The sequence below is a fragment of the Maribacter sp. Asnod2-G09 genome (assembly GCF_045063795.1).
GTDB lineage: Bacteria > Bacteroidota > Bacteroidia > Flavobacteriales > Flavobacteriaceae > Maribacter.
In genome coordinates this window covers 115,343-173,013 of sequence record NZ_JBEFOA010000003.1, presented here as the reverse complement: position 1 = coordinate 173,013, position 57,671 = coordinate 115,343, and the positions used below count along the sequence as shown (strand labels likewise).

The following is a 57,671-nucleotide window of genomic DNA, read 5'->3' as shown; positions in this document are numbered from 1 at the left end:
TATAAACCTATTACAATCTATAGAATCTTTCTTTTCTGACCCAGATGTTATACAAACAATTATTGCTGTTGTTATAATTCTATTTGGGCTTGCACACTTGTTTAGATTAGATAAGTATAAAGGCTTAGGCTGGCTTGTTAGCCCTGCTAGTAGTAGGCAAAGAGCTTGGTTTAACACCATTGGCGAAAAATGGTACAGCAGATTAATGGGAAGTATTTTTACAATCTCCGGTTTTTTATTATTGTATTTAATGTGGGGATTTTAACATCTAATAGATTAACAAACAATACTTTATAATCAATAATTATTCAACCAAAACTAAAAATTAAACAAAATGGGATTAAAAGACATGTTCATCAATCTAATGAGAAAAGTTGACACCGGTTTCGATACGGAAGATTATACGTATGAACAATTAAAAGAAATGGAAGGGCAAGGCTTTGATGTAAAAGAATTGCTTGAAAAATTCGAAAAAGGAGAAAATAAAAATCAACTTTTAGACCGTATTAGGTTTGAAAACGTGGATATGGAAACAAGTAAAATTCCGAATCCTACCGACGTTAATTTACTGAAGCCATACATGTATTCAAAAATTGATATCAATTCAGAATTATTCAAGAAGAGCTTGTCTGCACCTTTAATGGGTAAAGACAAATGGTTAGAAAAAGTAAAACAGGGCGAAGTTATTTTGTCTACAGTAGTACAATGTGCACCCCAACTATGGGAGGTGAATGAAGATGTAGGCTATGGCATGCTGGTATGTGCTTTAGTTGAAGAAGGTGAATACAAGAACAACCCTTTGTTCTTAAAAGCAATTAGCGAGCTTCTAAATAATTTTAGAGACTTGGTAGAAGATGAATTACCAGAAGGTTTATCAGAACAAATGAATAAACTGTATTATGATTTAGATAATCCGGATTCTACTTTCGATATTAAAATAGACCAAAGTTTATTGGACGCATATGCGTTCGAATTCGATAATAAAAAGGTTAGTTCAAATGATATTAGAGTTGCAACTATTGGTTTTTCAGATATAGAAAATGATAAACTACCTAGAAAAGCTTTAGGCTCTGACGGACTACTACCATTCATTGCTTTTAATGATCGAAATGAATTTCATGTAAACAATTACAAAGTAGTACACGGATCGCTATACAGTATTTAAAACGATATAAATTATATTATCAATAGTCTCATAAAATCATTTGTGAGACTATTTTTTTAAATTACAACGAATGGATAAAGAAACTTATAAAAAGAATTTTACTGAAGAAGATGCTGTCGGTTGGTTGTCGATAGATAGTTCATTGGAAAAAATTTATGGAAAAACTGAGCCTAAGCATTATGGTCCGCTATGTGGTATGCATTATTCAATTGGCGGTACTGATCCTATAGATGGCGCCAGTATTTATGAGGCTACAAATCAAGAACCACATAAGCATATTGTAAGTTATGGTATGTCTGAGCTGTATTATAATGAAGATAAAACAGATGAAGAGTTTAGTAAATGGGGATTTGAATTTACCTTTAGAATAAAGCCTTTTAAAGAAGATAAAGACGAACCTATTTGGGCAATTCAAGTAATGAATAACCTAGCTCGTTATGTTTTTGAAAGCGGAAAATGGTTTGAAGAAAATCATTTCATACCTGCAAACGGACCTATTCGTTTAAATACCGACACAAAAATTGTAGGTTTTGTATTTGCCATAGACCCAGAACTAGGTACTATAGAAACACCACACGGCGAAGTTGCATTTTTGCAACTAGTAGGTATTACAGAAAAAGAAGTAGAACGGTTAAAAGCAAACCCTAAAACTACTGAAGTCGAAAAACTGATTAATGAGTTAAGGAAAGATAATCCGTTATTGATAACAGATTTAGGGAGGGAGTAACCAATGTGATAAGTGCTATAAACAATACAAATACGAAGCCTTTATATCCTTTTGTTTGCATAACTAAAAGAATACAGTTTTCTAGAAAATAAAAACTATAGACAATGATTTTTGATTTTAAAGGTTTCGCTAAATACAAGTATGATATTTTAAATAATAAACTTCCAGATAGTTCAGAATCAGGTATTTCATTTACGCCGACTAGAGTTATTAATTCAGAATTTCTAGCCGATAACTTGAGTTTTATAGAGTTCAACAATTACGATTTCAATGAATCTACAATTGATTTTTTGAAAACAAACAGTACCTATCTAAATCAAATAAGTCATTTAAGTTTTTGGAACTCAAAAATCATAGACCTTTCATTATTACATTACTTTAAGAAGGTTGAATTTCTAAGTGTTTCACATATCTCACACCCTAATTTTAGCTTCAACGGTCTAGAATTTTTAGAAAACTTGAAAACACTTTGTCTATTAAAAACAGGTAAAATCAAAGACTTTAAATCTATTGTTTCAAATAATACAATTGAGAATTTTTCAATCATTCAACCCACAAACATTAAACAAACTTCTGGATTAGGTAATTTAAAGGGACTAAAATATTTGAATATTGAAGGTTCAGCAGATAAGGTTTATAACCTAGAAACACTTAATGAAATTGAGACATTAGCTTCTTTAGAAAAAATAAAATTACGTAGGGTTAAAATTCCTTTTCAAGAATTAATGTCCTCACTTAAATTAACCAGAAATATAGAGTTTGAAATAGACACAAATATTTATGAAACAGAACAATACAAAGAGCTAAGTCAAGAACTTAAAAATGTGAAGTCATCAGTTTTTAATCCGTATATAGAAAGAAGAGACTTTTTTGAACCCATAGGAAAAGGCAAAAGAATCATTAAAAAAACGGACAAAAAGTTAGTTGAGAAATTAGAGATTTTACAGAAGGAATGGGGTCATTAATTATTTTAAATGCTTCTCTTTAATAGATTTGCTTTTAAAATCACAAGAAGTGTTTGACTATTAACTCTATAAAAAAATACCATGATCGAAAAAATAGCTGAATTTGAGACACTTACTGAATTAGAAGCTTATTTGTTTCAACAAACTGATATAGAAGGTTTAAGAAGTAAACTTTTAAGCGAATTCTCAAAATATGCAGATTATAAAAATGCTGAAGAGTGGAATAAGGCCGTACATATTTGTGAAAGCTTAGCAATTATTGGTTGGGGTGATAACGAACCAGTAGAAGCATTAAAAGGAATGTTCTTTAATGGCAACCCAATGACTTATTTTCTTAATAGGTTTGGAGAATTTCGGTTTGTTGATGCTATTTGGTCAAAAAGAAAAGATGGCTATACCATGGAGCAAGGTAGAACTAGTTTCCATGCAAGTGCCGACGATAGCCAGCAACGAGAAACTATTCTATCTGATTACATTACAAAAGAACATATTCAAGATATTAAACTATTAAGTCAGCGAAATTGGATACCTAAAAACCCAATAAGAATTAGAGCAGGACTTAGCAATTGTTATGAAAATTCTAAGCCGGTAATCGAGTCATTACAAAAAGACCTTCAAATAGCATTAAACAGAAAAATGCAGCCTGAAAAATATGGTAGAAGTGTTAATAGGATTATTATAACCTGTTCATTTAGTTTTTTTGACGACGACCATTGTAAGACTAACTATATCATAAAAGAAAGTGACAAAAAAATAAGTAGTAAAAATGCTTATGTAGAAATACAAAAAATGTTTTCAAAAAAAGAAATTGAAAAAAATGGATATTTTTTGAGAAATAGATTTGAGTATGGCCCTTTCAGAAAAGATACAGGAAGAACCAGAATTACAATACATTTTGAAAAAGGGTTTAGTGAATTAACGCATTCAGAACAAAGAGATAAATTAGGCGAATATTTTATAGTTGCCTTAAATAAGACTTCTGACAAATTGAAGAAGAAACTAGATTATGACTTTGAGCTATTGATGAATGATTTTACAGGAATCTTGAATGATTGGAAAGAACACGCCTAACTAAATAGGTTATTTAACAACATTGTGATAAATCAGGTAATACCAATAGCAGTTTCCTTTTTTTAATTTCACTTATTACCATTGCATTCAATTTTTGAAAGAACGAACTTCGCTGTTATCTATTAGGTAAATCAAAACGTCAATTAGTTTACCGTTGACATTAATTTGAAATAAATGAGAAGTACCCCTGTAAAAATCATTACCGGTCTTATCCTATTGGCGCTAAACCTTACAGCGTGTAATTCTCCTACAACTATATCGGGCACATTAAAAGGATTAGAAAAAGAAAACACTATAATCTACTTAATTCAACCCGAGGACTTACAACATGTGGCAGCATCTTATTTAGGGAAAGTTATAGACTCTGCCATTGTAAATGCTGATGGTCGTTTTGAGTTTCAAAACCCACCAACTACTAAAGACCCCGTTTTATTAGAATTAGCTGTGCAACCTACTGATAAAGCAGGTAATTATTTACTAACCAACAATCATAACAAGGCTAACTATATGCCTATTGTTTGGCAATTCGGAGAACAGCTTCAAATCGTAGCGCAGTTTGATGAATTTCAAAAAAGTTTTACGATAGATAATCCTTCAGATTTGAATAAGGCTTTGTTAGCGGTAAGAGATATCAAAACAAAAGCTTACCAAACCCACCTTGCCAATAAGCAATGGAATGTGGAAGAAGGTGATGAATTAATGGCGAAAGAACATGCCATATTTCAATACCAAACAGCTTTAATGGATTTTGCAAATAGCACTCCGCACCTACTACCAGCTATGATGGCCTTACGTTGGGTTAGTCCAGAAAATGATTATGAACGCATACCGGAATTTTTAGTAGACCAATGTATCAAATGGAAGAAAACACAACCCGATCACCCATGGGTCAAACAACTGTGTAAAAAAAGTGAGCCTACTAATTTACCTGTATTAATCGGAGATAAATTTCCAAATATTCAGTTTCCAATGATGGCAAAAGATACGATACATCTAAAAGATGTGTTGGGCAAACAACTTACTATAATTGACTTATGGGCGTCTTGGTGTGCACCTTGTAGATTAGAGAACCGTAAGGTTCTAGTACCGCTTTACGATGAGTATCATGACCAAGGCTTACAAATTGTTGCCTATGCCTTAGAAAGTGATGAAGCAGCCTGGAAAGCCGCTGCAGCGCGCGATGGTGCAGATCGTTGGTTGCAATCTTCAGATTTACAAGGTGATGATGCCCCTTTTTTAAAAAAAATACGTGTTCGTACCATTCCTGCAAACTTTATTTTGGATAGTAACGGAGTGGTTATTGCTAAAAATTTGCATGGCAAAGAATTGATGGATTTAGTGAAAGGTAGCTTCTAATAGTTTAAAGCCATTTTATTAACATTTTCGTTAATAAAATGATTACAACCCCTATTGTAAGTACTTGCTTTCAATATCTGAAAGAACGAACTTCGTTATCATCCGCTAAAAGGAATTGAAACTCCCTTTAGCTCCCCGTTAGCAAAAATTAGATGAATCACTTGAAAATAATTACTTTCTTAGAGATTTTAGTTAAAATTTCCATAGCTATTTCTTTATTATTTATAGTGACAGGTGTTGTTGTTCATATACTTGATATATATATAATATACTTAGAAATAGCTTTTTTATAGGAATACCTCTTTTCCTGATTAGTCTAATTTGCTACTTATCTTTAAGGATGTTTCGAAATTTAAAATTGAAAAAACCAATAATTAAGTTATTAATGAGCTTAATTATTCTATGTTTAATCACCACTGGTTTATATATACTATTTGGTAAAATAATGGAAGCTGTATCTCATTAAAAAACTATAACTTATAGTAAATATTAAAACAAAATGAATAAAATTATACTATCAATACTAGTTTCATTAATTTTTATTTCGTGTTATGCCCAAGAATTAAAAACATATAATTTAGATGAAGCTTTAGAACTAGTGGATAAAAGTGAAGTGTTAATTTTAGATTTACAAGATGAATATTTTGAAGAAATACCTAAATCAATTTTACAATTTAAAAATTTAGAACAATTATTTATTGGAGGTAACTCTTCACTTACTAAGTTTCCCGATTTTTTAGGGGAATTTAAGGAGTTATGGCATTTACATATTGGACCAAATGATTATACAGAATTACCTGAAAATTTTGGGGATTTAAAAAAATTATCTAGACTTAAAATATCAAATAATTCTATTCAGAAATTACCAAAAAGTTTCATTAATTTACCGTCTTTAAAAAAATTATATTTAATTAACAACAAGATATCAGAATTACCAGAAGACCTTGGGAAATTAATAAGTTTAGAGCAGATTATTATCCAAAAAAACAATGAATCTAAATTAAGCGGACTACCTAAATCTATAGGTAAATTATCAAACTTAAGATTGCTTGCCTTAAAAAGATGCTATCTTACCGAGGTTCCTAAAGAGATTGGTAATCTTGTTAATTTGGAAGTTTTAGAGCTAAAAAACAATAGATTAAATGAGTTACCCGACATTTCAAAGTTAAGTAAATTAACGCATTTAAGATTATTTGGAAACAAGCTAAAAGAATTGCCATTTTCAATTAGATATTGTAAAGAATTGATAGAGATAGACGCTTCTTGGAATGATTTATTGTCTATATCATCATCTTTATCTCAATTAGAAAAGTTAACTGTATTAAAGTTGAATAATAATGATATTAAGATTTTGCCAAATAATATTGGGCAACTATCTTCTCTTGAAATATTATACTTGGGTGCAAATTTTAATGCAACTATTGCAAATGAAAATATCGCAGATTTAATTAATCTTAAAGAACTCTATCTTAGTCAAAATCGGTTATCTAAACTACCTTCATCTTATACAAAATTGACAAATTTAAAAATACTTGATTTATCAGAAAACAATATTATAAAAAGTGATTTGGAAAAAATAAAAAAAAGTTTTCCTAATTGTGAAGTGTATGAATAACTTTTGCTAACAATGTATAAAAATAATAGTGAGTTTTGTGCCGAATTCAAAGTTTGTATCTTTGTATTAAGTTCAGTAATAAATTAAAAAGTAAGTGCTTTTTAATTCGCTACTATTCTTATACTAAACGATAACGAAACCCCAACTACACCCTATTCTTTTCTAAAATCTTTTTACCCATAAATTTTTGGTAGAAGTTAGGACTGTGGATTAAGGTTTAATCAAAAAAAAGCTAAGCTTCGTGAACAGACAAAAACTAAAAGTTTATTTGTCTGCACATAAAGCTTAGCTTTAATATTGCGTTCAAGATATTACACAATTAAAATATCAGTAAATCAATTATTTCTTCAACTTCACGAAATAATCGAAGATTTCAGGAACATTTGCACTTGCCATACCATCATCGAAAGCAGCCTGTAGGCTAGCAGATGTAGCAGAAGCAACCTTAGATTCTGTGCCAAGATCATCCATCATCTGTACAAAATAACCTAAATCTTTATTCGCATTGGCGATAGAAAAACCTAAATCACTTACATGATCTACGGCGTAGTTTTTACAAAACTTCATGAACGGTGAATTCGAAGGTCCAGAAGACATAATATCGAAAAGTTGTTGCCCATCTACACCAGCAAGTTTAGCCGCTGCAAAAGCTTGTGACATTGCTACAACAGTAGTCATACCCATAAAGTTATTAATCAACTTCGTAGTATGACCAGCACCTAGAGGTCCTAAATGAAATACATGTTCTCCTTGCACATCTAATATAGGTTTTACCTTCTCAAAGGTATCTTTATCGCCGGCAGCCATAATGTTTAGCAATCCGTCTTTTGCATGAGCCGGTGTACGACCAAGCGGAGCATCGATCATACCAGCGCCCTTTGCAGCGAGGTCTTTACCAATTTTCTGTGTAGATGCAGGAATTGATGTTCCGAAGTCGATCAAAACAGCACCTTCTTTAATACCTTCAAGAATACCATTTTCACCGTAAACGATTTTTTCTACAACAGCAGAAGTAGTTAAACAGAACATGATAATGTCACTATTTTCTGCTAATTCTTTTGGAGAGGCAGCTTCTTTAGCATCACCGCGAGCGATAACAGTTGCTACTGCATCTTTGTTAAGGTCCATTACATTTAGTTGGAAACCTCTTTTTTGTAGGTTCTCAACCATGTTGGCGCCCATTAGGCCGAGTCCTATAAATCCGATAGTAGGGTTTTTCATATTTGTTTCATTATTTAGTGCAAAGATATAAATCTGCTAGTTAACAAATTTTACTAGTTTTAAAAAGAAACTCATCAACTCACCCCCTATTCTTCACCTCAATCCATTTGCTCATGAATTTAGTAGCAGTCATGGTTTGATGCTGTAATAATGCTCCGGTGAAGTTTTTTGCTCTGTGAGATTTTAATCCCTTTTGAAGTTGGTCTATTTTTTCTAAAAGAATACTTTCTAAACTGGTTTTAGCATACAAAGTATTCACTAATGTTTTGCCTTTCTCTTGAGCGTTTTTCCATTCAGGTTCAGTTGCGTATAAACATACAGCGGCATTAGCAAACTCGTTAGTATCGTTTTCTATGTAACCATTCCAATCTAAAATTCCGTGCATACCTTCGGCACCAATAGTTGTGGTGACACTTGGTGTTCCGTTTTGCATGGCAGAAAGTAGTTTTCCTTTAATTCCCGCTCCAAAACGTAACGGAGCTAGACATACTTTTGCCGATTGCATGACTTCATTAACATCTTCTGCCCTACCATATACTAGAAATCCGCCAGCAGGATTATTCATTTCTACTATTTGCTGTGGTAAATAAGCTCCGTAAATATGTAATTTGGCTTCAGGTAATTGGGTATGAATTAGTGGCCAAATAGTAGTTTTCAAGTATTTAACCGCATCGATATTAGGAGCATGCTTTCCGCCACCAATGAAGATAAAATCTTTTCTATCCTCAAAAGTTTTCCAGGTAGTTTCGTTATTAATTTCATCGACCATAAAAGGAAGTAACAACAATAGACTTTTGTCTATTTTGATGGTATTGGTCAGCAATTTCAGCTCATAGCTAGAAATGATCAAAGAGAGATCGCACCGATAAATACTGGCAATTTCTCGTTTGGTTTTATCATCTGCTAACCAAGCATCTGTAGTAAATGGAATATCTTTTTTAAAGCATTGCTCACGCACATGACGTAGGGAATGTAAATCTTCAGTATCTAAAATACGAAGCGCATCAGGGCAGTTTTCCGTCACGCGCCACCCAAACTGCTCTTCGGTCAAAAAACGATCGAACAACACCACATCAGGATTCATATCTTTTACAAAAACATCAAAAGAACTATCGTTCATCTTAATATCCGCCGTTTGAAAACCAAGAGCTTCTATATCCACGGAATAATCCGATTTAGAAGCCGCCGAAGCAACGGTAATACCATATCCCTGCTTTTTAAACACCTCTATTAATTGCATCATACGAACCCCAGCAGCAGTAGATGCAGGCTCTGGCCATACGAGGGCGATTAGGAGGAGGGTTCTGGTGTTGTTCAAGTATTTTTGAATTAGGAGTTAGTGATGAGTTATGAGTTATGACTGTTGAGTACAAAGTTCGTGAAATGGTTGTTGGTTGGCAAATGTTTAGTTCTACAACGTCTTTGCGATGAGCATTTCGCGACGTGGCAATCTGTTCGTTGATTGCTAGAAGATAGTTTTCAGTGCTCAGTTTCAGTAGGCAGTCTTAGTTTTAAGTTAAACTATCAGTCTGAGCGCGGTCGAAGACCCTTGCTAGTACGTTATTATGACAACTGACGTGTTCCAAAAAATAGTATAGCCGAGCTTTGCTCGCAATTAGAGCAAAACAACCAACAACCAACAACCAACAACCAACAACCAACAACCAACAACAAACAACCATCAACTAATCCTCCCCAGAAACACCAATTTCATCAAGCACTACTACCCCATAATCTGTTTGGTCAAAAATAAACTTGATAGACCTTATGGCTTCCACATTAAATTCCGGATTTAAATTAGAGAGTGTTTTCATTGGAAAATGGTAGGTCTGTAACTGCACTTCCCAATCATTACCGATCATTTCTTTATCCAAGAACTTAAATTTGGTGAATCTTGTTTTTAAAGGTTTCGTTATGCCTTTAATTTCACTCACTTTTAAAACACTGGTTTGTCCCGAATCGTCAGTTAATTGCACCGTAAAATCTAGTTGGGGTACTTCCCGTTTATCATCATCATCACTTTTGGCTTCCTTTTGTGCATCCGTAACATTAACATCTAGCCATTCGTGGTTTCCTGCTCCCAGCGTGAATTGTAAACTAGAGTTTGTTGAAAACGGAATAGAATCATCCGCAGAAAGCGTTAGTTCATACATTCCTTTTTCCGAGGAATTCGTTGCGTTTTCATCATCCCATCCTAAGATAACCACGTTGTTTTCTTGACTACCATCATCGCGCGTAGGTAGGTTTTGTTCTTTCCATAAGGCAATGTTAGTCGCTTGTATTTTTGTGGAATCTATTGCCGTAGTAATATCCATATCTTCCTCAAAATCCGCTATAGTATGAAAATCAGACGACTCAAAAGAAGTCAAATAATGCTCAACGGGTAACCATTCTTTTGCCGTAGCTACGTTCTTGAATATAGAACGATATGCTTGATTTCCTTTTAAAGTAGCTTCGGCAAAAGCACTGATGAATACCTTGGCGGCTTCTTGCTGTTCGGCTTCTTTTAGCAATGGCTCTAGATTTAACAACCATTTTGAAGGTGCTCCAAAATCTGAATTGCCCCAAGTGGAATTAAACTGCCCGTGATTAGCATGATGAATATACACTCCCGATTTAAATCGAGAGATAGAATCCGTATACTGCAAACGTCGGTAAGGTCGCATTCCCCAGAAGCTCACTTCATCGGAATCATAAGAACCCTGTATACTCAAGAAATTTATATTGTTCAATACTATTTTACGGTCATATCTATAATCTGTAGGTGCCAATGCCACTACCCCTTTAATATTAAAATTAAAATCGAATTTCTCTTTAGCCTGATCAGGAAAATAGGGCAACGGATTATAAGCAGCAGCAATGGAAACCGCCTCACCACCACGAGAATGACCAACGAGCATAATATTATCCATATCTACTTTACTTGCAAGTTCATGTCCATCTTCAGCATTCCAGTTTCGCCACTGTTCTAAATGTTTTAGAAGCAGCCAAGCACGAGCTGGCATTTCTTTACCCATAAAATCGCCGGACCAATGCCCGTTTAAAAAATTCTCATCGACAGAAACAGTTATGATTCCCCTACTTGCCAAAAGCTCGCCCAGATAGCCATAACCATCATCTGAGTAATCGATCATACTATGGTTGCCATGAACAATAAGCGTTAAGGGAAATGGACCATCGCCCTCGGGCATATATACTCTACCGTTTAAAGGAAAGTTCTTGGCACCAAAACCCCAATAACGTTCACGCCATTTTTTCTTTTTGTCTTTCCAATCGGGAATTAGCCAGGTACCATCTACGGAATTGGTTGTATAGGTGACACCTGTAGAGAACTCCGCTCGTTGCTCATCGGTTCCACTACCATAAGTAAATGTTTTAACTGTATAAGTACCAACAGCAGCAGGGTTCTCTAATGGTAACGATGAAGGCAAAATGTTTTCATTTTCAGAGAAAGCCAAAGGCACTTCTTTATCATAGGGGTCAGCGCCGGTATCAGCCAAAATGAATAGGATATAACCGCTACCGATTAGCATGATAATTAAAAATACGTTTGATGAAAAAGTTCTTTTTAATTGAAATCTATAAATAGCAATACATAGTAATATACCAACTGCAGCAATACCGCTATAGAGTATTGTTGGCCAACCGAAACCAAAATATTTTAATATGATAAAAACTACGATACCGCTTAGAATAGCAGTAATAGATTTCAGTGGAATATTTCTGATTCCTTTCCCTAAAAAATTAAATACTATATAAACTACTAAGTTAATGACCGCCCCTATAAGAATAGCTATGAGCATCATTACAATGGGGTGCCAACCAGTTAAAAAGTGGTAACCGGCAATTGCATAAAAGACAAGGGTAAGAAGTAAAATGAGGGAGAATAAGCGGTTTTTCATTAAAAGAATAAATTCTGGTGGTTGTAGCACTTGAATTTAAACAACTTAAGTGGATATAAATAACGTACGAAGTCTTTTTGACTATCCGCTAATAATGACCAACCTAGAATATAGAATTGATAATGAGACCTGGTATAATTCTGAATATCTAACTCCCAAGGAATTTACATTTTCGCAGCGAACATTTTAGAGATTTTAGAACGCAATTTTCGTTCATAATCTTCTTCTAACCATTCTTTGTAATTCTTGGTATTGTTCATAATACAATATGAATATTGGCGTACGCGATATTTGATTTCCTCTTTTAATTTTTTGGCTAGAATACGAGCATCAAAAACATCTTCAGAATTTTCAACACATATTTTGGCATGCTGCTGAATACTTCTTTCAAGAACCAATTTAGATTTTTCGCCGTTGGCAAAACTCTTTTTGTATTCTGCTTTTATATCAAAATCTATGTCTGTAGATTTAGCAAATTCAGCACGTAGATCTGCGGGCATTTCGTAAACGAATTCTCTTTCGATCTCTTCGTCGTTTTTAATATTCTCTAAGTAGAAATCAGGAAAATGAAATATTTCTTGCCAATCGATACCTGCATTCCATAATCCAAAACGGGCAACATTGTTCCCCATATCAATAACGTTGAATTCTTCTTTATGAGGTAAGTATCGAGATCCACGACCAATCATTTGAAAATAGAGCGTCAAAGAACGTGTAGCACGGTTTAATATAATGGTCTCTACACTTGGTTCATCAAAACCGGTAGTCAAAATACTTACCGATGTCAAAATAGCATCAGGTGTTTCTTTAAACCATTTTAATATTTCTTTTCGCTCAGTAGCATTATTCTTATTATCAAGATGACGAATGTTGTAACCCGCCTTTTTAAAAGTTTCACAAACATACCTAGACGTGTTAATACCATTATTGAATATTAAGGTCTTTGTGCCTTTACCAATTTCATTATAGGCAGAAACAAGCTTGTTAAGCATGCTGTGGTTACCATACAATTCATCAGAAGATTTTACTGTATAATCACCGCTAATACCAAGTTTTAAAGTCTGTAGGCTAACATCATAATTATACATATTTGCCTTTGCCAAGAACTTTTTCTGAATCAACGATTCTATAGACTCGCCCACGATCAACTTTTTATAGTTGTCTTTCATGGGTAGTTTAATATTAGAACTTAACGGTGTTGCCGTAACCCCAAGAATAACGGAGTTTTCAAAGAATTTAAAAAGTTTACGGAACGAGTTATAATGCGCTTCATCAATAATAACGAGTCCGATATTACTAATTTCGATTTTCTCTTCTTGTAAACGATTATTCAGTGTTTCAACCATGGCCACAAAACACATGAACTCATCTTGGTCTTGCCATTCTTTTACTTCGCTATTTATAATCTTGTTCTTAACACCGAAGCCGTTCAACATTCTAGACGTCTGCTGACTTAATTCTATACGGTGGGTCAGTACAATTACCTTTTTATTGGTTCTTGCAATATAGCGTTTGGCAATTTCAGAGAATACCACCGTTTTACCACCACCGGTAGGCAATTGGTATAACAAATTAGAATTATCGCCATTCTCATCTAAATATTTAAAAATGGAATGTAGATCCTCCTCTTGATAATCGTACAGGGTCTTCTCAGTAGTATCGTTATGTAGCTTCAAAAGGTTTGTAGGCGTTTATTTATGTTAATAATGCAAAAACCTTATAAAATTATGAGATTTTTATGGGTCTAGGAAATAAAAAACTTGAAAAAAACAATATTAGTAGCCCTTGTCAGAATCTACTAGATTTTGCAGTTTCTCCCTAGAGTTTAACCTTTTGTAGTTTTCAACAATCTGCGGAATTACGGAGTTAGTATCGGAAACACTGGCGTAATGCGGAGTCATGTGTACTTTTTTATGATTCCAAAATGGATGTGTTTTCGGCAGTGGTTCTATATGATAAACATCTAAACAAGCCCCAGAAAGATGGTCTGTATCTAACAGCTCAATTAAATCATCATCCACCAAATGACCGCCACGTGCAACATTAATGACGTATGAATTTTTAGGAAGTTGAGACATCAGCGCATTGTTTAGAATACCTTCGGTTGCGGGAGTTAGGGGTAATAAACACACTAAAATATCGGTAGTTTTTAAAAACTCTTGTTGTTCATCGGCACCAGAAAAAATTGTAACGCCCTCAATATTCTTTTTACTCCTACTCCACCCTTGCACTTTGAATCCGAATTTGGTAAGATCAGCAGCGGTAAGTGCACCCAATTCTCCCAGACCTAGAATACCAACGGTTACATCTTTAATTCTTAAGTACTCTTTAGGTTCCCATATATGTGCAACCTGATCTAATTTATAAGTGTTTAAATTCTTTAGATGAGCAAGTATAACACTAAGTACATGTTCAGACATATCGCTGGCAAGGTACGGGTCTACAATACGTGTAATAGGAATGTTTTTGGGGCGTGTATCATCTTCAAAGATATAATCTACCCCTGCACCTGCTGATGCAATGCATTTAAGGTTAGGGTAATTAGCAAGTGTACCGGTAGGATGCTTCCATATCACCGCCATGGTAATATCCTCTTTAGGGTGGTCTTCGAGATAACTGTATACCTTTAAAGAGTTATCTGCCTTTTGTAAGGCATTCTTCCAAAGTTCAATTTTAGTATCTTGTCTAATAACTACTATTGCCATATGCTAATCTATAATATCTAATGCTTTTGAGAACTCGTCTTCAAATAGCCATTTTTGATTTTGTGTTTCGGTATATATTTTTAAGATACGCTCTCTAAATTCAGGAAATACACCCTGCACTGTTGTAAATTGAATAACCTCATTAAATGAATTTAGCATACTTCTATAAAAAGAGTCGGGTACATTCTTTTCCATTGAGAAGGTTTGTGCGATTTCTAGATTATAGCACATAACATCTGCAATTAAATGTGGGTCAACTCCTAATTTGATAAAATGCTTCAAGAATTTTTGAGCAACAGAACGTCTTGCTTTAGGTCTTCTTCGCTTGAGCGGAAAATATTCATTAGATATTTTAGCTTTTGCATCTTGTACCAATTTATCTTCTTTGGGGTTGAATGCAAAATCGTAATAGGTTTTTACGGCAGGAAATTTCTCGTACAACTCTATGATTTGCTCTTCAAGCGCCTTTTTTGGAAGCTTGGATATATAAGATTTTAATGCCCTTTTACTCATAAAAATACAGTGTCTATATTCAAAAATACGCTTTACAGAAACAACCTCCTAAAAGCATAATTCTTTGTTAAAGCTAATAAATGCTGTAGAAGTATAGTGAATTTGATTAGGAAATACGGATAAAAAGCGGTATGTTGTAAACTTGTACAACTTCTAAATTCCATACACACATATGAGGCAACTAAAGATTATCAAGCAGGTAACGAATCGTGAGTCGAAATCACTGGATAAATATTTGCAAGATATCAGTAAAATTGATTTGATTACAGCGAATGAAGAGGTAGAACTAGCGCAGAAGATTCGCGAAGGTAGTCAAGCAGCTTTGGAAAAATTAACCACTGCAAACTTAAGATTCGTAGTTTCCGTAGCAAAACAATATCAAAATCAAGGTCTTAAATTACCGGATTTAATTAATGAAGGAAATTTAGGCTTAGTTAAAGCAGCAAAAAGATTTGATGAAACAAGAGGATTTAAGTTTATATCCTATGCCGTTTGGTGGATCAGACAATCTATACTACAAGCTTTAGCTGAACAATCTAGAGTTGTTCGTTTACCATTGAACAAAATTGGTTCAATTAATAAAATCAAAAAGACATTTTCTTATTTAGAGCAGGCACACGAACGTCCGCCTTCTCCAGAAGAAATTGCAAAAGAATTAGAAATGACGGTTTCTGAAGTGAAGCAATCACTTAAGAATTCAGGTAGACACGTATCTATGGATGCACCTTTACGTGAAGGTGAAGATTCTAACCTATATGACGTTTTACGTTCAGGTGAGTCTCCAAGACCCGATAATATTTTATTACAGCAGTCATTAAATACTGAAATCAATAGAGCTTTAGATACATTATCGCCAAGAGAGGCAGATGTTGTTAAGCTTTATTATGGTATCGGTGATCAACAATCAATGACTTTGGCAGAAATTGGACAGACATTCGATCTAACAAGAGAACGTGTAAGACAAATTCGTGAAAAGGCAATTCGTAAATTACGTCATGCCTCTAGAAGTAAATTGTTAAAGACATATTTAGGTTAAACCTTATTATTGTTTTAAAAAAAGAAAGCGCCCGTTTATTCGGGCGCTTTCTTTTTTCATACTGTTTTGAAACACTATGAATAGGTTAATTTGTTGATATTAAAATTTACGAGGATGCTATTAAGATCCTGAATAAAGTTTTGATAAGATGAAAAATCTTGATTTTGGTGTGCCATGGGATTATTTTTTTTGGTTTTGGTTTATTTGACTTTTACATATAGTCCAACTCAGCCAGTTCGTTGATACTAAGAATCTCATTTAAATCTTGAAGAAAAATTAAATATTCTTCTCCGTAGGTGTCGTAAAGCATATTGTAGGTTTAAAAGTTAATCTTGATTTGGGTATTCATATCTTGAAGTAAATATATACCGATGATAAGGGTGTCACAACAAAATGTGGTGAACCAATTTAAATATGTTGTAAAACCCATGAAAAGGTGTTGTAAAGCATATTAAAGTGCTGAATCCCCTATTTTACTAGGCTTTACAAGGGTGTATTTCATCCTGTTTATTGGTATTTTAACGATATAAAGTTTAAAACCAACTTATTTACAGGCAGTTATCTATTTAAATTCCTTTAATAAAAAATGATATATTCTTTAAATTAAGGTTATAAAATTTTTATTTCTTCTTAAACATAAAGTTGTGCAACATTAATAAAGCATATTGAATAACCCTTTTACAATACCATATCTATATATTCGTTTTAAAGTGACCTTATTAATATTACATTACTAAAGTTGAAAATTAAAATCTAATGAAGAGATACTCCCCTATTCTTTTGAGATACAAATTAGTTTTACTAGTAACTATCCTTTTTATAACAATTCCGGTAAAAGCAGATGGTTTATATTTAGAACCTTCTCCTACCCAAAATTTAGAAGCTGCAGCATTAGTTTTAAATAGCCATAGTTTTAATACACATGAGCGAAGTACATTTACGTATGAATCACAAACCGAATCTATAGAACGCGGATTAACGATTGTGCATCTACAAGCAGACAACAAGTTTGAATTCAAGACTTTTGATACCTATGGCAGTAAAGAAGATGTAAAAGCATTATTAGAAGTAATTACTCAGATGAAAGCAGCTAATGCAATCTTTGCAATACTGGCACATGATTCTGCAGCAGCACAATTAACAGGATTCGAAAAGCAGTTGTCTGATTTAGGTTTTCTACAATTAAGTACCTTAAAAGGAAGGCAAGCATACATTATGCATAATATAAATGGTGTTATCACCGAACAGGTAAATGATAATTCCGTTTCAGAGACCTTAAGTATTACATCAAGCATTGGTAGTACAGCAATTTACTTTCCAAAAGAGGTGTATGAATTTGAATCTAGCATAGATAGATATATTGCACATGCCGGAGGAGAGATTAACGGAGTAAAATCTACCAATTCGAAACATGCTTTAGATGAAAACTATAAAAAGGGATTCCGCAATTTTGAATTGGACATCATAGAAACATCTGATGGGAAATTGGTAGCGGCACATGATTGGAATATGTGGGCACGTTTTACAGATTATTCAGGAAGCCTACCTCCTACGCATGAACAATTTATGAAACAGAAAATTTATGGTGATTATACAACCTTAGATATGGATGGAATAAATGCCTGGTTTAAGAGTCACCCTGATGCAACATTAATTACCGACAAAGTAAATGACCCAATTGCCTTCGCTGATGCATTTATTGATAAGGACCGTCTAATAATGGAACTATTTAGTGTAATGGCAGTAGAAAAGGCTTCTGAGCACGGTATACACACCATGATCTCTCAAGAACCATTAATGGCTATTAAAGGAGATAAAGTAAACTTTCTGAAAGTTAACAATGTAAAACATGTAGCGGTTTCAAGAAGAATAATTGCAAGCCAGAAAAAATTGATGCTGCAGTTAAGAGATGCGGGAATTAAAGTATATGTCTTCAATGTAAACTTCGATACTGGCAAAGATGAGCAATACGTGTACGATAATGAATTAGGATTGGTGTATGGTATGTATGCCGATAAATGGATAGCTGCCATGCAGTCTAAAAATTAAACTCATAAGTTAAACCTGCAGAGATAGAATAAAAATAGCTGCCAGGATCAAAAGATTGCTCTTGTCGCAATACCCCTACATTTGTTCTATACGCACTAAGATTGTTTTTACTTGTGAATTGATATTCAAAGCTTAATCGTTGCGATTCAATATAAAGTAGTGTTTCTGCCAACAATTGATCGCCCGAAGTAAACTGTCTCAACTCAGGTGAAAAACCATAACCTACATTTAACCCCATATAATTTTCGGCATCCTTTAAATATTTGCGCACTAACAGATTACCCGAAACCCTAGTAAGGTTATTAGACTCAGGCGTTATATAGGAACGTAGCGAGAAATAATAGTTGCCTTTATAATAGCCTAAAGAGTTGGTAATTGACTTGACATCTTTAGTAGCAAAATTTATGAATCTACCACCGGCAGAAAACTCAACACCGCTTTTATGATTATAATATATATCACTACCCATCTTGTGGTTTGGGTATAGGTCAGATTCGGAATAGCCATAATTTACATAAGCATAGAATCCCTTAGCTATTTTCGGATACAAATCGAGGTCTAACTGAATGCCGTTCTTACCTACTCTATTACTATTATTTATTCTTGGAATAATGGATCCAAAAGGAGTTTGTCTTTTATAAGCAATACTAGTCGTCGTAATAGGATCAAAACGTTGATCAAAGATTGTAACAGCACTATTCACCATAACAGATTTTTTTAGTTTCTCTTCTGTTACCGGTGTTTTTCTTAATAGTTCTTCGTTTTTACCATTGACTTCTTTCGTTACAGTTTTTTCAATTTTTTCGGCAGCTACAAATTTAGTTTTGACATCACTTTCTACATTATACCAACCTTTATCGGAATACGACAAACCATTTATGCCTTCAGTAGCTATTGCTTGAAGTCTCATTAGTTCTGCATCATTTTCTATATGCAACAATGCTTTATTTGACAGGCCCAATGCTGTAGCATAGTTTTTCGCATATAGTTCGTTTTTAACAGTAGAGATCCAAACTTCTCTATTGCTCTTAGTAGTTGATAATATAGCGTTGAATTCGGTACGTGCTAAATCATAATCGCCTCGCCAGCTCAACGTACTTGCCCATAATATCGAAGTATCTATATCGGTAGCAGGCTTATTAATCATTAAATACAGCATATTATGTGCTGTATTTGTTTTGCCCTCATATGCCAAAGCATAAGCAGTATCAAAATTACCCGCAGAATCCTGTCCTGTAACGCGAAAAATTCCGGCTATTAGAACCATAAGAATGATATGTAAATACTTTTTTCTCATTATTTGATAGATGCAATGGTATTAGCAGGTTCTTTTTGTTTATGAACTTCAATACCGGCATTTCTTGCAATTGTTCGTGCCCTTGAAATTTTGTCTGCAATCTCATTGGCACTAGAACTATTTGCTTCAACTTTTTCGATTAACGCTAAACCTTCTTTCAATTTATCTGACCAATAGTAAACATCAAAAAGTGCAGCATAAGAATCTATATAATTCGGATTAATAGAAATACATTCTTGCAATATTTCAGCTGCCTTTTCATGGTTACCTTTCCAAGAATTCACTCTTCCCATTAATATTTTGGTGTCGATATGACTAGGTGCACCAGAAAGGTTGTAACGACAAAGTAATAACGCTTTGTCCCACTTTTTATTCCATGCTAAATCCCTCGCCTTAAAATATCCCTTATCAGAATCTTTACCATCGTAAACACTGTTCAACCAAACGGTTTCACTATCGGTAAATAATTCTTTTTGAATCGTAAATATTGCCAAACTATCAGGAATTATCTTGTTCTCTGTAGTAACATAATGATTCACAGATTTAAATCGTTCTAAAATAGTTTCAATAGCACTACCGCCAAAAGCAGAGCTGATGTTCATGTCTTCGTCAAGCTCCATGATGTCACCATCGGTATACAATTTTTCTCCGCTGATGTACTCTTTCAATTCATTCTTATTACGCATCAACGGAATGTTTTTCGTTGACCTAAATGCAGTTTCCATATCAAGGGCACCACCCATCCACGCTACTTTTTTAGGCATTTTTAATTCGTATGAATTTGAGAGTAATGCCAATATAGACGGAGTAATATCGAAATGAGATGAAACAGAACTCATTTTACGGGTCGTTTTCAGCATAGGGCTGTACATAATCATCGGTACATGAAAACGGCTAATATTATTACGTTGTGGTATCGGTATTAGTCTATGGTCGCCAGTAATGATGAAAATGGTATTCTCATAATTTGGTTGCTTTTTGTAAGATTCCATAAACCATTTTATAGCATCATCTGTATACAAGAGTGTAGCAAAAACATTATCATTCTTCGCTATCACTTTCTCGACCCTAGAGTCAAAACTACCATTTGCGAGTATATTTTTTACTTTACCTTCAAACAGATCTTGATTGGGCGGAATAAAAGGTTCGTGCGTACTAATAGTCATATAAACCTCTAATCGTGGTTGATTTGCACTTCTTTCAAAACTTAAACTTTTCTTGAACAATTCCATATCAGGATATCCCCAAGAAGAACCAGCAGCATCTTCAGCTTGTTTTTGATATTTACTTCCGAATCCTGATTTATCTAACACAAAATCAACATTCTCACTAGTTAAAAATCGGTCTACCTTATCAAAAGAACTATTGGTACCTTGATAAAATGACGTGTGATACCCATTATTTTTAAGCACACTGAACATGGTCAGTTTGTTTGGATATTCCTCCAACTCCATGAATCCGCTTTTACCAAAAGGCAACGAGCCTAATAAAGATGGTAGCACTCCGAAAGTTCTACCCGTATTGCTCAAGAAATTTTCCCAATAAAGAGATTTTGTTGTCAAGGAATCTAGATACGGAGTGAAGCCGCCGTACTCGGCACCTTCACCAACAAAATCACGACCAAGACCTTCAACCATTATAAAAACGATATTGGGTTTCTCTTCTTTAAGATCAAAATACTCACCCAATACATTTTCTATATTGGCACTTTGCACCAATGGGTATTCTTCTGTTGACGTATACGAATTGTCTTCGGTACTTGTGTTGTAAACGTTAACAGCGAGGTACTGTACTTTATTCTGATTAATAGGTTTACCGTCTGTAAATAAAGACGCCATAAAAAGACTGAACAAGACAATCGTAAACGGGTACATTTTGCTAATTCGATGATAGACTTTAGAAGTGATTCTATAAAGTATCAAAAACAGACTTATTAATATAGCTATACCCATGAGCAGATAAACTGATATCATGAATCCGCCAGAATTAGCTATCGTTATTTTTATATCTTCATAGCTATATCCTAAAATATCTGAACCTAAAGGCACTAATGTTGTACAGTAATATGCAGTAAGTAGCGCTTCGAATATGAGTACAAAACTTAATAAAACGAAGACCAGGTTAAAGCCATATTTGGAGCGCAAGTTTTCCCAAAAGTTGAAGGGAAATACCATAACAATACCCATTAAAGCGGTAAAGCCTATTTGGTGAACAATAGCTTTTAAAAAGCTTACCGAAAAAATAGTATCGATAACCCCTTTGTAATACAGCATGCCGTATTGAAAAAGCGTTAACACGAACAAACATCCGAAAAAGGATATCATAAGCCGTGTGTACTGCTTTAGGGAATATCTATCTATTTGACTTGTGTTCATTGCTTTTTATGATGCTTTTGCAAAACCTTTTCTAACTTGGGATCCCCAACCAGATTTTATTTTGAATAATTTTTTATAGTTACCTCTAACTGCAGCATACACTACAATTGGGTGAAAAATGAAAGGTTCTAGAATTGCCAGACCCATTAATATTAGAATGTCTTTTGTTTTTCGGTATTGGTTGTACGAATACACATCCCAAAGAATGGCATAGAATGAAATCATGATAGAAAACAAGAATATCGCCAACGTAATCATGAAGAAGAATTCCCAATTTAAAATGCCTAAGTAGGCAAAAAGCAAAATGGTAAAAAAGCCAAAGAACTCTAATAATGGAGAAAGCCATTCATAGAAAAACCAATATGGATAACTTAATAACCCAAGTCTGCCGTATTTAGAATTGAACAACATGTCTTTATGCTTGAACAATGTTTCTAAATTACCACGAGCCCAGCGGTCTCTTTGGTTTACAAGAATATTAAGATCTTCAGGTACTTCGGTCCAACACAATGGATCAGGTATATATTCTATCGTATAGGGTTCTTTTCTATCATGCATATAACGACGCATTTTAAAAACGATCTCCATGTCTTCACCAACAGTATCGGTATCATACCCACCTACCGCTAGTGCAATTTCGCGTTCAAAAAAACCAAATGCACCAGAAATAATAAGAAGACTATCAATTCTACCCCAAGCCATTCTACCTAAAATGAAGGAACGGGTATACTCTAAAAGTTGAAATCTAGCCAGCCAATTTGTAGGCAATCTAATTTCTTCAAGCTGACCACCTTGTATAATACAAGAGTTTGCTACACGAATTACCCCGCCAACGGCAATCACTCTTTTTTTAGAACGTTGAAAAAATGATTTGACCACGTGCAATAAAGCATCTGGTTGTAATAAGCAATCGACATCGATACAACCTACATACTTACTGGTAGACAATGAAACACCGGCATTTAAGGCATCGGACTTACCACCATTCATTTTATCAACAACGGTAAGCTTTTCAAAAGCCCTATTTTTTGATTTATAGATACCACGAACAGGTTTAGATTTCCATTCGGGATCCATTTCTAAATCTATTTTCTCAAGGTCATAAGAATCTATCAGTTTCTGTAAAGTATCATCTTTACTTCCATCATTAACCACCATAACGTCATAATTGACATATTGTAGTGATAATAACGAACGAATATTTTCTACTATGGTTAAGCCCTCATTATAAGCGGGAGCAATTATAGTAATTGTTGGCGCCAAAGGTGAAGCCATTATTTTGGTGATATCTGTAAAACTGTTTTTATTTCTATAATGAAGAGAATTCTTTGTAGAGAAATACGCCATTAATGAAAACAGTACAAACAGAATTATGGTAAAAACAAAAAATACAAAATTGATGTATTCGAGTACCACACCAAATAGTTCACTATCCATCTTTCTTTTTGTATAAAGAGTTGGATATGGAACATAACTGATCGAATAAGGTAGAACCATTTTCGTTCGAAACAGTTCCTTTATATTTTATTGAATTATTTACGTCTAACTCAAAACCGACATTTAAAATGGAATCTTCGTCTGCTGTACTTTTAGGCTTATCATCAAGTTCTAATAACTGCGACTTTATATATTCTAAAGCCTCACTAGCCTTATTCACGAGTATTTTTGATTCAGATCGAATAACGCTTTCTAATAATTCAATTTCTTTCTGGTCACCTACCTTTTTTATTTCACCGATAAGCATAAGCTTTGTCTCATAATCAGCTAGATGATATATATCGGTAAAAACACTCTCGGCAAGGTCATTATCTTCTGAAAACAACTCATTAGGTCGTGGTGATTGGTAAGAAAATTTCTGTATTAATTCATTTGCTCTTTCGATAACTACTTCAGAACTATTTTCTTCAATAATTTGATATAAAAGTATTAGTTCACGACAATCGCCCAGCTCAGAAATATTTTCTAACATTACCATGGCATCAAGCTCATCTTGAGGCATAAAGTTCGCCGCAAACGAAACATTATCATTTTCAAAAGAAATAAGTTCCTCTGCCGAATCAGCTGCTTTAATAACCACTTGATTCTGCTCTTGTTCTTCTACATTTAGGGTAGACCAATCAATTTCATCTGCAATATTTGTTAAAATATTGTCTTGATGAATTATAGCAGTTTCCGCTTGTACTTCTTCTGTTGATTCATCGTCTAATTCAAATAACGGTTTAAAATCGTCATCTTCAAAAGCGATTGCAACTTCTTCAATAATATCTTCTTCTACCACAAATGGCAGAAAACTAAAAGTAAATTCTTCTTCTAATTCTTCATTTTGCTCCTTATCAACGACATTTACAGTTTCTTCTGTACTTTCTTCTACTACTTCTTCATCTTTAATATGTGGTAAAAAGCTTAAATCTATATCATCTATTGAGTTGATCTTCTTTAAATCATTGTGCTGCCATTCTGCATCATATTCTGTATCGGCATTATTAATAAACTCTTCGTTCATTACTTCTTCAGTTTCTTTATTTGTTGTGTCTTCTTCAAATGAATCAGATATTTCTATTTTTGTTTCAGTAGCTATAGGTTCATTTTCTATCTCAGTCGAAACAGCTGCGATGTCATCATCTAATATTATATCTTCATGATTGTCAGTTATTGAATGCTCCTCTTCTTGCATAGCATCATCAAATTCAACATCATAAAAATCTGGCGTAGAAATATTTTTGGTAGGCAAAACTCTTTCAGGATCAATTTTGTTGAGCATACCTATTACTTTGCTTTTTATATTAAAGTTACGTTCTGTCAATTGCAGATTTTCTAAGAAAGAAGCTTCTGCCTTTGTACCTAATTCACCAATGGCATCTAAAATTGCAATTTTAATATCATGGCTTGCCTTTGAATACACCAATTTTAGTGTCATTAAAGCATTCGAGAAATGAAAATCTTTAATACACTCAATAGCTTCGGCTTGAATATCGCGGTTCTTATGTTTTAAAAGCGTTATAATAGATTGCTCAGCTCCGTTCTGACTATAATATTTGATCAAACGTAAAGAGAACAATACTACATGGGTATTAGTAGACGTCAACCAGAGTGCGAATTGTGGCGGAGTGTAATTAGGTTTATGTCTAAGTACATCTAACAACTTCAATTGTTGCCATTCAGCAATCTTAAATTTGGTATTATCAAGAAAATATTTGATTCCCTCTTCCCTAAGGTTTACTACGGCAATTTCTGCCTGCTTACGTATGGTACTTTGCCTGTGGTTTATGAACTTTATAATAAGTCCGTACGAATCATCCACCTCCATAGTGGTCAATTCTAATATTCCACTAGAAACAATTTGCCATTTTCTGCTCCTTAATTTTTCGTACGCATCGTGATGCAGTCCTAAATCTTTATATAAATCAATCAATACTTTTTGAGATTGACCAGACAAATCTTTTCGTAGATCAAGTAAAACCTCTGTAAGTACATCTCTATCGAAATTATTTTTGATTAATTCTCTAATCTGTACTTTTAGATTTAAATAATTCATTTTTTCCTCCTTAGTATTAGAATCCTCATAGAATAGAAATTCATTGATCATGGGGGAAAACTCGACCTTTTTATCTTTGGTTCTGTTGTTGTTCGATGTTATTTTATTTCTGATAATGAATACACCAACAAAATAAGTTACCGACAATACAAAAAACAGTATTGTCAACCACCAGAGATATTCTAAATTGAATTCTGGTGCAGTTATTAGCGATATTTTGATTTGATTAGGGGGAATCAACAAATTTTATCTTATTTACTTATCTATTTCTCTTGCTATTCTAACTAATAATTCTGTTGGACTTACTGGTTTAGTAATAAAATCATTTGCACCTAATTCAAAAGCGGTTAGAACATTTTGTTCATTACCTGCCGATGATATTATAATTATAGGTGTATTTGATTTAAGTTCGTTTCGCACATAATCTATAAGCTCGATACCAGAAAAATAAGGCATCATAATATCACTCACGATTATGTCGGGCATCGTATTTTCTAAATACTCTTTAACTTCTTTTCCGTTAACGGAATGATGTACTGCATACCCGCCTTTTTTCAGCCTAAAGTTTAATAAAGAGGCTAAAAGTTGGTCGTCATCTGCTAATAGTACACTTTTTTCCATCTTACTTTTTATTCATTTTTTCTAGTTCATTACTCAAGTTCTCTTCTAATAATGGATAATCATTCAAGAAAGCTTTATACAACTCTTTTACTTTTTCTGGTTGATTAGTTTTACAACTATTTTCCACTTCAACAATTAACTTTCGCATACCGTCTGCTTTTATCATAGCAAAACCAGCTTTTAATTTATGGGCAGATAAAGAAATTTCCTTTAAATTCTCTGTCTGTAAATGAATTTTCACATTACCAATAAACTCAATTACGTTCAGCTTGAACAACTTTACCAGTTCATTTAGCATATCTATTTCTCCGAAACAATCTTTCAATAGATGATTAAGGTCTACAACTGTGGTTTCTTTTAATTCTATCATTGGCTTTTGAAGTATTGAAGTAAAATCTGTAGTATCTGTATTTAGTTTTTTATTCTTTATAATGGTTGACATCAAATCGTCTAAAGTGTATGGTTTCAATAGAAAATCATTAATTCCTATTTCTTTACAATCTTTACTATCCTGCTCTGTAAAATCTGCACTAAAGGCAATAATTGGAACTGAATTTACTTTTTTGTTTTTATGATCTCGTATGGCTTTAGACACCTCAAATCCGTTTTGACCAGGCATTTTTAAATCCATCAGAATAAGGTCAATTCTTCTAGAAGACAGTAAATACAAGCCTTTATCTAAGTCAACGTCCACATGAACTTGGCAACCCCATTTTGTTAATTGCTCCACAATTAGGTGTTGGTTCATTATATTATCTTCAAAGACCAAAATCTCGGTACCAGCTAATAAGCCGCTGTTATTCTTTTTGGTAACCTTTTTTAAAGATTTACGTGGAGATGTGGTAGCGTGACCAATAGCATATGGCATTCTAAATCGTACAGTTGTTCCGCTATCTATAGTGCTATCAATTTCAATTTCGCCATTAAGTTTATCTATAATTTCTTTTGTTATGGTCAACCCAAGTCCTGTACCACCATATTTTTTAGAAGTATCATGTTCTGCTTGTGTATAGCCTTTGAATATGGTCTTAATTTTTTCTTTAGAAATACCAATACCCGTATCGGCAACAGAAAACTCTATAAGACATTCATCATTAATTTGTTCTTTAGTATAAACCTCTAATTTTATAAATCCTTGATGAACGAATTTCACCGAATTACCTAAAAGGTTAAGAAGTATTTGAGATAGTTTAGATGGATCACCCTTTATAATTTTAGGTACGTTCTCATCGATATCGATCAACAGTTCTATTTTGCGATCTACAATTAATGTCTCACATAAGAACATAACATCTTTAAGTAAGCTATGCAGATTAAAATCTACCGTTTCAAAATTATTATTACCAGAAGATAATTTAGAATATTCTAAAACTTCGTTAATGAGTTTTAAAAGTGTATTTGATGCAAACTGTATGGCATCTACTTTTTTATGTTGCCCACGCGTTAACTTTTCTTCTTTTAAAAGATTTGCATACCCTATTATACTATTCAACGGAGTTCTAATTTCGTGACTAACATGAGTTATAAACTGCTTTTCTGAAATCTCTTGATTTTCTGTTGCAGCAACCTCTTTTTTCGTAGAAACTATTTGATCCGATTTAGGCGTATAAATATGTCTTTCCAAACTAGATCGAAAAATATTAAATGAGCTTTTTAACTCTTTAGCTTCAGCAGCATTTAATTCTTCAAAAGAGAATTCGCTAACTGTTCTTTCTAGTTGTGATAATTGACCAAGTAAATCCTTAGTTTTTGAAATTGACATAAATAGGTATTCTTTAGTTTACGGGGGTTGTTATTTATAATTACCTAAAAATGCATCAATACCACTGCGAGAACAATAAAATGTTCTCTAAGGGTGGTTATTTGTTGTGAATACACTTAAATTGTAGGTCTAAACTTACTCTATGAAGCAGCTTATCTATTTATTATGTATTACAACCGTAATCTCTTGCGGAGAAAAAAAAGCGAAAATTGAAGAAACTACCTTAGAAAAAGCACATCGAATTCATGATGATGTTATTACTATTGATACACATAATGACATCAATGTCAAAAACTTTGTAGACAGTGTAAATTACAGTCAGAGGTTAGATAACCAAGTTAATTTACCGAAGATGAAAGAGGGTGGTTTAGACGTCACTTGGCTTATCGTTTATACAGGTCAAGATACACTTACAGATGATGGCTATGCCAAGGCAAAAGAGAACGCAATGTCTAAATTTGAAGCTATTCATAAATTGTGCGAAGAAATTGCTCCTGAAGAGATAGAATTAGCGTTAACCTCTGCAGATGTAAAACGTATTGTTGGAGCTGGAAAAAAAGCTGCAATGATCGGTGTTGAAAACGCCTACCCTATTGGCACAGATTTATCGCAGTTTAAAACCTACCATGATTTAGGTGCCCGTTATATTTCTTTGGCGCATAACGGCCATAGTCAATTTTCAGATTCTAACACCGGTGAAGCCGATGACGTATGGTTGCATAACGGCTTAAGCGATTTGGGCAAGCAAGCTGTAGTAGAAATGAATAAGCTCGGTATAATGATAGACGTTTCGCACCCTTCAAAAGAAGCCATGAAACAAATGATAGCATTATCAAAAGCACCGATAATAGCATCTCATTCATCTGCAAGGGCATTATGTGATCATAGTCGAAACTTAGATGACGAACAATTAATGATGATGAAAGAAAATGGCGGCGTAGTACAAACCGTTGCGTTTAGCTCATACTTAAATACTGAAAAACATGATGCTAGAGCTGCCTACATGAAATCGATTTATGAAAAAGTAGCTGATTCTTTAGATATTGCTTGGTACGAGCGTTCTCAATTTTCAAGTCTATCTGATGCTGATAAAGAAGCCTTTATGGAAAACTACCCAATGGTTTTAAAAATAGGAAAGGAATTGGTTGTCAACAAGCCTGATGCTCCGGAAGCTGTAAATGTTTCAGATTTCGTAGACCATATAGATTATATGGTAAAATTAATCGGTATCGACTATGTTGGTATCAGCTCTGACTTTGATGGTGGCGGCGGAATTGAGGGGTGGAACGATGCTTCTGAAACCTTCAATGTTACCCTAGAGCTTGTAGAACGTGGTTATACAGAAGAAGATATTGCAAAATTATGGGGTGGTAACCTTATGCGGGTACTTGATCAAGTACAGGCGATTGCTAAAGAAATGGGTGAGAGCTAATGCTCCTCACCCATTGCCGCTAGGCGATCTTTTACAAATTCTATTTTAGTTTTACCGTGTGCAGCAGGTTTTCCGTTTTCACCAAGGTTTACCATAATAATGTTGTCTACGGTAACAATTGTCTCATGGTTCATTTTATTACGAACCTCACAATTTAGGGTTAATGATGTTTTGCCAAACTTAACCACTTCGATACCAATTTCAATAACATCGCCTTTAACGGCAGCGCTCATAAAATTAATTTCTGACATATATTTAGTAACTACTTTACCATTTTCTAATTGAATTATGGCATAAAGTGCAGCTTCTTCATCTATCCAAGCTAATAATCTACCTCCAAACAATGTTCCGTTAGAATTCAAATCACCAGGCTTTACTAATTTTCTAGTATGAAATCTCATAGTCTCTTTTTTTGAAAATTTACGTTGCAAAGTTATGTCTAAAAATTCTCAACAGCACAATTTTACCGTTGTAAGCAGTCCGATTTATCAATTGTAACAATTGCGTATTTAATACTTTACATATTAACAATTGTGTCTTGATAGAATTATCATAACCCTAATTTCTACAGCTGTTTTTTGACTTGAGCGACTTTGTTCATAACAGGTTAAAAACTTATTTAAAGGATTAAACACGCATTTTATCTAATACGTACCTTTAAGTAAAATCAAAATATAATGGACAGGACACAGAAATTGCAATCAATTCGACCAACAATTACCTCTGCCAAAATAATGCCCAACATGAGTGAAGACGAACGTTTTCAGAATGAAACGTTACGCCCAATTCTTAAACTTCAAAATGATTTACTTCTGGCTTCTTTTCAGAATTACATCAACAAAATGAAGAATACATTTTACGAGCTCAAGCTTGAAAAACGTATAGATTACATTACTAAAGCCATTCAAAAAGATATAAAATATAGAAATTCTTTAAAGGGAATGATTATAGGTCAATTTACAATTGAAGAATATGAAATTTATATTCAAAACTCATCAGCACTAAATAAACGTATGATGAATATGGTCGTAAAAAGAATTCAAGATCAAATTCAATATTTTGAAAAATATGATTTAGTCCAAAAGTGATTCGCCATTTAAGTTCGTGGTAAGAATATTACTCATTAGATCAAAATAAGGTCGTATTGCTACAAAACTCTCGTCTACCTTATTAGCAAAGTCATCTGATAAGACTTCTTTATCGGTAAAATGCTTAACGAAAATAAATTGCTTTTTGCGTATGTATTCAATGTTAGGGTCTTCCTTATCAAAACCTTTAGGGGCAGTTTTTAACTCATCACCAACTAATGGTCCCCAGATAGCCTTAAATTTTTTATCATCGATAATGTCTGTCAAATCTGTAGTGTCTATCTCCCACTCTTTTCTAATACGCAATAAGTCTTCCTTTTCAGGATTCCAGAATCCGACGGCAACAAAACTGTTACCTGGTGCTACTTGCAAGTAATAACCACCTCTACGATGTTTACCCGCTCTAGAGAAAGATGCTGATAAATTACTTTTATACGGAGTTTTATTTTTAGAAAAACGAACATCCCTATAAATTCTAAATACTTTTAATTTTTCAATTTCATCATGTGTCTTTAGCTTTTCAAGCACATGATTGAAAAAGCTCTTTACTTTAGTTTCCTCGGCTTTAAATTCCGCTTTATGTTCTGTAAACCACTCTCGATTATTGTTTTTCTTAAGCTTATTTAAAAATTGAAAAGTGCTTTTTGTAATCTTCGTTTCTAACATTCGACTTACCTGTTGTGATTTTAAGCTAAAGTTAACCATTAGATGAGAAGTACTTTTACTTATTTGGTTAATTTTGATGAACTAATGAAGACCCATGGACCATCGATCTATAATCGAAAAGATTAATACCCACAAAAAACAACCGAATTTAAGATTTCGTTTAAAAAAGAATACGGAGAAATTTACCGACCTTCTTTTTTATATGTTGTTTGATATTGAAACACCAGTAGCAGAAAGTTTAGATGAACTTGAAAAGCAATTTGATGAACTTGTAGATTTAGCTTGTTGGGAAAGCGATAAACCTTGTAAGAAGGTTTGGGAGAATTATGTAGAGAAACTTCCTTTAGTTCTTGAGAGCTTAAATCTTGATGCTGAAGCGACGGTAAATTGTGATCCTGCATCATTATCAATTGAAGAAGTTTATATGGCTTACCCAGGCTTTTATGCCATTTCAGTATATAGATTGGCTCACGAGTTATATAAAACAGGTTTTCCTTTAGTACCAAGATTAATGACAGAATATGCACATAGGCAAACTGGTGTCGATATTAACCCAGGTGCACAAATAGGAAAGTCTTTTCATATTGACCATGGTACCGGAGTTGTAATTGGTGAAACTGCCATTATAAAGAATGATGTCAAAATATACCAAGGCGTAACTTTGGGAGGACTTTTTGTTGCTAAAAAATTACAGCAAACCAAACGTCACCCAACCATAGATAATAATGTTACCATTTACGCAAATGCCACTATTTTAGGTGGTGATACCGTTATTGGTGCAAATAGTGTTATAGGAGGAAATGCTTGGATTACGGCATCTGTACCGCCACATTCCACAGTTTTTCACACACCAGAAATTAAAATTAAAACATTACCGCATGTCTAATACCTTATTATCTCTTATTGGCAATACTCCGCTAGTAAAGTCACGAGCTCTTAATACCAACCCTAATGTTTCTGTTTATTTTAAATTAGAAGGGCATAACCCAGGTGGTAGTGTAAAAGATCGCGCCGCTTACAATATGATTAAAACCGGATTTGAAAATGGCGATTTTACCGTTAACGATAAATTAATAGAAGCTACAAGTGGAAATACCGGTATTGCTTTAGCTATGATTGCAGGTGTTTACGGTCTTGACATTGAACTGGTAATGCCAGAGAATGCTACCAAAGAACGTGTACAGACCATGAGAGCGTATGGTGCCAAAGTAACTTTAACCTCTAAAGACGTAGGTATTGAAGGTGCACGAGATTACGCAGAAAGTAAGGTTGCCAACGAAGGTTATATAATGATGAACCAATTCGGAAATGAAAATAATTGGAAAGCACATTATAAAACTACAGGTCCGGAGATATGGAAAGATACCGATGGTAAAGTCACCCACTTCGTTTCTTCAATGGGCACAACCGGTACTATAATGGGAACTTCTACATATTTAAAAGAAAAAAATATCGACGTACAAATCGTTGGTGTACAGCCAAGCGACAATGCTAGTATACCAGGTATAAGAAAATGGCCTCAAGAATATTTACCAAAAATATTTAACCCAAAGAAAGTAGACCGCATTATGGAAGTCAATGAATTGGAAGCCAAAACTATGGCTAGAAGATTAGCAAAAGAAGAAGGAATATTCTCTGGTATGAGCAGTGGCGGTGCAGCAACAGTAGCTTTGCGTTTAGCTCAAGAATTAGATCACGGTGTTATCGTTTCTATAGTTTGTGATCGCGGAGATCGCTACTTATCATCAGATTTATTTGAACTATAATATTTTTCAAAATAGAATATAAAAAAAGAGCCGTCTACACGGCTCTTTTTTGTTTTAACAATAAAGCAATACTATTTATCTAGCATCGCAGTATCACCTGATTTACTGTACTCTTGTACTAGAAATTCTAAATTCTCACCATGCTCATTAGTAAAAATGTAGGTGGTCTTATTATCTAGAGCCGCTTTACTTTTTAAACTCAAATTTTCAACAATTTTTAAGTTTTCTCCTTCGTTCATGGCAACAACCAATTCGTCATTTTTAGAAACTAAAACAAAATCTTCTGGAGTTTTAGATTCATAGCTAAAGACAATTTTTTCATCGAAAGCATCGTCATCATCATTGTCTATTTCTACTATTTTGATAATGGTCGAAACACTATCCACTACTCTATCTTGGTTTACTTTCCCTTGGTCCTTTTCAGCATTTTCTACTGTATTTAATCTTTTCGTAGTAATTACTACCGTATTCTTTACCAATTTCTTTCCGTCGTTAATTGTGTATGATTTAGAAATTTTGGTATCTAATACTTCTTGATTTTGATTCTGTGCCAATAAAGTGCCGGTCATTAAGAACAGTCCCGCAATTGACATATAAATAGTTTTCATTTTCATATATATATTATTTTAGTTAATAATAGACTTAAACACAATACTATATACTGTACTTAAATCACTCATATCTAATATTTTAGATATCAGCAAGATATATGATAAGTAACAATAGCAATGACCCATTACAATTAATCTTTAATGGAAATGCTTTGTTATACTATCTGAAAATCGAAAGTTTGTGAATGAAGATTACAACCACTTTTTCTTTTTAAAATAAAACATCATTCCTATAAAAAGAACAATCATTACAGCCCAAACCACGTAGTATCCGTATTTATAATGAAGCTCGGGCATGTTTTCAAAATTCATACCGTAGACACCGGCAATAAACGTAAGCGGAATAAATATGGACGCCATTATGGTCAAAACCTTCATGACCTCGTTCATCTTATTACTCATGTTACTCATGTACATTTCCATTAAGCTCATAGACATCTCACGATAAATCTGTAAACTTTCATTTATTTCAATGGTATGATCTAATACATCGCGCAAGAATAGTTTAGTGTCTTTGGTAATAAGTTGATTTTCTGTATCAATTAACCTACTAATCAATTCTTTAACGGGAAATACCCAGCGCCTGATCTTTAATACCTCTTTTTTTAACTGCTGTATATTTTTAGCAACTATCGGCTCAGGATTTTGATACACCTCTTCTTCTAAATTCTCAATTCTATTATTAAGGTTTTCTATAGCTAAGAAGTAATTATCGACAATGGCATCGAGTAAGGCGAAAAATAAGTAATCAGCTCCCCTAGTTCGTATACGCCCAAGTTTACCGGTAATTCGATCTCGCAATCCGTCAAAAACATCAGCTTTAACTTCTTGAAAAACCAAAACAGTATTTTCATGAAGTACAATTGCTATGTGTTCACCAATAATTTCATCTTCCTCAGAAATGTATAGCATTCGAAAAATTCCGAAAATATAATCGTCGTATTCATCTATTTTAGGGCGCTGTTCGGTGTTAACGATATCTTCAAGCACCAAAGGATTCAAATTAAAGTGCTTACCTATTCTTTCAATAAATGGTTCATCTGTAATACCAACAACATTGATCCAAGATATTTTGTCGGCGCGCTCTTCTTTAAAAAACTGATCTAAGTTTGCAAATTCATTAGTTTCAAAACCATCAGCATTATAGGTGGTACTGAAGATTAAACTATCACTTCGCTCCTTATCACCCATGTAACTTATGGTTCCCGGTGCTTTACCAAGCTTATTATGCTGACGAGATTTTTTCTTTTTACGTTTAGGGAAGTTGAGCTTCTTATTTACAGCCATGAACAATTTTTTATAAATATATTAAAACTATAAACTACTTATTAAAGTCCAGTTTTTTTAAAATTAAACCCGAACCAGGTGCAATACTATTTAGTTTATGGGTAGAACCAGAAACTAAAGATGCCTTAATTTCTTCTAAGCTAAGCTCATGCTTACCAAGTTGCACTAATGCCCCCATTATCATGCGAATTTGATATCTCATAAATCCCTTTCCATTAATTTTTAAAATATAACTATGCTCTGGAAAAAAATTGGCTGTTAGAATATCATTAGCTACAATAGTGCATCCTTCAATTTCTCGAACTGCAATCGTAGTAGGTTTTAAAGATGCTGTATACACACTAAAATCATGCGTACCTACAAACAGAGATGCTCCCAGTTTCATTAATTCCAAATCTAGTTCTTCTATGTAATTGGTTATGAAAGGTGCGCTAAACGGGTGATTCTTGCATCCGAAGGAAAAAAAGTAATTATACTCCTTCGTTTTACTATCCTTGATAATATTAAAATCTTGACCAATAGGTTTAATAGATAGTAAACGAATATCTGAAGGTAGATTTTTATTGAAATCTTTTAAGAAAATTGCTAAGTCTAATAATGGTTCTTCAACAAAAAGTTCAAATGCACCATCTAATGAAGAAACCTTAGCGTCGGTTCTACCAGCACCCAATATTTTAAAAGGACTATCGGGGTATAAAAAGGTAAATGTTTTATTGAGCATACCTACAATAGTACGTAGCTTAGGTTGCACTTGCCAACCATTAAATCTAAAGCCCAAATACTGCAGACGTACCAAATAACAAAAACGCTGTTTCTTCATAATGTAAATGTAATTACATTATAATCATTACTAAACAACTCGCTTAAAATCTCTTAATAAACATCTACTTACATGCTATATTTTACGTGGTAATTACATTATAAATTCCTACACAATTATTATAAGTAAATTATTGTTAATGTTTAGAAAAAATAGTAATATTATGGTATGGTTATCTTAATATCAAGGACTTGAACAACGAAGTTAACCGTTCATCGAATTGTTTTAAGTAATACCACAGCTTCCCCGTAATTGCAACGAAACTAAGGTTCTCCCGAACCCATGAAAACTAAATTTTATGAATTCTATCAAAGGATTATTTACTTGGAAGCGAACATTAATTGTATCAATTGTTGTGCTTTTTTTACTGAACATCTTTAGTTTTTACGGGTTGTACACCAATAAATTTTACTTTTTCAAAATAGAAAACTACATCTTTCCTATTTTATCAGTTATTCACTTGGTATTTTTATATGTACTATGGTTTAAGATTAATGAGAACGAATTGAGTGATCCACCAATGCGAACCTTAGAATATGTACTTTACGCGATATCATTAGTATACATATATAAAATGGTAGAGACAATTATAGTATTGTCTAGCTATTCTGATTTTGAGAATCATCTTATACCAGGTACATTTTTACCTCTCGGATTTGTAATGATAGCCTTATACGCGGTGTTATTACTAGTAACATTTTTAGCCGTTGCATATAGAAAAGAAATGGTAGGCACTTACATATTTGACGATATGAACCAACATGTAGATCATTGGAATAACTAAAAATCAATAACATACACAGACTTCGATAAGAAATTATCGAGGTTTTTTTTTGCCCAATAGTTTTTGACAACCCTATGATTATATACTCATTAATGGGAATAATTATTTGATGTTCATGTAATTATCAAAATATTATGCGACCTATTATGAAGCAAAATCACCTTCTACAAACTGTTTTTCTTTAAATGTGATTTTTCTGTGATACTTTTTTTCTTTATTCGTAATTGATTATGAAACGTATACTTATTATTGAGGATGATCCTGAAATCATTAAGCTATTAGAACTACATCTATCTGATGTTAGTTATGAAACCACTATGGCGATGGACGGCAACGAAGGGCTAAAATTAGCCCTCGAAAACGATTATGAGCTAATTCTATTAGATCTTACCCTACCTGGCTTAGACGGAGTTGAGATTTGTAGAAAGCTTCGTGCCACCAAAAACACGCCTGTAATTATGTTAACCGCAAAATCTGAAGAGATAGATCGCGTGTTAGGTTTAGAGATAGGTGCAGATGATTATATGACGAAGCCTTTTAGTATTAGAGAGCTTTTAGCAAGAATTAAGGCAGTACTTCGCAGATCTAATAAAGTGGAACTGAAACAGCCAGATACTTCAATTATTTTGGCAGAAGGACTTTCAATTGATATTGATAAGCGAAAAGTGGTCTTAGGTGATTACAAAATAGAATTATCACCAAAAGAGTTTGAATTATTAGTGTTAATGGCATCGAACCCTGGTAGAAACTATACCAGAACCGAATTGTTAAATATTATATGGGGATATAATTTTGAAGGCTACGAACACACCGTGAATTCTCATATCAACAGGTTACGAGCCAAAATAGAATCTGATATGGCAAACCCAAATTACATTTTAACGACTTGGGGCGTTGGGTATAAATTTAATGAAGAGATAATGGCATGATAGATAATAATAAAACCCTTACTCCGAAATTAGTTAAGAAACTATGGGGCGCTTTCATATTTTTGATTGTGCTGATGGGAGCCTCGTATATTTTCATTACAGGCTACCTAACGTTGAATTACAACCAAGCTATTACACAGCGTATTAATGCGAATGTGGCAAACCATGTAATTCAAGAAAAGTTTCAAAATGCCGCTCCGTTTTTAGAAGATGGCACCGTTAACAAAGCACTTTTCGGAGATCTTATGCACGATATGATGGCTGTAAATCGTGGTATAGAGGTTTATCTTTTAGACAAATCTGGTGACATTCTATATTCTGTGGTGCTCGAACACAATGACAATGAGCCGATGAAGTCGGTATCTCTAGACCCTATCAATAAATTTATAGAAACCAAAGGTGAAGAATTTATTTTAGGTGACGACCCACTAAATCGTGAAGCGCAAAATATATTTTCTGCTGCACCATTCTCTGTTGACGGTCATGAAGGATATATTTATATTATAGTAGCAGGTAAAGAATTAGCATTGATAAGCGATAGTTTATTCGGAACCTATTTTACCAAGCTGAGCATCGGTGCTATAGTTCTGACCATGCTTTTTGCTGCACTGATCGGAATTTTAAGTATTTGGTTCTTGACTAAAAATCTTAGGTTAATTACCCAGACAGTACGTAAATTTCAAGAAGGTGATTTAGATATTAGAATCGAAAATCCTGAGCAATCAGATATTGAAGTGGTAGCCTTGTCTTTTAATGAAATGGCAGATACCATTGTAGATAACATGGATAAAATGAAATCTGTAGATAATCTACGAAGAGAATTAATTGCAAATGTCTCTCACGATTTACGTACACCGCTAGCTGTTTTAAAAGGGTATATTGAAACACTACAGATTAAGAAAGACTCGCTTACCGAACTTCAAAAAGAAGAATATTTACAGATTACACATAATAATATAGACAAGTTCTCAAGTCTAATTAATCAGTTATTTGAATACTCAAAATTAGAAGCTGAACAAGTAACCCCTATTAAAGAGCCATTTTCAATTACAGAACTATCGCATGATCTAATAGCTAAATTCAAGCTATTGGCTGAACAAAAACAAATACAGTTACAATTAGAGAACCCTGAAGAAAACTGTATGGTTTATGCAGATATAGGTTTGGTTGAAAGAGCGCTACAGAATTTAATTGAAAATGCCATCAAATACACTGAGCCTAATGGTAAGGTTACTTTAAGTCTGGTGAAAATGGGTAAACAGATTGAAATAAATATAACCGATACTGGTAACGGTATACCAGTAAATGATCAACCCTTTATTTTTGATCGCTACAAGCAAGTCGATGAACATACCAAGAAACAAGGACTCGGTTTAGGTTTAGCCATCGTCAAAAAAATTATGGATTTACATGATACAACCATAGTAGTTTTAAGCAAACCCTATGAAGGAAGTTCTTTCATATTTAAACTGCCTGCTTATCAATTACAATAATTTTAATATTGATATGAAAAAGAGAAAGCCCTATCCGATTTGGATAGGGCTTTTTTTTATAATGTAGATAGTCAAAATAAAACTATCTAAGCTACATTCTTAGTTAGAAGTGCTAGTTTGTGTAATAGTATACACACCATCTAAAACTTCTAATTCAAAAACTGGTATTCTATCATTTGCAGGTGCATTGTTTGCAACAAAAGTATATGGTCCATTATAAGTTCCACCATTTTCATCAAGGAACGTGAACGTTACTGTTTCAGAAACTGTACCATCAAAATCATAGGCAATCAATTCTATAGTATACGTACCATTTGCTAATGGAGAAAAATCTAATTTATTTATGAATAACTCTTCAGAACCATTAGTGCCAGTAAGCGTAGATTCTTCTACATCTCCTGCTGAATTATAAACCCTTAAATCAAATAAATCATCTTGAGTTGTCCAAGTACTTGTAATTTGTAATCCTTCGCTAATTTCAGTAGTTGAAATTGCAATAGACCCTACAGAACCAACAATAACATCATCATTTTCAACACTGTCAATAGAAACAGTAATTACATTTTCACCTTCAGATGTTAATTGGTTGTCATCTGCATCAATAGAAATAAACTTAGATGTTTCGCCTGCTTTTATAATAACTTCTCCGTTAGTATAAACGCTATATCTACCGTTATCACTTTCTCCACTAAAATAAACAACAATATCTTCATTTAACGCTTTACTTAAAACTATCTGTAATTGATAGAACGAGTTTTCTTCTATCGTTATAGTTGAAGAATTAAAGCCGATTATTGCTTCACCATCTGTAATATCTATTTGTAATATACTACTATCCGCACTAGGTGTAATAGTATTAGATAATTCTGCTAAACTGATTACAATGTTTTCTATACCGCTTTCAAACACACCATCAGATATAATAGTAAGTTCTGTTGTACCAGTAAGTTCACCAGCAGCAACAGTAATTGAACTTGAACTTACAGAATAATCAGATTCTAAAACTGCAGAGCCTGCAAAGTTTAATTGAATAACTGCATCTTCTTCTTGTGCCGTTTCAATTGCAGCAGAAATAATAATTACTTGCGCATCAGACTCTGTGGTCATCGAAGCACTTGACGCTAAAGAAACTTGAGATAAATCGATTGCCGTAGGCACTTCAACAATTTTCTCTACTTCTACTTCTGTTTCTACAATTCTTTCTACTTCTACTTCTTCCGTTTTGGTACACGAAAATAGCAAAGCAGCAACTGATAAATACATCAGGGGTTTTCTAATAATGTTCATAATAATTAATGATTTTATATAATGTTTGAGTTAAAGGTATGTTAATACATTTATAAGCGAAAACGATAATAAAAAGCTATTGAAGGTATTATCTTACAAAACGTGTTTAACTGGCTGTAAATCAAAATATAACAAATCGTTAAATATTTACATTTAGAGCAATAAAAAAAGCCCTCTCATTATTGAAAGGGCTTTTTTACTAAATATCTTTTAAGAAACTGCTGTAGAGGTCTTTAAACTCAAACCCGTCGGTGAAACGTTGTTTGTTCAGTTTTTTGTAAGAAACCAGTCCCCAAAGCAAAAGCTCTTTTAAGAAGTAAACATCTTTAGCATCATAATCTGGTTGATGGTCTTTTAACAATTGATTTAATGCAGGTATGCTATCTAAAGCACGTTTATATTCTTCATCTGTAAAGTCATCCATTAACTCAATTCCCTCACCTTGAAAGAACCAATGCAACAATTCGTCATAAACGGTTTCTTCATCTTTTCGCTCCAGTTTATTGATTTTTGGAAAATACTCAGGGAATAAAGATTTCACGGCATCATCGATTAATATCGCAGCAACTCCGTCTGCTCCCTCCTGCTCTCCTTCGTATACCAATTCTATCTTACCTGTAATTGCAGGAATGATTCCTAAGAAATCACTTAAACGAACCATCGTATGATCTCCACCATTTAACAATGACCTTAGCTCTGCTGTACTCAATAAGTTTTCAAAAGCAGTGATACTGGTACGGGCACTTACACCACTTTTAGCATCTACATATTCACTATCACGCGCTTCAAAAATAATTTGCTCTAACAAATCTTTTGCTAAATCTGGCACATATACAACATCCGTTTGGCGTGAATCTAGCTTCGCTTCTTGTTCTGTAATTTTTCTAGCTATTTCAATATCATCTGGGTAATGCGTTAATATCTGAGAGCCTATTCTATCTTTCAGCGGAGTAACAATACTACCTCTATTGGTGTAATCTTCTGGGTTAGCAGTGAATACGAACTGAATATCTAAAGGCAGTCTTAGTTTGAATCCGCGAATTTGAATATCTCCTTCTTCCAATATATTAAATAAGGATACCTGAATACGAGCCTGTAAATCTGGTAATTCGTTGATAACGAAAATACAACGGTTCGCACGAGGTATCATTCCGAAATGAATCACTCTATCATCTGCATAAGATAATTTCAGGTTTGCTGCCTTGATAGGATCTACATCTCCGATTAAATCTGCTACTGTTACATCTGGAGTAGCCAGTTTTTCGGCAAAGCGCTCGTCTTTATGCATCCAAATAACGGGAGTATCATCACCTTTTTCTTTGATGAGTTCCATCGCAAAACGAGACATGGGTTTCATAGGGTCGTCATTGATTTCTGAACCTTCTACAACCGGAATATATTCATCTAACAGATTCACCATTAAATGCGCCAATCGAGTTTTTGCCTGACCACGTAATCCTAATAAATTAATATTATGACGAGAAAGAATAGCGCGCTCCAATTCAGGAATAACGGTGTCTTCATAACCCCAAACTCCAGGAAAAGCATCTTCTCCTTTTTTAATTTTCTCAATAAGGTTATCTCGTAATTCGTCTTTTACACTCTTTGTTTTATATCCGGCAGCTTTTAACTCCCCTAGTGTATGTATTTTTTTATAATCTAATTTCATAAAATTTTCTTAGTCTTATTTCAATCTTTTTTTTCTATTAGCCTCGTAATCTTCAAATATCATTTCTCCCAATCCTTTTAATCCGGTAAAAAATGCCTTGCCTTTATTTGCCTCGGTAAAGTGGCGAATAAACTGCATTAAATAAGGATCCTGCGCAATCATAAATGTCGTGATAGGAATATGCAATTTACGTGCCTGTCGCGCCATGTTATAGCACTTCTCCACAATAAAATCATCTAGTCCTACACTATTCTTATAATAGGTACCATCGGGCATGCGAAGGCAACTTGGTTTACCGTCGGTGATCATAAAAATCTGTTTGTTGGTATTCCGTTTTCTACGAAGCATATCCATCGCCAATTGTAATCCGGCAACGGTATTGGTGTGATACGGACCTACTTTTAAATACGGCAAATCTTTAATTGGTATTGGCCAGGCATCATTACCGAAAACTAAAATATCAAGTGTATCCTTCGGATATCTCGTCGTAATCAATTCTGCCAAAGCCATTGCCACTTTTTTAGCAGGCGTAATACGATCCTCACCATACAAGATCATACTATGGCTAATATCTATCATTAGAATAGTACTCATTTGCGCTTTGTGCTGCGTATCTTCTACAACGAGGTCATCTTCACTCAGTTGAAAACTACCCATACCATGATTGATCTGAGCGTTTTTAATACTCTCGGTCATAGATATGTTTTCTAGACCATCGCCATAACGGTACTCTCGCAAGTCACCCGTATGCTCATCTCCTTGTCCTGATTTGCCAGTTTTATGATTACCAGCACCACTCCTTTTAAGTTTACCGAAAATTTGATCTAAAGCACGTTGACGAATAATGCGTTCCATTTTTGCGGTAATAGAAATATCTCCACCACTAGAACCTTCTTCCCCGTCCTGTGCGTCGCCTCCGCCATCTTTAAACTCTTCGTGTATGTAACCCTTTGCCTTTAATTCTTCAATAAAGTCTTCAATGGTATAGTCTTCAGTAGTAAGTTCATACTCCTTGTCTAATTCTCGTAACCAATCAATAGCCTCGTCAAAATCTCCAGATGTATGTGTAATAAGCTCTTGAAAAATATCAAATAGCCTATCAAAAATTGATTGTTCGGGTGCTTCGTAAGTTTCAAAGCGGAACCCTTTTCTTTCATTCATAGCCATAGTATAAAATTAACACTTTTACGGTGGATGCCGGTCGTATTTAAGAAATGTTAACGTTGTTGTTTAATCTTTTGGTTGTTGGTTGTTCGTTTTGTGCTGAGCGCAAGATGCATTTTCTTATATGCTTAGCGCATGGCTTGCAGCGTTGTGCGCAAGGCGTTTTCAAGTTCGTCTTTGCGAGGAGCTTTTCAGCGACGAAGCAATCTGTTTGTTTCGGGTACCTAAGTTACAAATTGCAATGTATGCATGTGATAAGCGCGTGGCATTTAGCGCTCAGCGCATAGCGTTTTCAAGTTCGTCTTTGCGAGGAGCTTTTCAGCGACGAAGCAATCTGTTTAATTCCTGTACCTAAGATTCAAATTGCAATGCATGCTGGAATTAAGCAACTGGCGCATGGCGAAAAGCGCTCAGCGCATTGCGTTTTGCGCGTAGCGTTATAAAAAGTAACTTCGGCTACGCTCAGTCACCGGTATTCAGCAATACTATTTACAAACAAATAATAATAAGTACCATCAACCGACAACTGACAACCATCATCCAACAACCAACAACCAACAACTAAAAATTATCAATAAAGAACAAACAACTATCAACCAGCTCAAAAGCTTTTTAGCTACACCACCAATATGGGAGGGTGTACAGTTTGGGGTGACGCAATTTGATTTCCCTGAGGTGGACTTGAATGAGATTACTCAGACAGAAATTCCAGAGAAATTGCGGTTGGGGCATCAAATGGAATATGTTTGTAAGCAACTTTTGGATGCCAGCGATGAATATGAAGTGTTATTGCATAATTTGCCTATTCGGGAAGGAAAACAGACGATTGGAGAAATAGATTTTATACTCAAAGATACAGCTACGCAACAATTGATTCATGTTGAACTTACCTATAAATTCTACTTGATTGATACCGCAATTGAGAACACAATTCATCAATTAATTGGACCAAATAGAAGTGATGCTTTTTATAAAAAACTAGAGAAAATAAAGAAACATCAATTCTCTTTAATATATACCGATATTGGGCAAACAGCACTTTTAGAAAAAGGAATAGACACTACAAACATTAAACAGCAAGTTTGCTATAAAGCACAATTGTTTCAACCCTATAAAATTGCTTCTTTAGATATATCACCAATCAACTCCTACTGTATTGTGGGTTATTGGTTACGATTGGAGGAGTTCAATACTCCTAAATTTGTGGATTACAAGTTCTATATTCCTAACAAAAGTGAGTGGGTGTTTCATCCATTTGAAGAAGTCGCATGGGTTTCTCACGATGAAATTGTTATAACCATTACAGAACGTCTAAATAATAAAAGTGCTCCCATGGTTTGGATGAAGAAAAATAACTCCACATTTGAGAAGTTCTTCGTAGTATGGTGGTAAGCCTTATTTCTTAGTTTAAATACTCAAATACCTGTTAATAACTGTTGATAGGTCTTTTTTAATGTGGGTGAGAATTAGATTACTTTTATAGATGGAATATGTGCAATTGTACATATACAATTGTTAGCAAACATTATGAAGAAAGCATTACCAGAAAAATTAAGTGTATTTGCAGTGCTAACTGGTGTTCTAGTTTTTATCTGGGGGCTAATACTTTTTTTAAAGGAATCGAGAATAGATTTTTCAACAGTAATAAACCCAGAAAGATTTGCGCAATTTGGAGATTTTATTGGAGGTGTTATTGGGTCAATTTGGGCGTTAGCCGGCGTTATACTTTTCTATCTAGCTTTAAAAGAGCAACGAAAAGACTTTGCTACTAACCGAAAGGTTCTAAATGCGCAAACAGATGCTTTAAAACAACAAATCAAAGAATTTGAACTACAACGAGAAGAATTACATGAAACTAGAAAAGTCTTTATTCTCCAAAATGAAACTTTAAATTTCCAACGGTTTGAAAGTACATTTTTCAATTTATTAACTCTTCAACACAAAATTACAGAGGATATTAATTCTAACAAAATGACTACTGTTGAAACAAAATCATCATATACTGAAACTAAAAATAGGAATTTATATGGTTACCCAGCCAATTTCACGACTATCGAAGGTTCCCTACAAGGAAAAGAGTTTATTAAGGCTATGTCAAGACTTTATGCCAAAATAGTTGAAGATGAGGGCTTAACAGACTACTCTGGGTTTTTTAAACAAATTCAAAGTAACGGCTACAATGGACTCGATTTGTATTATAAAAATTTATACAGTTTGTTCAAATTCATTGACAATGCAGAAATAAGTTCTGAGCCTGATGATAATAATAGATTAAGGGAGCAATATTTCGATATTTTAATTAATCAAATGTCCGAATTTGAGTTAATATTAATCTATAATTTTGAAGATAAACATATTGATTTTAGACCGTACTTTGATAAATACAATGTAGAGATAACAGTTAATCACAGAAAATAACGTTTGCTAACACAACCTAAACCTTATGCGGACTTTAGGGCAAAACCGAAAGGTCTGTGTATACCTGCCTGCCGGCAGGCAGGTTTATGAAGTCGCTAAATCTTATGGATTTAGCTTTGGAACAAAAAAAGAAAAAGCAAAACAATAAGCTTTAGCTACGTCGGCAAACGGAAACGAAAAGTTTCCTTGCCTCCTCACTACGCTTAGCTAAACCGTTATCACACAGGCTGACAAACCATTAATGTAAACAAATAGAATTGGGAGAAGTTTTTATTGTAATAAGTGTTGGAGCACTCTTTTGGATAATTTTCAAATATAGCATTGTAAATGCAGAACTTCCAATTAGTGAAATAAAGGAGTATTTGGATAAAAATAATCTTATTTATGTACGTCATAAAAGAGTGAAAATACCGTGGAATCCAAATTTCGAAAATGGAGAATCAATTTTCACCCCTTTTGCTTATCGAAAACATCAATACGAAATTGATGCTACGGACTGTGATGGAAATCCTAAATTAATAAGAGCAAGATGGTACCAATCAATGTCCTTTTTTCATAAAAACATGGTTTATTATGAAATAGAAAAACGTGTGAACAAAAAACTATTGCATGATGAAAATTAAAACTCCTTTACCAACATTGGTTATAAAAAAAGTGCTAACAAAGATTAATAAATTGGAAGTAAATTGAACTTCATAGGTATTTGATTAAATAGGGCTTTAATAAATTTTCAAAAGAATAGATGACGAGAAAAGAAATCACCAAAATCCTCAAAACTGAATCTGGAATTATCCTTGTTCAAAAAGAATCTGAACAGTTATTCTTTGAATCTATTTTAAACAACTCAAATTCAGTTTTTGCCCCTATTTATTTTTTAGCTAGTAAAAAACTTGATTCTTTAATTCTAACTAAAAAAAGAATTTTATTAATAGTTCGTAATAAAATCGAATTCGAAAAAAACTTAAACGGAAGCGAATCATTGGTTTATAATGGTATTAAATCTTCGTTAGAAATAACCGACTTCAATAAAAAATCTATAATAAGATTGAATAAATTGCGAATTAATTTTGATGAGGGAAATTTAATCAAACAGAAGCTAATCGAATTTGAAAACTAAAAAACCAAGCCCTAAATTCTTTAGCGCTTAGTTTTCTTTTGATATCAATACCCTTTCTACTATACCGTTTAGATTACCGTATTTTTCTTAGCAACTCTAAAATACCCATGAGCGTAATTATCTGGGTTGGTTGTGTGAATACAATTTCCTTTTACGTCAACTGAGGTAGATTCAAAAATACCTACTCTGCCAGTTTTATCAAGAACTATATCCATGTAATTTTAAAAGTGTCTTCCTATAATTTAGTAATGGGGATTAAAGGATATATTTTCTTATCCGTTCAAACTAAAACCATATTAGCTACAAATTTCATAGCATCTGCTTCAAAATTACTGTAATTATAAATTAATGGGTGATAAATTTACATAAGAACAATAATTTAACATTAAATAAGTATAGTTATGAAAATAAAACCAACCACATTTATAATCACTTTATTATTCGCATTTATATGTCAGGCACAATCTGATATAGAATTTCCGATTGAGGTGGGCATAAAACCTGAAAGTATCACTAAAGGTTTTCACGATAATTATTATGTAACCGTAATGAACGCAAAAGAACCAGGAGATGGTGAATTGGTAGAGATATCTAAAAACGGTGTCAAGGTTTTTGCCAAAGGTTTTGATGAACCCAAAGGAATTGTTTACCTAAATGGGTATCTATATTTCTCTGATGTTACGAGAATTTGGCGCGTTGATAAAGAAGGGAAAGCCAGCATTTTTGTTGATAAAGACGATTTTCCTGAAACGGCTCTCTATTTAAACGATGTTTCATTAGATGGTAAAGAAAACGGAATGTATGTAGCCGATATGGGAGCTACCCAATACATGCGTGATTCTAATAATGATTTATGGCCATTAGACAGCGAAGAAGCAAAAAATGTTCCTGAATTAGGGCGTATTTATCATGTAGATTTAAATGGGCATATCACTATAAAACAAGATACTTCTCCTCTAATGCTAAACCCCAATGGCGTAGGTGTTGACAATGATGGAAATATTATGGTAGCAGCTTTTTTCAATGGTAATTTCTTGGTTACTAAAAATGGTGTACTTAGTCCGCTAAAAGGTCTATATAGAGGAGCTGACGCCGTAGAACAAGATAGTAAGGGCAATTATTATGTTAGTAGTTGGGTCTCTGGAAAAGTTTGGAAAATAGACCCTAAAACTGAAGTGTCTGTCGTACTTATTGAAGGACTAGAATCTGCCGCAGATTTTTATCTTGAAGAAGATAAAGACAGGTTATTAGTACCTGATATGATGGCAGGAAAAATATATGCGGTACCACTTAAAAACTAGTTTTAAAAACCAAGTTCAACTAACTCATCCAAATTTCTTTAAAGTATTTTTCATAAAGAAATTTGGATGAGTTTGAACACTACTTAATAACTTACTTTAGACTTATTATCCAACTTTCCTTCCATAAGTGGATACAAGTCATAGGTAGGATAAAATTCGGATTTGAAAGCTTTCCATGCAGTTTTCTCTATCGCCAAATTCACGTCCCTAAGTTTAGAAGCTGGCAATTCTAATACTACCATTTGACCAATACCCATTACTACATACCAATTAACGACCGATACTCCTTCTGGAGGAAAATTTTCATAAAATCCCTGTTTGGTCCTAACCTCTTCTATCTCACTTAGATTCATTGACTGATCGTGTTTCAAGAAAATGGTTAAAAGCATTTTCTCTGTATCACCTTTATACCCATCTTTCTTTTCAGAAGATTGGGCATAGGTGCAGTTTGAAATACATATCAAAGCCAATGCGGCAAAAAGCAAATTTTTCATGTGCTGTATTTGTTTGAAATTTATAATTAAAAAATGTTCTACTTTACAATATCTCAGCAAAAGAGATATTTAATACCTATGCTTCGCTCAATTCGAAGGTAAATGATATCCCATCTTAATTATATAATAAATTATGCGTTGTATAGCAAAAATGTAGCATTCCCTCTTTTTAAAAGTATTTATAAAACCTGTACGTTAATTCACAATTTTGTACAAAGGCAATCAATAAAATCTTCATGCTAATTTGGCATCAGATAAAGATAGTTACCCATATGCAACACCATTACCAGTCATTGCATGATTGGTTATAATCTTAGACAAGCAACTCGTTTATATTTACTATCATAAACATCAAGGAATGATTCGCAATTTTAATATACAAAAGTTAACAAATAGAATCACATTACTGCTGATTTTAATAGGTGCAAATTCTGTTTTTTCGCAAACGACTATTCCAAAACAAGCAGATAGGTTACAGCAGTATTTAGGGTTCTGGGTCAGTTCTGTTGATCATACAACAGATAGTGTCGCCAACACGCCCCTAATAAAAATGAACAATTATCCTAAAATTGATAATACTGCAATGTCTGTAGATGTGTTTCAAAAAGATGGCGAAATTTACAACCATACCTTAACAGAACTTATTGGGCTCGATACAAAGACCGATTCAATTTTTGCATTGGGAAAAAGTGCTCAAGGTGATATGTTCTTGGGTAAAGGAGGGTTTACTAGCGACACAGACTGGATAATGAAAGACCGTGACTTTACTGGTAAGGAAACTATGACGGTTACTTTTGATTTTAAAAATCAAACAGATGTTTCTTTAAAGGGAATAAACCCACAGAAAAAAATTCTATGGCAAACACGATATATCAAGAAAAATCCTAAAAACAAAAATATTGGTATTCAACTAGTTTCGGTACATGAAGAAATGCAGAAAAATCCTGAGGAGACATTGAAGTACCTTGATAGAATGGGTTTTAGCTATATCGAAACCTTTGTTTACAAAGACCGTTCTTTTTATGGACTATCTCCATTAGATTTTAAAAAACTGGTAGAAGGTAATAACTTGAAATTTACGGGGTCGATGTCATTTTACGACCTACCATCTGATGATAAAAAAGCTTGGAAAAAGGCGATGCAATGGTGGCGACAATGCATAGAAGACCATAAACAGGCAGGTGTTGAATACCTTACCATATCAAACAATCAAATTAAAGATATTACTACCATTGATGAACTTAAAAGATATTCTGAGTATTACGATGCCATTGGAAAACTTTGTAAGGAAAGAGGAATTCGGTTTGCCTACCATAATCACTCCGATGAATTTAAAACGATAGAAAACAAAGTGGTTTATGACTACTTCTTAGAAAATACAAATGCGCAATACGTTAGTTTTCAGGCCGACTTGTACTGGATGCATTTTTCCAAAGTTAACCCAATTGACTACTTCAAAAGATATGAGAACCGTTTTATAAGCTGGCATGTAAAAGATTACAAAGAACTTGGGCAGAGTGGCAAAATGGATTTTGAACTATACTTTAAATATGCGAAAACCGCGGGTCTTAAATATACTGTGGCAGAAGTAGAAGCCTTTAATTACCCAGTATGGTATAGCATCAATGCTGCATGGAACTATTTATATTTTAATATACTATAACAATTTACAAGCAACACCTGACTTTATGAAAACCAAAATTTTACAATTATCATGTTTTATCATTTTATCTTTTAACCATATGGCTTTTGCTCAAGACCAGTTTAAGGTGTTGTTGTTCACCGTACAAGACACCTGGCATTATGAGTGCATACCCAGTGCGGTAGATGCTTTCCATAAAATGGCGGAAGAACAGCAGTTTAAATTCGATTGGACGCAAAGCCCAGAAGATCTTGCCAAAAAATTACCATCTTACGATGTGGTTGTATTTTTAAATGCTAATACAGACAATTTAACCAATGAACAGCTTGATGTTTTAAAAGCGCACATACACAATGGGAAAGGTTTCGTGGGAGTCCATTCCACATCTGATAGTGACATTAGAAACCTTTGGTTTGATAATCTTGTAGGCGGAATTTTTAAAGACCATCCCAAATTTCAAGCTGCTGTATTAACTAACCATGATGCAAATTTCCCATCAAACATACATTTACCAGAAAAATGGTTGTGGAGCGAGGAATGGTACAATTTTAAATCCTTAAAATCTGAAGATATTACAGTACTTCTTTCAGTAGATGAAAGCACTTATGATTACCAAAAAGGATATGATGAAATACCGCTTGAAGGTATGGGAAAAAATCACCCTATAGCTTGGTATCAATTCTATGAAGGAGGTCGCTCTTTTTATACAACACTTGGTCACAAACCAGAAGCGTTTCAAAATCAAAAGTATTTAGACCATTTATTTGGTGGCATCTATTGGGCTGCTAAGGGCGAGATAAAACAATAATAGTGTTGATAAATTTGAAAGACTGTTTTATAAATAAAAAAACCAAGCCCTAAATTCTTTAGCGCTTGGTTTTCTTTTGATATCAATACCCTTTCTACTCTACCGTATAGATTATTGTATTTTTCTGTGTTACCCTAAAATAGCCGTGAGCATAATTATCGGGGTTTGTGGTATTAATACAATTACCCTTTATTGCTACAGGCGTTGACTCAAAAATACCGACACCGCCAAGTTGATCGATTACAATATCAATATAATTGTAATAGGGTCTAGAAATACTGTGCATGTTTATGGTTACCACATCACCTGGGGCTAATGGTTTTATATTGCCTTCTTCATCATCATCTTCATCATCATTTATCTCGAACCACCAATCTACCTCGTTACCGTTTATAAATTCATCATCTCCTGATTCTAGTATTGGTAAAAGATCTTGTGGTCTTTCATACTTAAAAAAGTAATTATCACCTTCCGCCTCAAAATCGTTAAAAACAATATGTAACTCAATGGTTTCATCATCAAAACCATCTTCTGTATCTTGAAAAACATCTATAATATCTGCCACCGGATTCATGGTATCATTTGCAGTATATGTTTGTCCGTCATAAATAATTTCTAACGTATAACTAGCTTCTAGTTGCGGATTAAATGTAGTGGTTGTATAGGTTCCATCATTTTGGTCTGTAAAAAGATAAACTTCTCCATTAACATCATTGGTTACCTTTACCTGTGCCCCAACTACATCTGTACTTTGGGTATCAAAAAATGGTGTAGATGTACGTAACGTTATACTTTGCTCATTACCAGCAGTACCTTTTTCCCAATCTAGAGAAGCTTCTACCACTAAGCGTATAGTATCGGTCTGTACATCAACATCAATCACATCTGTACATGAGATCATGGTACATAACAATAGAAGTGCTATAAATTTTATTGGATTTTGCATGTTTTAAAATTTGAAATTATACGTTAATGAAGGCACAATACCGAAAATAGCAGTTCTGGTAGCTTCATTAGCCCCTGTTTCTATATTCTGACCAAATGATATGGAAGCCGCATTTTTACGGTTGTAAGCATTATACAGCCCTAATACCCATTCTCCTTTTAATTTCGCATTCGGTTTTTTATTCGGTTTATAATTAACCGATAGATCTAAACGATGATAAGCAGGTAGGCGATCTGAGTTTCTATTGGCATAGCTTGCCACTGAAATACCTTCATACTCATATTGACCATTTGGGTATGTAACCGGTCTACCTGTTTGAAAAACAAGATTGGTTCCAAAACTCCATTTGTCATTTAATTGATAGGAGCCAGAAATGGAAATATCGTGAGTTCTATCATACGGAGTATTATACCAATTACCATCGTTAATACCTAGTCCGCCAGCAGTACCACCAGGAGTTCTCTGTTCAGATTTAGAAAGGGTGTAAGCAATCCATCCTGTAAATTTCCCTTCGTTCTTACGGAACAATAGCTCTAATCCGTATGCTCTAGATTCCCCAGTTAAAATTTCGGTTTCAATGGTATTTTGTCCAATAAGGTCTGAACCATCTATATAATCAATTCTATTATCGGTATTCTTATAATACACTTCAGCTTCCATAGAATAAGCTTTGTTCTTAAAATTACGGAAGTAGCCCAAAGCATATTGATTAGATAGTTGAGGGTCTATATATTGTCCGCTTGGTGCCCAAACATCTAAAGGAGTTGCAGAAGAAGTATTCGATAATAAATGAATGTATTGCGCCACTCTAGAGAAACCCGCTTTTAATGAAGAATTATCATCAATTGTATAGGCAAGTGAAGCTCTAGGTTCTAGATTTCCAAAAGATTTAATGGCATCTTCATTATCGTAAACCGTCTCATCTACCGCTGTACCGCGCTCATAGATACCTAAGTCTGAATTGTAGACTACCGGTTGGTTATTTTCATATTCCGTCATGGGTTGACCACCCAATCTTGTAAACGCACTATAACGCAACCCGTATTGAGCCGTTAGTTTATCTGTCAATTTATGTTCTGCATTTATGTAGACACCACTTTCAATAGCCTTTTTATTATCTAACAATAAAGGATTTACAGCAGAGGTTTCAGAAGTTGGCTTTATCTCGCCTGGATCAAACTGGTAATATATTCCGCTTGCGCCAAAATCTAGTTTAAATTTATCGCTGAAATAATATTTAAGATCATATTTAAGATTGTAATTGGTAATAGACGAAACCCAGTCGAACTCAGCAAAAGTAAGACCTAACTTATAATCGTACTTACTATAAATAGCAGAAAGGTTTGAGAAAAGCTTGTCGTTAAAAATATGATTCCAACGTAGGTTTCCGGTAGAATTACCGTAAGAATTACTGAAAGTATCCCCTAGTTCAAAAGAATCCCTTCCAAAATAACCAGAAAGAAAAAGCCTGTTATTTGCATTGATCTTATAATTGGTCTTTAGGTTTAAGTCATAAAAACCAACACTATTATCTTCCCCAGCCGCTTTTAATAACAGATTGGCATATGAACTTCTACCAGCAATTAAAAAAGAACCTTTTTCTTTAAATAAAGGAGCTTCTAAAGCCAATCGGCTAGATATGATACCTATACCACCCGTGGCGGAAAACCTTTTGCTGTTTCCATCCTTTTGACGTACATCTAAAACCGAAGAAACACGACCACCATATCTAGCAGGTATACCACCTTTATATAATTTTACATCCTTTATGGCATCAGCATTAAACACAGAGAAAAAACCGAACATATGCGATGTGTTGTAAATAATAGCCTCATCTAACAACACCAAGTTTTGATCCCCTGCACCGCCACGCACATGAAATCCGCCAGTACCTTCACCATTGTTGGTAACACCCGGCAACATCTGTAAAGACTTTAGAATATCAACTTCCCCCAAAACCACTGGCATTTGCTTTACGGTTTCAATGTTCATTTTAAGAACACTCATTTCCGGTTTACGTAACACGGCAATCTCAGATTCTTCTGCCGTAACTTCCACTTCATCTAGCTGTGTAGATATTTCCGATATTTCAAAATTGAAGTTTTGGTTTCGATCAAGATTTACATCTTGTTTAATATCGGCATACCCCATATAAGTAATAAGTAAGCGATATTCGCCCTTTGGTGCGGTAATGGAATAAAAACCATATTCGTTGGTTACTACACCAATTGTGGTTCCCTCTAAAAAAACAGATGCCCCAAAAAGGGTTTCTCCGTTGTCAATGTCGGTTATTTTACCGCTTATGGTATAGCTTTCTTGAGCTAAAACCGGAGTGTAACTAAGTAATAAAATAATAATACTTGTGACGCTAAGCCACCTTAAGCGCACTTTACGCTTTCCTTTTTTAATCATGTTGTTTGTTTAATTGATTGATGAATACCGCAATATGACTATATCCTTTTAAAAATGTTACACCAAAAATGAATATTTAAGAAAATACTAACATTGACAGACAAGAATTAAAATCTATATTGTTTTAAAAATTTGCACTGTTTTTTAATTAAAACGGTAAATTTCAGGTCTAACTTAAAACTCAGCTTACCAAATGAAAAACCTAAACAACATTGCGCTAGTTTTCTTTATATTTTACAGCATATCCATTACTGCTCAAGAAACTGAATACGCTAATCTACTTCAAAATATAGATGCTAGACAAAAGACATCATTAAATGGAAAATGGGATATTATCGTAGATCCATTAGAAAACGGATTCTATAATCACAGACTGCAAGAATATGATAAAGGCTACTTCAAGAATGCAAAAATGCAATCTCCGTCAGACCTTATAGAATATAATTTTGACACCAGCCTTCAGTTAAATGTACCCGGTGATTGGAACACCCAAATGGATAAGCTATACTACTATGAAGGCACATTGTGGTACAAAAAAGATTTCAACTATACCCCTACTTCTAATCAAGAAAGCTTTCTATATTTTGAAGCCGTAAACTACGAAGCCATCGTTTATTTGAACGGAGAAAAATTAGGTAAACATGTTGGTGGTTACACTCCGTTTCAATTTAATGTCACAGATAAACTCGTAGAAGGAAATAACTTTGTTGTCGTAAAAGTCGATAACAAACGTAAAAAAGAAAATGTGCCAACCGTAAATCAAGATTGGTGGAATTATGGTGGAATTACAAGATCTGTACATTTAATAAATGTACCTAAAACCCATATAGAAGATTACGCTGTTCAATTAGAAAAAGGAGTCACCAATAAAATAAGTGGTTGGGTAAGTTTAGCCAATGCAAAAGAGGGTGATGCTGTAAGCATTCAAATACCTGAGCTAAAGAAAACCGTAAAAGCAATAGCAAAAAATGGAAAAGCGTCATTTACCATAAATGCGAAACCAAAACTATGGTCACCAGATTCCCCTAAATTATACGAAGTAATTATAGAAACCAATACTGATAAAGTTGTAGATCAAATAGGATTTAGGACGATAACCACAGACGGCTCTAAAATATTGATAAATGGAAAAGAAACCTTTCTAAAAGGCATTAGTATTCACGAAGAGGCAGCATTTAAAACAGGTCGCGTAGTTTCTGCTGAAGAATGTAAGGTACTATTGAATTGGGCAAAAGAATTAGGTTGCAATTTTCTGCGATTAGCACATTACCCACATAGCGAGGCAATGGTGAAAGAAGCAGAGAAAATGGGTTTTTTAATATGGTCAGAAATACCCGTGTACTGGACTATACAGTTCGATAATGAGGATACTTATGCCAACGCTGAAAATCAGCTTACTGAAATGATCTCTCGTGATAAAAATAGAGCTTCAGTTGTGCTATGGTCTATGGCAAATGAAACACCTGAAAGTGAGCCACGTTTATCTTTTATAGGCAACCTAGCCAAGAAAGCGAGACAATTAGACAATACAAGATTAATTACCGCTGCATTAGACACACAAGGTAAAGGTGATGATGGTAATTTAATAGAAGACCCATTAGGTGAAGTTGTTGATGTTATCGGGATCAATAATTATTGCGGATGGTATTATGGTGATGTAGATTCATGTAGTAGTATTAAATGGGCAAGTGCTTACAACAAACCAATGATCATGAGTGAAATTGGCGGTGGAGCTTTATACGGTTTACATGGTGATAAAAATGAAAGATGGACAGAAGAATACCAAGATGAACTCTTTAAATCTAATATTAAAATGATGAAAAATATCGATTTTATGGCAGGTTTATCTCCTTGGATTTTGATGGATTTTCGTTCATCAAGACGTCCTTTACGTAGAATACAAGATGATTTCAATAGAAAAGGATTGATCTCTGAACAGGGCATGAAGAAGAAAGCTTTTTTCACCTTACAAGAGTATTATCTTGATATGGATAAGAAATAAAAAATATTGATATTATTGAATATAAAAGCGATTGATTACTACAGTGTAATCAATCGCTTTTATACTTTTAAAACTATAGTTGTTCAGTATACGCTCCAGAAGAATACGTTAATTCATAACTGTGCGTGTATACTTTAAACAACTCAATCAAAACTAATTAGCATCATTACTACACAACAAAATTGAGAATTATGGGTTTTACTTAAAAATTATCGGTTTTTGATTCAACTATTTATTGTTAAGGTTGTCAATCAAAAAAAATGAAACCACTATTAATCAGCTTACTACTATTAATTCTCCAGTCCATTGTAATTAGTTGCGGACGACGAAAACTGATATAAGAAAAACGTACAATGAGTAGAAAAAAGAAACCTATCAGAGTATATTCTCAAGCAGTAATAGAAACACAACATGTGTTTACCGAAAACGACCAAGTATTTATAAAAGACAACAACTCGTCGACATCAAGTAACAACGAAATGTGGTCACCTATACAGTTCAAATGGGTATCTATTGGTAGTGTTCAAGATTGTTTAGTTCTTGAATAAAACAAATACATAAGTATATTTGGGTAGTAGCATTGCTAGAATTATGAACTCAAAAATCATACAAATAACTTCCAAAGAAACATTACCGATTAGACATCAGGTAATGTGGCCAACTAAACCTTTAGATTACGTAAAGCTACCTAATGACGACAAAGGTCTACATTATGGACTATTTTTAGATGATACATTAATTTCAATAGTATCCTTATTTATTAAGGACGAAGAGGCTCAATTTAGAAAATTTGCTACATTAGAAAATTACCAAGGTAAAGGATATGGCAGTTTACTACTAAATGAAATTATACAAGTTGCTGGTAAGAAATCATTGAAAAGAATTTGGTGTAATGCCAGAACAAATAAAATGGATTATTATAAAAAATTTGGAATGGTAGTCACAGATAGCACCTTCAGAAAGGGAGGTTTAGATTATGTTATCATGGAACGGATATTTTGACACCTTATTCCTGAAAATTCCTGCTGATATATTATGGTATTGATAATAATACTAGTTATAAACAATACCAACAAGTAATCCCATAGATTCATTTAAAAATTATCTTATTTTAGAACGAAATTTTCTTCTAGGTAATTATTTAAATAACAGTTATGCAGATGTTTACTAAGCTTATAAAATCTATATTAGTTGTATTAATTGTCAGTTCAAATCTAACTGCCCAAGAAAATTCCAGCCAAATGAGTTCAACTGAAAAAGAAGAAATTGCATTCTTGCTTTTCAACAACTATGAAACCCTTGATGTATTTGGACCTGCTGAAATATTTGGACGATTAACCGACTTATATACTTTAAAATTCTATTCACTTGAAGGTGGTATTGTGACCAATAGACATCAAGTCCCTATAATGACAGAAAAACTAGCAGATATCAATAAAAAGCCATTTGCCTTTTTAATTCCTGGTGGTTTAGGAACAAGGGTAGAAGTAAATAATACAAAGCTAATAACTTCTATTAAAGATATAAGCCTATCGAGTACATATGTTATGACCGTCTGTACAGGAAGTGCCCTCTTAGCAAAGTCGGGACTTTTAGATAAAAGGCAGGCTACTTCAAACA

The 57,671-nt window shown here is 33.9% G+C and carries 51 protein-coding genes (2 of these 51 running past the window's edge); 27 read left to right on the top strand and 24 right to left on the bottom strand.

Annotation, left to right across the window (positions count from 1 at the left end):
• The 7 genes from ACJJVT_RS04620 to ACJJVT_RS04590 form a co-directional block, all read left to right on the top strand.
• Positions 1 to 265 carry the 3' portion of a hypothetical protein gene (locus ACJJVT_RS04620; RefSeq protein ID WP_405396903.1) on the top strand. Its footprint begins 23 nt before the window's first position, so 265 of the gene's 288 nt are visible here — the last part of the coding sequence; its start codon lies beyond the left edge, outside the window; it ends in the stop codon at positions 263 to 265.
• 69 nt (positions 266 to 334) lie between these two features.
• Complete coding sequence (locus ACJJVT_RS04615) at positions 335 to 1,165, top strand: hypothetical protein (RefSeq protein ID WP_405396902.1); 831 nt, start codon at positions 335 to 337, stop codon at positions 1,163 to 1,165.
• A 70-nt stretch (positions 1,166 to 1,235) separates the two neighbouring features.
• Entirely contained in the window at positions 1,236 to 1,892 is a 657-nt protein-coding gene (locus ACJJVT_RS04610) for a suppressor of fused domain protein (RefSeq protein ID WP_405396900.1), read from the top strand.
• 104 nt (positions 1,893 to 1,996) lie between these two features.
• Positions 1,997 to 2,857: a hypothetical protein gene (locus ACJJVT_RS04605; protein ID WP_405396898.1), complete on the top strand. Its 861-nt coding sequence runs from the start codon at positions 1,997 to 1,999 to the stop codon at positions 2,855 to 2,857.
• Between the two features lie 81 nt (positions 2,858 to 2,938).
• Positions 2,939 to 3,928 (top strand): hypothetical protein, encoded by a 990-nt coding sequence (locus tag ACJJVT_RS04600; protein WP_405396897.1) that lies wholly within the window; start codon positions 2,939 to 2,941, stop codon positions 3,926 to 3,928.
• A 174-nt stretch (positions 3,929 to 4,102) separates the two neighbouring features.
• Positions 4,103 to 5,284, top strand: coding sequence for a redoxin family protein (locus tag ACJJVT_RS04595; RefSeq protein WP_405396895.1), 1,182 nt, complete (start codon positions 4,103 to 4,105; stop codon positions 5,282 to 5,284).
• A gap of 499 nt (positions 5,285 to 5,783) precedes the next feature.
• Entirely contained in the window at positions 5,784 to 6,899 is a 1,116-nt protein-coding gene (locus ACJJVT_RS04590) for a leucine-rich repeat domain-containing protein (protein ID WP_405396893.1), read from the top strand.
• Positions 6,900 to 7,238: 339 nt separating this feature from the next.
• On the opposite strand, the gene ACJJVT_RS04585 is transcribed toward ACJJVT_RS04590, so the two are convergent.
• The 6 genes from ACJJVT_RS04585 to ACJJVT_RS04560 form a co-directional block, all read right to left on the bottom strand.
• A complete protein-coding gene (locus ACJJVT_RS04585; RefSeq protein ID WP_405396892.1) occupies positions 7,239 to 8,120 on the bottom strand; it encodes an NAD(P)-dependent oxidoreductase in 882 nt (293 codons plus the stop codon).
• A gap of 79 nt (positions 8,121 to 8,199) precedes the next feature.
• Entirely contained in the window at positions 8,200 to 9,438 is a 1,239-nt protein-coding gene (locus ACJJVT_RS04580) for a glycosyltransferase (protein WP_405396890.1), read from the bottom strand.
• 367 nt (positions 9,439 to 9,805) lie between these two features.
• Positions 9,806 to 12,022 (bottom strand): hypothetical protein, encoded by a 2,217-nt coding sequence (locus ACJJVT_RS04575; RefSeq protein ID WP_405396888.1) that lies wholly within the window; start codon positions 12,020 to 12,022, stop codon positions 9,806 to 9,808.
• 164 nt (positions 12,023 to 12,186) lie between these two features.
• Positions 12,187 to 13,698 carry a DEAD/DEAH box helicase gene (locus tag ACJJVT_RS04570; RefSeq protein WP_405396886.1) on the bottom strand — a complete coding sequence of 504 codons (1,512 nt, stop codon included), beginning with the start codon at positions 13,696 to 13,698 and terminating at the stop codon, positions 12,187 to 12,189.
• A 99-nt stretch (positions 13,699 to 13,797) separates the two neighbouring features.
• Positions 13,798 to 14,727, bottom strand: coding sequence for a 2-hydroxyacid dehydrogenase (locus ACJJVT_RS04565; protein ID WP_405396884.1), 930 nt, complete (start codon positions 14,725 to 14,727; stop codon positions 13,798 to 13,800).
• Between the two features lie 3 nt (positions 14,728 to 14,730).
• On the bottom strand, positions 14,731 to 15,240 hold the full coding sequence (locus ACJJVT_RS04560) for a DUF6155 family protein (protein ID WP_405396882.1): 510 nt from the start codon (positions 15,238 to 15,240) through the stop codon (positions 14,731 to 14,733).
• 172 nt (positions 15,241 to 15,412) lie between these two features.
• Here ACJJVT_RS04560 and ACJJVT_RS04555 point away from each other — a divergent pair, with 172 nt between their 5' ends.
• Together ACJJVT_RS04555 and ACJJVT_RS04550 are read left to right on the top strand one after the other, a co-directional pair.
• Positions 15,413 to 16,276, top strand: coding sequence for an RNA polymerase sigma factor RpoD/SigA (locus ACJJVT_RS04555; protein ID WP_036154298.1), 864 nt, complete (start codon positions 15,413 to 15,415; stop codon positions 16,274 to 16,276).
• Positions 16,277 to 17,032: 756 nt separating this feature from the next.
• Positions 17,033 to 18,325, top strand: coding sequence for a hypothetical protein (locus ACJJVT_RS04550; RefSeq protein ID WP_405396880.1), 1,293 nt, complete (start codon positions 17,033 to 17,035; stop codon positions 18,323 to 18,325).
• Here the strand turns inward: ACJJVT_RS04550 and ACJJVT_RS04545 are convergent.
• The 6 genes from ACJJVT_RS04545 to ACJJVT_RS04520 are packed head-to-tail and all read right to left on the bottom strand — an operon-like array spanning position 18,315 to position 27,915.
• The gene (locus tag ACJJVT_RS04545; protein WP_405396879.1) at positions 18,315 to 19,622 is read right to left on the bottom strand and encodes a YaiO family outer membrane beta-barrel protein; all 1,308 of its coding nucleotides are present in this window, start codon (positions 19,620 to 19,622) and stop codon (positions 18,315 to 18,317) included. The genes ACJJVT_RS04550 and ACJJVT_RS04545 overlap by 11 nt on opposite strands.
• Entirely contained in the window at positions 19,622 to 21,997 is a 2,376-nt protein-coding gene (locus ACJJVT_RS04540; RefSeq protein WP_405396877.1) for a sulfatase-like hydrolase/transferase, read from the bottom strand. The genes ACJJVT_RS04545 and ACJJVT_RS04540 overlap by 1 nt, the downstream gene beginning before the upstream one ends.
• A 6-nt stretch (positions 21,998 to 22,003) precedes the next feature.
• Complete coding sequence (locus ACJJVT_RS04535; RefSeq protein ID WP_405396875.1) at positions 22,004 to 23,434, bottom strand: glycosyltransferase; 1,431 nt, start codon at positions 23,432 to 23,434, stop codon at positions 22,004 to 22,006.
• Complete coding sequence (locus ACJJVT_RS04530; RefSeq protein ID WP_405396873.1) at positions 23,427 to 25,772, bottom strand: HEAT repeat domain-containing protein; 2,346 nt, start codon at positions 25,770 to 25,772, stop codon at positions 23,427 to 23,429. The genes ACJJVT_RS04535 and ACJJVT_RS04530 overlap by 8 nt, the downstream gene beginning before the upstream one ends.
• Before the next feature lie 15 nt (positions 25,773 to 25,787).
• The gene (locus tag ACJJVT_RS04525; protein ID WP_405396872.1) at positions 25,788 to 26,153 is read right to left on the bottom strand and encodes a response regulator transcription factor; all 366 of its coding nucleotides are present in this window, start codon (positions 26,151 to 26,153) and stop codon (positions 25,788 to 25,790) included.
• Position 26,154: 1 nt separating this feature from the next.
• Positions 26,155 to 27,915: an ATP-binding protein gene (locus tag ACJJVT_RS04520; protein ID WP_405396871.1), complete on the bottom strand. Its 1,761-nt coding sequence runs from the start codon at positions 27,913 to 27,915 to the stop codon at positions 26,155 to 26,157.
• Between the two features lie 142 nt (positions 27,916 to 28,057).
• On the opposite strand from ACJJVT_RS04520, the gene ACJJVT_RS04515 reads away from it, so the two are divergent.
• Positions 28,058 to 29,347 (top strand): dipeptidase, encoded by a 1,290-nt coding sequence (locus tag ACJJVT_RS04515; protein ID WP_405396870.1) that lies wholly within the window; start codon positions 28,058 to 28,060, stop codon positions 29,345 to 29,347.
• Here the strand turns inward: ACJJVT_RS04515 and ACJJVT_RS04510 are convergent.
• Entirely contained in the window at positions 29,344 to 29,748 is a 405-nt protein-coding gene (locus tag ACJJVT_RS04510; RefSeq protein ID WP_303600666.1) for an acyl-CoA thioesterase, read from the bottom strand. The two genes, ACJJVT_RS04515 and ACJJVT_RS04510, sit on opposite strands and share 4 nt — an antisense overlap.
• A 276-nt stretch (positions 29,749 to 30,024) precedes the next feature.
• Between ACJJVT_RS04510 and ACJJVT_RS04505 the strand changes: the two genes are divergently transcribed.
• Positions 30,025 to 30,435 carry a glyoxalase gene (locus tag ACJJVT_RS04505; RefSeq protein WP_405396868.1) on the top strand — a complete coding sequence of 137 codons (411 nt, stop codon included), beginning with the start codon at positions 30,025 to 30,027 and terminating at the stop codon, positions 30,433 to 30,435.
• On the opposite strand, the gene ACJJVT_RS04500 is transcribed toward ACJJVT_RS04505, so the two are convergent.
• Positions 30,421 to 31,101: a DUF2461 domain-containing protein gene (locus tag ACJJVT_RS04500; RefSeq protein WP_405396867.1), complete on the bottom strand. Its 681-nt coding sequence runs from the start codon at positions 31,099 to 31,101 to the stop codon at positions 30,421 to 30,423. The genes ACJJVT_RS04505 and ACJJVT_RS04500 overlap by 15 nt on opposite strands.
• A 94-nt stretch (positions 31,102 to 31,195) precedes the next feature.
• On the opposite strand from ACJJVT_RS04500, the gene epsC reads away from it, so the two are divergent.
• Both epsC and cysM read left to right on the top strand, forming a co-directional pair.
• Positions 31,196 to 31,987, top strand: a complete 792-nt coding sequence (epsC, locus tag ACJJVT_RS04495; protein WP_405396865.1) for a serine O-acetyltransferase EpsC — start codon at positions 31,196 to 31,198, stop codon at positions 31,985 to 31,987.
• Complete coding sequence (gene cysM, locus ACJJVT_RS04490; RefSeq protein ID WP_405396864.1) at positions 31,980 to 32,867, top strand: cysteine synthase CysM; 888 nt, start codon at positions 31,980 to 31,982, stop codon at positions 32,865 to 32,867. Before epsC ends, cysM begins: the two co-directional genes overlap by 8 nt.
• A 71-nt stretch (positions 32,868 to 32,938) precedes the next feature.
• On the opposite strand, the gene ACJJVT_RS04485 is transcribed toward cysM, so the two are convergent.
• The 3 genes from ACJJVT_RS04485 to ACJJVT_RS04475 form a co-directional block, all read right to left on the bottom strand.
• Positions 32,939 to 33,481: a hypothetical protein gene (locus ACJJVT_RS04485; RefSeq protein ID WP_405396862.1), complete on the bottom strand. Its 543-nt coding sequence runs from the start codon at positions 33,479 to 33,481 to the stop codon at positions 32,939 to 32,941.
• A gap of 189 nt (positions 33,482 to 33,670) precedes the next feature.
• A complete protein-coding gene (gene corA / locus ACJJVT_RS04480) occupies positions 33,671 to 34,765 on the bottom strand; it encodes a magnesium/cobalt transporter CorA (protein ID WP_405396860.1) in 1,095 nt (364 codons plus the stop codon).
• Positions 34,766 to 34,799: 34 nt separating this feature from the next.
• Positions 34,800 to 35,585 (bottom strand): tRNA pseudouridine synthase A, encoded by a 786-nt coding sequence (locus ACJJVT_RS04475; protein WP_405396859.1) that lies wholly within the window; start codon positions 35,583 to 35,585, stop codon positions 34,800 to 34,802.
• 298 nt (positions 35,586 to 35,883) lie between these two features.
• On the opposite strand from ACJJVT_RS04475, the gene ACJJVT_RS04470 reads away from it, so the two are divergent.
• From ACJJVT_RS04470 to ACJJVT_RS04460, 3 genes are all read left to right on the top strand, one after another.
• Positions 35,884 to 36,369, top strand: a complete 486-nt coding sequence (locus ACJJVT_RS04470; protein ID WP_405396857.1) for a hypothetical protein — start codon at positions 35,884 to 35,886, stop codon at positions 36,367 to 36,369.
• A gap of 230 nt (positions 36,370 to 36,599) precedes the next feature.
• Positions 36,600 to 37,298: a response regulator gene (locus ACJJVT_RS04465; RefSeq protein WP_405396856.1), complete on the top strand. Its 699-nt coding sequence runs from the start codon at positions 36,600 to 36,602 to the stop codon at positions 37,296 to 37,298.
• Positions 37,295 to 38,791 (top strand): ATP-binding protein, encoded by a 1,497-nt coding sequence (locus ACJJVT_RS04460; protein ID WP_405396855.1) that lies wholly within the window; start codon positions 37,295 to 37,297, stop codon positions 38,789 to 38,791. The genes ACJJVT_RS04465 and ACJJVT_RS04460 overlap by 4 nt, the downstream gene beginning before the upstream one ends.
• Before the next feature lie 99 nt (positions 38,792 to 38,890).
• On the opposite strand, the gene ACJJVT_RS04455 is transcribed toward ACJJVT_RS04460, so the two are convergent.
• From ACJJVT_RS04455 to ACJJVT_RS04445, 3 genes are all read right to left on the bottom strand, one after another.
• Entirely contained in the window at positions 38,891 to 40,054 is a 1,164-nt protein-coding gene (locus ACJJVT_RS04455; protein ID WP_405396853.1) for a hypothetical protein, read from the bottom strand.
• A gap of 223 nt (positions 40,055 to 40,277) precedes the next feature.
• Positions 40,278 to 41,747, bottom strand: a complete 1,470-nt coding sequence (locus tag ACJJVT_RS04450) for a magnesium chelatase (protein ID WP_405396851.1) — start codon at positions 41,745 to 41,747, stop codon at positions 40,278 to 40,280.
• Between the two features lie 15 nt (positions 41,748 to 41,762).
• On the bottom strand, positions 41,763 to 42,914 hold the full coding sequence (locus ACJJVT_RS04445) for a vWA domain-containing protein (RefSeq protein ID WP_405396849.1): 1,152 nt from the start codon (positions 42,912 to 42,914) through the stop codon (positions 41,763 to 41,765).
• 648 nt (positions 42,915 to 43,562) lie between these two features.
• On the opposite strand from ACJJVT_RS04445, the gene ACJJVT_RS04440 reads away from it, so the two are divergent.
• The 4 genes from ACJJVT_RS04440 (at position 43,563) to ACJJVT_RS04425 (ending at position 46,446) form a co-directional block, all read left to right on the top strand.
• The gene (locus tag ACJJVT_RS04440; protein WP_405396847.1) at positions 43,563 to 44,303 is read left to right on the top strand and encodes a DUF1853 family protein; all 741 of its coding nucleotides are present in this window, start codon (positions 43,563 to 43,565) and stop codon (positions 44,301 to 44,303) included.
• Between the two features lie 135 nt (positions 44,304 to 44,438).
• A complete protein-coding gene (locus ACJJVT_RS04435) occupies positions 44,439 to 45,329 on the top strand; it encodes a putative phage abortive infection protein (RefSeq protein WP_405396845.1) in 891 nt (296 codons plus the stop codon).
• Between the two features lie 257 nt (positions 45,330 to 45,586).
• Positions 45,587 to 45,952, top strand: a complete 366-nt coding sequence (locus ACJJVT_RS04430; RefSeq protein ID WP_405396844.1) for a hypothetical protein — start codon at positions 45,587 to 45,589, stop codon at positions 45,950 to 45,952.
• A 119-nt stretch (positions 45,953 to 46,071) separates the two neighbouring features.
• Entirely contained in the window at positions 46,072 to 46,446 is a 375-nt protein-coding gene (locus ACJJVT_RS04425; protein WP_405396842.1) for a hypothetical protein, read from the top strand.
• Positions 46,447 to 46,514: 68 nt separating this feature from the next.
• Here ACJJVT_RS04425 and ACJJVT_RS04420 read toward each other — a convergent pair whose 3' ends face one another.
• Positions 46,515 to 46,661 carry a hypothetical protein gene (locus ACJJVT_RS04420; protein WP_405396840.1) on the bottom strand — a complete coding sequence of 49 codons (147 nt, stop codon included), beginning with the start codon at positions 46,659 to 46,661 and terminating at the stop codon, positions 46,515 to 46,517.
• A gap of 186 nt (positions 46,662 to 46,847) precedes the next feature.
• Here ACJJVT_RS04420 and ACJJVT_RS04415 point away from each other — a divergent pair, with 186 nt between their 5' ends.
• A complete protein-coding gene (locus tag ACJJVT_RS04415; protein ID WP_405396838.1) occupies positions 46,848 to 47,747 on the top strand; it encodes a gluconolaconase in 900 nt (299 codons plus the stop codon).
• A gap of 83 nt (positions 47,748 to 47,830) precedes the next feature.
• On the opposite strand, the gene ACJJVT_RS04410 is transcribed toward ACJJVT_RS04415, so the two are convergent.
• A complete protein-coding gene (locus tag ACJJVT_RS04410) occupies positions 47,831 to 48,241 on the bottom strand; it encodes a hypothetical protein (RefSeq protein ID WP_405396836.1) in 411 nt (136 codons plus the stop codon).
• A gap of 358 nt (positions 48,242 to 48,599) precedes the next feature.
• Here ACJJVT_RS04410 and ACJJVT_RS04405 point away from each other — a divergent pair, with 358 nt between their 5' ends.
• Both ACJJVT_RS04405 and ACJJVT_RS04400 read left to right on the top strand, forming a co-directional pair.
• The gene (locus ACJJVT_RS04405) at positions 48,600 to 49,904 is read left to right on the top strand and encodes a sugar phosphate isomerase/epimerase family protein (RefSeq protein WP_405396834.1); all 1,305 of its coding nucleotides are present in this window, start codon (positions 48,600 to 48,602) and stop codon (positions 49,902 to 49,904) included.
• 25 nt (positions 49,905 to 49,929) lie between these two features.
• Positions 49,930 to 50,691 carry a ThuA domain-containing protein gene (locus ACJJVT_RS04400; protein ID WP_405396833.1) on the top strand — a complete coding sequence of 254 codons (762 nt, stop codon included), beginning with the start codon at positions 49,930 to 49,932 and terminating at the stop codon, positions 50,689 to 50,691.
• Between the two features lie 94 nt (positions 50,692 to 50,785).
• On the opposite strand, the gene ACJJVT_RS04395 is transcribed toward ACJJVT_RS04400, so the two are convergent.
• Both ACJJVT_RS04395 and ACJJVT_RS04390 read right to left on the bottom strand, forming a co-directional pair.
• Positions 50,786 to 51,637, bottom strand: coding sequence for a DUF4249 family protein (locus tag ACJJVT_RS04395; RefSeq protein WP_405396832.1), 852 nt, complete (start codon positions 51,635 to 51,637; stop codon positions 50,786 to 50,788).
• A 3-nt stretch (positions 51,638 to 51,640) separates the two neighbouring features.
• Entirely contained in the window at positions 51,641 to 54,049 is a 2,409-nt protein-coding gene (locus tag ACJJVT_RS04390) for a TonB-dependent receptor (RefSeq protein ID WP_405396830.1), read from the bottom strand.
• Between the two features lie 193 nt (positions 54,050 to 54,242).
• Between ACJJVT_RS04390 and ACJJVT_RS04385 the strand changes: the two genes are divergently transcribed.
• The 4 genes from ACJJVT_RS04385 to ACJJVT_RS04370 form a co-directional block, all read left to right on the top strand.
• The gene (locus ACJJVT_RS04385) at positions 54,243 to 56,051 is read left to right on the top strand and encodes a glycoside hydrolase family 2 protein (protein ID WP_405396829.1); all 1,809 of its coding nucleotides are present in this window, start codon (positions 54,243 to 54,245) and stop codon (positions 56,049 to 56,051) included.
• A 353-nt stretch (positions 56,052 to 56,404) separates the two neighbouring features.
• Positions 56,405 to 56,599, top strand: coding sequence for a hypothetical protein (locus ACJJVT_RS04380; protein WP_299317043.1), 195 nt, complete (start codon positions 56,405 to 56,407; stop codon positions 56,597 to 56,599).
• Between the two features lie 43 nt (positions 56,600 to 56,642).
• Positions 56,643 to 57,053, top strand: coding sequence for a GNAT family N-acetyltransferase (locus ACJJVT_RS04375; protein ID WP_405396828.1), 411 nt, complete (start codon positions 56,643 to 56,645; stop codon positions 57,051 to 57,053).
• A 239-nt stretch (positions 57,054 to 57,292) separates the two neighbouring features.
• On the top strand, positions 57,293 to 57,671 hold the 5' portion of the coding sequence (locus tag ACJJVT_RS04370) for a DJ-1/PfpI family protein (protein WP_405396826.1). 233 nt of this gene lie beyond the right edge of the window; only the first 379 of its 612 coding nucleotides appear in the window; its start codon is at positions 57,293 to 57,295; its stop codon lies beyond the right edge, outside the window.

Bases quoted from the DNA above. Each gene is read 5' to 3' on its own strand.
- ACJJVT_RS04520 (WP_405396871.1), bottom strand. From the start codon at position 27,915: ATGTCAATTTCAAAAACTAAGGATTTACTTGGTCAATTATCACAACTA.
- epsC (WP_405396865.1), top strand. From the start codon at position 31,196: ATGGACCATCGATCTATAATCGAAAAGATTAATACCCACAAAAAACAA.
- ACJJVT_RS04380 (WP_299317043.1), top strand. From the start codon at position 56,405: ATGAGTAGAAAAAAGAAACCTATCAGAGTATATTCTCAAGCAGTAATA.
- ACJJVT_RS04595 (WP_405396895.1), top strand. From the start codon at position 4,103: ATGAGAAGTACCCCTGTAAAAATCATTACCGGTCTTATCCTATTGGCG.
- ACJJVT_RS04460 (WP_405396855.1), top strand. From the start codon at position 37,295: ATGATAGATAATAATAAAACCCTTACTCCGAAATTAGTTAAGAAACTA.
- ACJJVT_RS04455 (WP_405396853.1), bottom strand. From the start codon at position 40,054: ATGTATTTATCAGTTGCTGCTTTGCTATTTTCGTGTACCAAAACGGAA.
- ACJJVT_RS04535 (WP_405396875.1), bottom strand. From the start codon at position 23,434: ATGGATAGTGAACTATTTGGTGTGGTACTCGAATACATCAATTTTGTA.
- ACJJVT_RS04605 (WP_405396898.1), top strand. From the start codon at position 1,997: ATGATTTTTGATTTTAAAGGTTTCGCTAAATACAAGTATGATATTTTA.
- ACJJVT_RS04390 (WP_405396830.1), bottom strand. From the start codon at position 54,049: ATGATTAAAAAAGGAAAGCGTAAAGTGCGCTTAAGGTGGCTTAGCGTC.
- ACJJVT_RS04400 (WP_405396833.1), top strand. From the start codon at position 49,930: ATGAAAACCAAAATTTTACAATTATCATGTTTTATCATTTTATCTTTT.
- ACJJVT_RS04435 (WP_405396845.1), top strand. From the start codon at position 44,439: ATGAAGAAAGCATTACCAGAAAAATTAAGTGTATTTGCAGTGCTAACT.
- ACJJVT_RS04485 (WP_405396862.1), bottom strand. From the start codon at position 33,481: ATGAAAATGAAAACTATTTATATGTCAATTGCGGGACTGTTCTTAATG.
- ACJJVT_RS04515 (WP_405396870.1), top strand. From the start codon at position 28,058: ATGAAGCAGCTTATCTATTTATTATGTATTACAACCGTAATCTCTTGC.
- ACJJVT_RS04590 (WP_405396893.1), top strand. From the start codon at position 5,784: ATGAATAAAATTATACTATCAATACTAGTTTCATTAATTTTTATTTCG.
- ACJJVT_RS04540 (WP_405396877.1), bottom strand. From the start codon at position 21,997: ATGAACACAAGTCAAATAGATAGATATTCCCTAAAGCAGTACACACGG.
- ACJJVT_RS04425 (WP_405396842.1), top strand. From the start codon at position 46,072: ATGACGAGAAAAGAAATCACCAAAATCCTCAAAACTGAATCTGGAATT.
- ACJJVT_RS04585 (WP_405396892.1), bottom strand. From the start codon at position 8,120: ATGAAAAACCCTACTATCGGATTTATAGGACTCGGCCTAATGGGCGCC.
- ACJJVT_RS04565 (WP_405396884.1), bottom strand. From the start codon at position 14,727: ATGGCAATAGTAGTTATTAGACAAGATACTAAAATTGAACTTTGGAAG.
- cysM (WP_405396864.1), top strand. From the start codon at position 31,980: ATGTCTAATACCTTATTATCTCTTATTGGCAATACTCCGCTAGTAAAG.
- ACJJVT_RS04465 (WP_405396856.1), top strand. From the start codon at position 36,600: ATGAAACGTATACTTATTATTGAGGATGATCCTGAAATCATTAAGCTA.
- ACJJVT_RS04510 (WP_303600666.1), bottom strand. From the start codon at position 29,748: ATGAGATTTCATACTAGAAAATTAGTAAAGCCTGGTGATTTGAATTCT.
- ACJJVT_RS04560 (WP_405396882.1), bottom strand. From the start codon at position 15,240: ATGAGTAAAAGGGCATTAAAATCTTATATATCCAAGCTTCCAAAAAAG.
- ACJJVT_RS04420 (WP_405396840.1), bottom strand. From the start codon at position 46,661: ATGGATATAGTTCTTGATAAAACTGGCAGAGTAGGTATTTTTGAATCT.
- ACJJVT_RS04445 (WP_405396849.1), bottom strand. From the start codon at position 42,914: ATGGCTATGAATGAAAGAAAAGGGTTCCGCTTTGAAACTTACGAAGCA.
- ACJJVT_RS04525 (WP_405396872.1), bottom strand. From the start codon at position 26,153: ATGGAAAAAAGTGTACTATTAGCAGATGACGACCAACTTTTAGCCTCT.
- ACJJVT_RS04405 (WP_405396834.1), top strand. From the start codon at position 48,600: ATGATTCGCAATTTTAATATACAAAAGTTAACAAATAGAATCACATTA.
- ACJJVT_RS04385 (WP_405396829.1), top strand. From the start codon at position 54,243: ATGAAAAACCTAAACAACATTGCGCTAGTTTTCTTTATATTTTACAGC.
- ACJJVT_RS04470 (WP_405396857.1), top strand. From the start codon at position 35,884: ATGAATTCTATCAAAGGATTATTTACTTGGAAGCGAACATTAATTGTA.
- ACJJVT_RS04600 (WP_405396897.1), top strand. From the start codon at position 2,939: ATGATCGAAAAAATAGCTGAATTTGAGACACTTACTGAATTAGAAGCT.
- ACJJVT_RS04410 (WP_405396836.1), bottom strand. From the start codon at position 48,241: ATGAAAAATTTGCTTTTTGCCGCATTGGCTTTGATATGTATTTCAAAC.
- ACJJVT_RS04395 (WP_405396832.1), bottom strand. From the start codon at position 51,637: ATGCAAAATCCAATAAAATTTATAGCACTTCTATTGTTATGTACCATG.
- ACJJVT_RS04500 (WP_405396867.1), bottom strand. From the start codon at position 31,101: ATGTTAGAAACGAAGATTACAAAAAGCACTTTTCAATTTTTAAATAAG.
- ACJJVT_RS04545 (WP_405396879.1), bottom strand. From the start codon at position 19,622: ATGAGAAAAAAGTATTTACATATCATTCTTATGGTTCTAATAGCCGGA.
- ACJJVT_RS04575 (WP_405396888.1), bottom strand. From the start codon at position 12,022: ATGAAAAACCGCTTATTCTCCCTCATTTTACTTCTTACCCTTGTCTTT.
- ACJJVT_RS04415 (WP_405396838.1), top strand. From the start codon at position 46,848: ATGAAAATAAAACCAACCACATTTATAATCACTTTATTATTCGCATTT.
- ACJJVT_RS04555 (WP_036154298.1), top strand. From the start codon at position 15,413: ATGAGGCAACTAAAGATTATCAAGCAGGTAACGAATCGTGAGTCGAAA.
- ACJJVT_RS04550 (WP_405396880.1), top strand. From the start codon at position 17,033: ATGAAGAGATACTCCCCTATTCTTTTGAGATACAAATTAGTTTTACTA.
- ACJJVT_RS04450 (WP_405396851.1), bottom strand. From the start codon at position 41,747: ATGAAATTAGATTATAAAAAAATACATACACTAGGGGAGTTAAAAGCT.
- ACJJVT_RS04505 (WP_405396868.1), top strand. From the start codon at position 30,025: ATGGACAGGACACAGAAATTGCAATCAATTCGACCAACAATTACCTCT.
- ACJJVT_RS04475 (WP_405396859.1), bottom strand. From the start codon at position 35,585: ATGAAGAAACAGCGTTTTTGTTATTTGGTACGTCTGCAGTATTTGGGC.
- corA (WP_405396860.1), bottom strand. From the start codon at position 34,765: ATGGCTGTAAATAAGAAGCTCAACTTCCCTAAACGTAAAAAGAAAAAA.
- ACJJVT_RS04375 (WP_405396828.1), top strand. From the start codon at position 56,643: ATGAACTCAAAAATCATACAAATAACTTCCAAAGAAACATTACCGATT.
- ACJJVT_RS04610 (WP_405396900.1), top strand. From the start codon at position 1,236: ATGGATAAAGAAACTTATAAAAAGAATTTTACTGAAGAAGATGCTGTC.
- ACJJVT_RS04615 (WP_405396902.1), top strand. From the start codon at position 335: ATGGGATTAAAAGACATGTTCATCAATCTAATGAGAAAAGTTGACACC.